The sequence below is a fragment of the uncultured Jatrophihabitans sp. genome (assembly GCF_964244045.1).
Classification (GTDB): Bacteria; Actinomycetota; Actinomycetes; order Mycobacteriales; family Jatrophihabitantaceae; genus Jatrophihabitans.
This window is the reverse complement of sequence record NZ_CAXTHK010000014.1, coordinates 61,592-103,265: the sequence shown is the minus strand read 5'-3', so window position 1 is coordinate 103,265 and position 41,674 is coordinate 61,592. Positions and strand designations below refer to the sequence as shown.

Below are 41,674 nucleotides of genomic sequence, written 5' to 3'. Positions count from 1 at the left end.
TGAGCTGGGCGAGGTCCTCGATCGAGTAGATGTCGTGGTGCGGCGGCGGCGAGATGAGCCCGACTCCGGGCGTCGAGTGCCGCGTGCGCGCGATCCACGGATACACCTTGTAGCCGGGCAGCTGCCCACCCTCGCCGGGCTTCGCGCCCTGCGCCACCTTGATCTGGATGTCATCGGCGTTGACGAGGTAATGGCTGGTGACACCGAAACGACCGGACGCCACCTGCTTCACGGCCGAGCGCCGCAGATCGCCGTTCTCGTCGGCCGTGTAGCGTCGCGCGTCCTCGCCACCCTCGCCGCAGTTCGACCGTCCACCCAGTCGGTTCATCGCGATGGCGAGGGTCTCGTGCGCCTCGGCCGAAATCGAGCCGTAGCTCATCGCACCGGTGGCGAAGCGCTTGACGATCTCCGACACCGGCTCGACCTCGTCGATCGGTACCGCCGGGCGCAGGTCGGTGCGGAAGTCGAACAGCCCGCGCAGCGTGCCGCCCTCGCGGTTGAGCGCCTCGATCTTGTCGGTGTACTCCTGGAAGACCTCGTAGCGGCGCCCGCGGGTGGCGTGCTGCAGCAGGAAGACGGTCTCCGGGTTGAACAGGTGCAGCTCGCCCTCGCGTCGCCACTGGTACTCGCCGCCGATCTCGAGGCGGCGGTGCGCGCGAGACGTGGCGATCAGCGGGTAGGCGAGCGTGTGCCTCGCCTCGACCTCGTCGGCCAACGTGGCCAGGCCGATCCCCCCGAGCCGCGACGGCGTGCCGCCGAAGTACTCGTCGACGAGCGACTGGTCGAGACCGAACGCCTCGAAGACCTGCGCGCCGGTGTACGACGCGATCGTGGAGATGCCCATCTTCGACATCACCTTCAGCACGCCCTTGGACAGCGCCTTGACGTACTTCTGGATCGAGGCGGTGGCGTCGCCACCGGCGATCGCGCCGGTGGAGATCAAGTCGTCGATCGTCTCGAAGGCCAGGTAGGGGTTGACCGCCGCAGCGCCGTACCCGATGAGCAGCGCAACGTGGTGCACCTCGCGCGCCTCGCCGGTCTCGACGATCAGACCCACCTGGGTGCGCTGGCCGGTGCGGATCAGGTGCTGGTGTACGGCTGAGGTGAGCAGCAGCGACGGGATCGGCGCATGGTCGGGATCGCAATCGCGGTCGCTGAGGATGAGGATGCGTGCACCGGCCTCGACAGCGGCCGAGGCCTCGCGGCGCACGCGCTCGAGGGCGGCGGCCAGCGCCTCTCCCCCGCCGTGCACGCGGTACCGCCCGTCGATCAGCTGGCACTGGAAGCCGGGCATGTCGCCGTCGGCGTTGATGTGCCAGATCTTGGCGAGTTCCTCGTTGTCGAGCACCGGGCGGGGCAGCACGATCTGTCGACAGGACGCCGGGCCCGGATCGAGCAGGTTGCGTTCGGGCCCGATGCCGGCCGACAACGAGGTGACGAGCTCCTCGCGGATCGCGTCGAGTGGCGGGTTGGTGACCTGCGCGAACAGCTCGGTGAAGTAGTCGAAGAGCATTCGGGGGCGCTTCGACAACACCGCGAGCGGGGTGTCGGTGCCCATCGAACCGAGGGGTTCGACCCCACCAGCGGCCATCGGCGCGATGAGAACGCGCAGCTCCTCCTCGGTGTAGCCGAAGATCTGCTGGCGGCGGGTGATCGATTGGTGGGTGAAGACAACGTGCTCGCGCGGCGGCAGATCGGCCAGTTGCACAACGCCGGCGTGCAGCCACTCGTCATACGGGTGCTCGGCGGCGAGCTCGTTCTTGAACTCCTCATCGGAGCGGATGACGCCGAGTTCGGTGTCGACGAGGAACATCCGGCCAGGTTGCAGCCGACCTTTGGCCACGATGGTGGCCGGGTTGACGTCCAGGACGCCGGACTCGCTGCCCAGCACCACGAGGCCGTCTGACGTCTGCCACCAACGCCCCGGACGAAGTCCGTTGCGGTCGAGCACGGCGCCGATGACCGTGCCGTCGGTGAAGTTGACGCACGCCGGGCCGTCCCACGCCTCCATCACGCAGGAGTGGAACTCGTAGAACGCCCGCCGCTGCTCATCCATCTCGACGTTGTTCTCCCACGCCTCCGGGATCATCATCAGCACCGCGTGCGGCAGGCTGCGTCCCCCGAGGTGCAGCAGCTCGACAACCTCGTCGAAGGTGGCGGAGTCGCTCGCATCCGGCGTGCAGATCGGGAACAGCCGCTTGAGGTCTCCCGGGATGAGGTCGGACTCGAGCAGCGCCTCACGGGTGCGCATCCAGTTGCGGTTGCCTCGGATGGTGTTGATCTCGCCGTTGTGCGCGATGTAGCGGAACGGGTGGGCCAGCGGCCACGACGGGAACGTGTTGGTCGAGAATCGTGAGTGCACCAGGCCGATGGCGCTCTCGAAACGCGGGTCGGCCAGATCGGTGAAGACCTGCCCGAGCTGATCGGTGGTGACCATGCCCTTGTAGACGAGGGTGCGGGTGGACAAGGATGGGAAGTACAGCTCGAGCCGGTTCTCACGGACCTGCCGTTCGGCTACCTTCCGCAACGCGTAAGCGCGCCGTTCGAGCTCCATGCCGCGTTCGCCGTTCGCACCGGCGACGAACAGCTGGCGGAACTGCGGGATGACGCTGAGCGCGGTCGGGCCGAGCCCGTCGGTGACGACCGGAACCGGGCGCCAACCGAGGACGACGAGACCTTCGTCGGCGCTGACGGTCTCGACGATCTCGACGACGCTGGATGCCTGCTCGTCGTCAACGGGCAGGAAGGCGATGCCGACGGCGTACTCGCCGCGGGACGGCAGCTCGAAGTCCACGACCGCACGCAGGAATCGGTCGGGGACCTGGACGGTGAGCCCGGCCCCGTCGCCCGAGGACGTCTCCGCGCCGGCGGCGCCCCGGTGGTCGAGGTTGTGCAGCGCGGTCAGCGCCTGCGACACGATGCGGTGACTGGCCCGACCGTGCAGGTCGGTCACGAACGCAACGCCGCAGGCGTCGTGCTCGAAGGCCGGGTCGTACAGGCTCTGGCCAGGTCGTGCGGCCGGCACGGCCGAGAACGGGCGGGTCAGCTCGCCGGTCATGCGAAGACGCAGTCGGAGCGCGACGTTTGGGCATGGCCTTCGGCGGCCGAAGCGAAGCGAAGGGCGGTCATCAGCGATCCTGTCCGGGTCGGGGACTGGGGTGGGACAGCGTCGGCCCGTACAGCGCCGTTCACGTTACCGTCACGTTTCGCTCGAACCGCAATGGTATTCGTGTGACGTAGTCGCTTCCCGGCCGATCGAGCGGAGTCAGGTGTCCCAGGCCCGGCTGAGCTGATCTTCGAGCACCGGGCGGTGCTCGGGATCGATGAGCTTGCCGTCGCGATCGGTGACGTAGAACGCGTCGACGACCACCCCGGCCACCGACGACACCCGGGCCGAGCGCACGTCCAGGCCGGCCGCCTCGAGGGCACGGGTGATGCGGAAGAGCAGGCCGATCTCGTCCTCGCCGCGGAACTCGACCACCGTGGCGTCGGCCGAGTCGTCGAACCAGTGGACGGTCATCCGCAACGGCGTGCCCGCGGGCCGGCGGGAGTAGGTCTGCGCCTTGTCGCGCAACTTCTCGGCCAGGCCCAGCTCGCCCTCCAGCGCTCGGGCGAGGTCGTTGCGCACCAGCACCGCCTCGGGCATCACACCGAAGCGCGGCGCGACGACGAAGCGGTTGACGGCCATCCCGGCGTGCGTGCAGATCGACGCCTCGCGGATGTCGAGCGAATGCAGTGCCAGCACGCCGGCCGTTCGGTACAGCGCGCCGGCGTGGTCCGGAGTGGCCACCACCACCTCGTTGGGGCGCAGGACCACGGCCAATTGCCCGGCGTCGGCGAGCGCGCGCCGCTCGTCGTCCAGCGGAGTGGGTGCGACTTCCCGGCTGCCGCCGATGGAATCGCGGACCCGGCGGACGAGGTCGGCGACGAGCCGGCCCTTCCAGTCGCTCCATGCCGCGGGGCCGGTGGCCTTGGCGTCGGCGACGCTCAGCGCATGCAGGGCTTCGAGCAGTTCGACGGACCCGTTGACGAGGTCGCGCACGATGTCGATCGTCATCGGGTCGTCGAGATCACGACGGGTGGCGGTGTTGGGCAGCAGCAGGTGGTGGTGCGTCAGTTCCTCGATGATTCGGACGTCCGCCGGCTGGAAACCCATCCGCTCTGCGATCCGGCGGGCGATCTTCGCGCCCTTGATCGAATGGTCGCCGCCCGGGTCCCCCTTGCCGATGTCGTGCAGCAGTGCACCGACGAGCAGCAGGTCGCGCCGGTCGACCTCGCGGTCGTCGGCGGCCGCGGCTGCAGCCGTCTCGAGCAGGTGCCGGTCGACGGTGAAGCGGTGGACGGGGTTGTGCTGGGCGCGGCAGCGCACGGTGTCCCATTCCGGGATCAGGGCGGTCAGCAGCCCGACCTGGTCGAGGGATTCGAGGACCGCGATCGCGGGTGCGCCGGCGCCCAGAACCGCCAGGAAATCAGTGCGCACGGCCTCGGACCACGGGATCGGAGCGGGCGCCGACTCGCTGACCAGCCGCTCCAGGGCGAACGGAGCGATCGGCAGGTCGTGCTCGGCAGCCACCCGGGCCATGCGGGTGACGAGCCCCGGGTCGGCCCACGGGTCGGCATCACGGGCGAGCACGATCTCGCCGTTGTGCGACACCACGTCCTTCGCCAACCCCACCCGCTCGACGAGCGAACGCGAGCCGAACAGCCGACGGCGTGGCGTTCGTACTTGCTGGCTCGCCACCCGACGCCAGGCAACGTCGAGCTCGTGGGCAATGCTGCGCGCGGCCTCGTTCACCCGGCGCAGTAGCAGGTCGCGCGGCTCATCCGGATCGTTGTGCTTGGCGACGAAGCCGCACGCCGCGGCCACCCCGTCGTGCTCCTGCTGGCGCAGCACGTCGTCGGCTCGGCCGGTCAGGCGTTGCAGCTCGCCGCGCACGTCGAGCAGCAGCGGGTAGGCCTCGCGCACCCAGACCGGGTAGTCGACGAGTTGGGCCGCGGCGAGGGCATGCAGCGATTGAGCGTCACGCAACCCGCCGCGGGAGTCCTTGAGGTTCGGTTCGAGCAGGAACGCCGCCTCGCCGGCAATGTCCCACCGGGTCCGGGAGATCTCGCGCATCTCGCCCAGGCGCCTGACCGCGGTGGATCGCCAGGCGTCCAGGATGTTGCCCCGCACCCGGCCGGTCAGTCCGGCGTCGCCGGCGAGGTGGCGGATGTCGAGCAGGCCCAGCAGCGCCTTGAGGTCGTCCTTCGCCACGGCCAGCGCCTGGTCGGGTGTGCGGACCGAGTGGTCGAGGCTGACGCCGCTGTCCCAGATCGGGTACCAGATCGCGTCGGCGATGGCGGTCAGCCCGTCGACCTTGCCCTCGTGCAGCAGCACGAGGTCGAGATCCGAGTACGGCGCAGGCTCGCGCCGGCCGAGCCCCCCAACGGCCACGAGGGCGACGCTGGAGGCCTGGCGGTCGTGTCCGGCGAAGAGGTGTTGCAGCCAGGAGTCGTACGCGGCCGAGAGCTCGGTGCGCAAAGGTGCACCGACGAGTCCGGGCCGGCGTAGGACGCCGGCCCGGACCTCGCTCAGTGACACGACCTCACTTCGTTCGGTCGGCAGAGCCTGCACCTTTCGCTTCGCTCCGCAAGCGTCGCTCACGCTCACTTCGTTCGGTCGGCAGAGCCTGCACCTTTCGCTTCGCTCCGCAAGCGTCGCTCACGATCAGATGGCGTCGGCGTCCCGTTCGCCCGTCCGGACTCGCACCAGCGACTCGATGTGCGTCACCCACACCTTGCCGTCGCCGATCTTGCCCGTACGCGCGGCCTCGACGATCGCGGCCACCAGCTTGTCGACGTCGCCGTCGGAGCAGATGACCTCGACGCGCACCTTCGGCACGAAGTCGACCGTGTACTCCGCACCGCGGTAGACCTCGGTGTGGCCGCGTTGGCGGCCGAAGCCCTGGACCTCGCTGACGGTGAGACCCTGCACCCCGAGCACCTCGAGGGCGGCCTTGACGTCGTCGACCTTGAACGGCTTCAGGACTGCGGTGATCTGCTTCATGCGTGCACTCCCTCCTGCGTGGACAGGGCTGACCCGAAGTGACCCGAGGTGCCGACGCCGCCCCAATCGTAGGCGGACTCACCGTGCATCGCGGTGTCGAGACCCTCGTCCTCCCACTCCTCGGGAACGCGGTTCTTGACGACCAGGTTGATCACCGAGGCGATGATGATCGTGCCGACGAAGGAGTAGATCGTGACGGCACCAGCGGCGAGGAACTGGTGCATGAGCAGGTTCCAGCCACCGAAGTGGCCACCGCCACCGTAGAAGATGCCGTCGTTGCCGAACGAGTTCGCGGTCTTGGAGGAGAAGAAGCCCACGCTCAGCGTGCCGATCCACCCGCCGACGAAGTGCACGCCGACGACGTCGAGCGAGTCGTCGTACCCGAACCGGGTCTTCAGGCTCACGGCGAAGGCGCAGACGAAGCCGGCGATGAAGCCGATGAAGATCGAGCCCATCGGCGTTACCCAGCCCGCGCATGGCGTGATGGCGACGAGGCCGGCCACGGCACCGGACGCGGCGCCCAGCGCGGTGGACTTGCCGTAACGCAGCTTCTCGGCCAGCAGCCAGCCCAGCAGCGCGGTAGCAGTGGCGGTGTTGGTGTTGACCCACGCCACGCTTGCGACACTGTCGGCCGCGAGCTCGGAGCCGGCGTTGAAGCCGAACCAGCCGAACCACAGCAGGCCCGCGCCGAGCAGCACGAACGGAATGTTGTGCCCACGCATCTGCTCACGCGGCCAGCCCTTGCGCTTGCCGAGCACGAAGGCCATGGCCAGGCCTGCGGCACCGGCGTTGATGTGCACGACAGTTCCGCCCGCGAAGTCCTGGGCGAAGAAGTGGCCGCTCGGCCCGATCAGCGAGCGGTTCAGGAAGCCGTAGCCGTCGAACACCCAGTGGGCCACCGGCGCGTAGATGACGATCGACCAGATGGTCACGAAGGCCACGAACGGGCCGAAGCGCCAGCGGTCCGCGGTCGAGCCGGTGATCAGCGCGGGCGTGATGATGGCGAACGTCAGCTGGAACGCGACGAGGCACATCGTCGGGATGACCTGCGCCGAACCGAGCGCAGGTATCGCGTCCGCACTGTTGCGCAGGAAGAAGAAGTGCGTGTCGCCGAGGTACTTCCCGGTGCCGCCGAAGCCCCAGCTGAAGCCGATGCAGATCCAGGTGACGCTGACGATCCCGATGCAGGCGAAGTTCTGCATCAGCATCGTGAGCGCGTGCTTGGCGCGCACCATGCCGCCGTAGAAGAACGCGAGGGCCGGGGTCATCAGCAGCACGAGTGCCGACGACGTCAGGATCCAAGCCGTGGCACCGCTGTCGGCCGCCGGCAGGCCGGGGCAGGCGGCGCCGGCGCTGTCGGTCTTGCCGAAGGGCAGGTAGGCCCCGAACTTGGCGGGATCGGGACACCCGCCCGCGGCCAGGGCCTGATGTAGGGCTAGCAATTGCGACACGAGCTTCCCCTCATTCGTCGAGTCAGGATCCAGCGCAGGCGGCGGCAGCCCGCGGCGGGACGATCGGTGGAACCCTCATCGGACGATGTTTCCGAACGGGGCATGCGTTGTTTCACGCACGTTAACCGGGCCGGTGTGACCTGATCGCCACCCGCGGTTGCAGAATTCTCGGAACCGCGCTGTCGGGATCAGGCCGGTCGGCAGACGATCCAGATCGCCTCGACGGCGCCGCCGGCGATGTCGTACCCGACCCGTTCGACGATGTGCGGCGTTCGCTTGATCCGCACGTTCTCCCCCACCCGCGGGACGAACTCAGGACGGGAGAGCACGGCGATCTCCTGGTTGTCGGCGTCGATGAAAGTCAGCCGGACGGGATCGCGCCAGAACGAGGCCACATCGGCGATGCTGCCATGGCAGGCGGGTAGCGTGTTCCTCCATGGTCAACGTCTGGTACGAGTACCGCACCGCGTGGTCGGCCTACCCTTGGCTTCTCGCTTACGCGATCGTCGTCGTGGCCGTGTTCGTGGCCGCGGTGGTCGGAACCTTCATCGGCGGCCCGCTGGCCATCCTGTTCATCCCCAGCCTTGCCGGGGCGTACGTCCACCACTTGATGGTCATGAAGCGACTCGAGCGCGACGCCGCCTGATCGTGTGTGTGCTGACGGTGCCATGCCGGGCCTGACTCAGGTCGAGGCCGAGGCCAGGTCGCAGGCGATCCGGGTCGTCGACTACCGCCTCGCACTGGATCTCCGCGGGTCGGAGCACTTCGCGTCGACGACGCGGGTCCGGTTCACCGCCGCGGACAACGGACACACCTGGATCGACGTCCGCCCGCACACCCTGGTTGCCGCCCGGCTCAACGGCCGCGACGTAGCCCCGGCTCTCGACGCGGGCTCCGGGCGGTTGACGTTCGATGCTGATGCCGGTGAGAACGAGCTCGTCGTCGAATCGTTGATGGCCTACTCCAGCGACGGCGAGGGTTTGCACCGGCACGTCGACCCGGCCGACGGCCGTACGTACCTCTACGCCATGTCGTTCCTCGATGCGGCCCCGCGGTGGTTCGCCTGCTTCGACCAGCCCGACCTCAAGGCGCCGGTGGCCCTCGATGTCCGGTGTCCGGCTGGCTGGCGCGTGGCGGCGAACGGGCCGGCGACCGAGATCACGCCGGGTCACTGGCAGACCGCCGCGACCGGACCGCTCGCCACGTACTTGACGACGCTGATCGCTGGTCCGTACCACGAGGTACGGGACTCGCACGAAGGCATTGCGCTGGTGCTGCATGTGCGGCAGTCGCTGGCCGAGCATCTCGACCGCCAGGCCCACGATCTGTTCGCGCACACCCGGCACTGCTTCGACGAGCTCAACGGGTTGTTCGGCGTTCGCTACCCGTGGGGCGAGTACCACCAGGCCTTCGTGCCCGACTTCAACGCCGGTGCGATGGAGAACCCGGGTTGCGTGACGTTCCGCGACCAGATGATCTTTCGCTCCCGCGCGACCGACGCCGAGCTCGCCGACCGCGCGGTCACCATCGCGCACGAAATGGCCCATATGTGGTTCGGCGACCTCGTCACCATGCGCTGGTGGGACGACCTGTGGCTCAACGAGTCCTTCGCCGAATACCTGGGTCACCGGGTCTGCGGCGAGCACAGCTGGCCCGCCTTCGGCATCGAACGCAAGTCCTGGGGGTACGCCGCCGACCGCCGCCCGTCGACGCACCCGGTCGCCGGCAATGCCGCGGCCGACACCGCACAGGCCCTGGCCGCCTTCGACGGGATCTCCTACGCCAAGGGCGCAGCGGTGCTGCGTCAGCTGGCCGCGCGGCTGGGCGACGAGCTGTTCCTCGCCGGACTGCGCGACTACGTGACCTCTTACGCCAATGGCAACGCCTCCTTCCGCGACCTGATCGCGGCCTGGAACGCGGCCGGCGCTACCGACCTCGACGCCTGGGCCGACGCGTGGTTGCGGACGTCCGGGCTGGACACGCTCGCCATAGACGGCACCGCGATCGTGCGTTCGTCGAGCGACCGGTCGCGACGCCCGCATGCCATTGCGTGCGCCCGCTACGACCCGGCGGGCCGAGAGCTGGAACGCGTTGACGTCGTCATCGACGCCGACCGCGTGCCGCCGCCGTTCGAGCCGGACGGCGCGCTCGTGCTGCTCGACCCCGCAGACCGTACCTGGGCGAAGATCGCGGTGCCCGATTGGTCGCTGCTGCCCACGGTGGACGACCCGTCGGCACGGGTCGTGCTCTGGAACGCGCTGCAGCTGGACGTGGCCGACAACGACGTGGCGCCCACCGACGCGCTCGACCTGGTGTGCGCCGCCGTCGGCCCCGAGCCCGACGCCGTGCTCGCCCGGGTGGGCCGGTGGGCGCTGCGGACCGCCGGCACGTGCTTGGCGCCGTCCGGTCGCAACGCCGCCCTCGCCCGGCTGGGCGAGACGTTCGGCGCGATCGTGGCTGCGGCCGAACCGGCATCAGCCCGACAGCTCGCCGCCTTCCGGCTCGGCGCCGCCGTGGAGTCGTCCGCTGACACGCTGCGTGGCTGGCTCCCCGACGAACGCCTCCCCGAGGGTCTGCAGATCGACGCCGAGCTCCGTTGGTCGCTGCTGTCACAACTCGCCGTGCTGGGCGCGCTGTCGGAGGCCGAGCTGCAGGCCGCGCACGAGGCCGACCAGACGTCCGCCGGCGCCACCCGAGTCGCGTTCTGCCGGGCGGCGACGCCGACGGTCGAGGCCAAGGCCACCGCCTGGCACCGGCTGACGGCCGACTCGGACGCGTCGAACTACGAGCTGTACGCCCTGGCCGAGGGTTTCTGGCCGCCCGCGCAGGCCGAGCTCACCGCGCCCTACGTCGCCCGCTACTTCACCGACATCCTGCCCGCGGCGGCCCTGCGCTCGGGCTTCGTCGTCGAGCGGTTGGCTGCCCTGCTCTACCCGTGGAGCGCGGTCACCGACGGCACCTGGGCCGCGACGCAGCAACTGCTCGCCCGGGACGACCTGCCCGCCGGCGTGCGCCGCGCCGTCGTCGACGCCGGTGACGACCTGCGCCGCGCGCTCGAGTCGCGCCACCGCCACCCGGGCTGATCGAATGCGCGTCGCCCAGGCGCTTGTCCGTCGAGATGGTCGTGATTCGATGCCGGATCACAACCATCTCGACGGACAAGCGCAGGCTGGGGGCGACGTCAAACGGCTGCGGCCCTGGCGGCGACGAACGCGGCCACGCAGGCCTCGACGTCTTCAGCGGAGTGCGCGGCGGACAGCTGCACGCGGATCCGCGCCTTGCCCTGCGGGACGACGGGGTAGCTGAACGCGATCACGTAGACACCGTGCTCGAGCATCGCGTCGGCGACGCGCCCGGCCACCGCGGCGTCGCCGAACATGACGGGCACGATGGCGTGCTCGCCGGGCAGCAGATCGAAACCGGCGTCCGTCATCAGCCGCCGGAACAGGGCGGCGTTGTCGCGCAGGTGCTCGCGCAGTTGGGCGCCATGCGCAACTTGCGCCAGCGCCGCCCGCGAACCGGCCACCACCGACGGCGCAACGGCGTTGCTGAACAGGTACGGCCGCGCGCGCTGGCGTAACAGCTCGACGATCTCGGCGCGGGCGCTGACATAACCGCCCGACGCCCCGCCGAGCGCCTTGCCCAACGTGCCGGTGTTGATGTCGACGCGGTCCTGCACGCCGAACAGGTCGGGCGTACCGCCGCCGTTCGGGCCGATGAACCCGACCGCGTGCGAGTCGTCGACCATCACCAGCGCGTCGTAGCGCTCGGCGAGGTCGCAGATCTCCGGCAGCGGCGCGAGGTAGCCGTCCATCGAGAAGACTCCGTCGGTGACGACGAGCCGCCGCCGCGCCCCGGAGGCGTCGGCGAGCTTGGCCTCGAGGTCGGTCATGTCACGGTTGCGGTACCGCGAACGCTGCGCCTTGCACAGCCGGATGCCGTCGATGACCGAGGCGTGGTTCAGCTCGTCGCTGATCACCGCGTCCCGCTCGTCGAGCAACACCTCGAACACCCCGCCGTTGGCGTCGAAGCACGACGAGAACAGGATCGTCGCCTCGGTGCCCAGCAACGTCGACAGCTCTCGCTCGAGGTCCGTGTGCTGGGTCTGCGTGCCGCAGATGAAGCGCACGCTGGCCATCCCGAAGCCCCACTCGTCGAGTGCGTCCTTCGCGGCGGCGACGACGTCGGGGTGGTCGGCGAGGCCGAGGTAGTTGTTGGCGCAGAAGTTCAGGACGTCCCGGCCCGCCGAGGTCACGCGGAAGCCTTGCGCGGAGTCCAGCGGCCGCTCGTGCTTGTAGAGCCCTGCCGCGCGGATCTCGTCCAGCGTCGCGGTCAGTTCGGCCTGCACTGCTCCGTACACGTCACACCGTCCAATCGAGTACGACCTTGCCGCACCGCCCGGCCCGGGCGGTGGCGAACCCCTCGGCCCAGTCGGCCGCGGCGAAGCGATGAGTGATCACGCCGTCGATGTTCAGACCCGAGCGCAGCAGCGCACTCATCGCGTACCAGGTCTCGAACATCTCACGGCCGTAGATGCCCTTGATGGTGATCATGTGGGTGACGACGCGGCCCCAGTCGATCTCGATCGGCGTGCTGGGCAGGCCGAGCATCGCCACCCGTCCGCCGTGGTTGAGGTTGGCGAGCACCTCGGGCAGTGCCGACGCGTGCCCGCTCATCTCGAGTGCGACGTCGAAGCCCTCGACCATGCCGAGCCGGTGCTGGGCATCGGCAACACGTTCCTGCGAGACGTCCAGCGCGAGGTCCACGCCCATCTCGCGGGCCAGCTCCAGGCGGTACGGCGAGACGTCGGTGACGACGACGAAGCGGGCCCCGACGTGCCGGCAGACCTGCGCGGCCATCAACCCGATCGGTCCCGCACCGGTGATCAGCACGTCCTCGCCCACGAGCGGGAACGACAGCGCGGTGTGCACAGCGTTGCCGAACGGGTCGAAGATCGCGCCGAGGTCCGGGTCGACCGGCGTCGTGTGGACCCACACGTTGGACTCGGGCAGCACGACATACTCGGCGAACGCGCCGTCGCGGTTGACCCCGATGGACGACGTGCGGATGCACAGGTGACGCCGGCCGGCCCGGCAGTTGCGGCAGGTGCCGCACACCACGTGACCCTCCCCCGACACGAGGTCACCGACTCGTACATCCCGAACGGCTGCACCGGTCTCGACGACCTCGCCGCAGAACTCGTGACCCGGGATCAGCGGGGCGTTCACCGCGCTAGCCGCCCAGTCGTCCCACGCCTCGATGTGCAGGTCGGTGCCGCAGATGCCCGTGCGCAGCACCCGGACCTTGACGTCGCCCGGGCCGGTCGTCGGCTCGGGGCGCTCGGTGAGCTCGAAGCCTGCCTCGCTGCGCGGCTTGAAGAGCGCTCTCACACCGTCTCCGCGTCACCCAGCAACGCGTCGACGAAGCTCTCCGGCTCGAAGGGGGCGAGGTCGTCGGCACCCTCGCCCAGGCCGACCAGCTTGACGGGGACGCCCAGCTCGCGCTGGACGCTGATGACGATGCCGCCCTTGGCGGTGCCGTCGAGCTTGGTCAGCACGATGCCGGTGACATTGACGACCTCGGTGAACACCCGCGCTTGCACGAGGCCGTTCTGTCCGGTGGTGGCGTCGAGCACGAGCAGGGTCTCGTCGATGGGGCCCTGCTTCTCGACCACCCGCTTGACCTTGCCGAGCTCGTCCATCAGCCCGACCTTGGTGTGCAGGCGGCCGGCGGTGTCGATCAGGACGGTGTCGACCTTGCGCTCGGTGCCCTGCTTGACGGCGTCGAACGCGACGCTGGCCGGGTCGCCGCCCTCGGGTCCGCGAACCGTCTCGGCCCCGACGCGCGAGCCCCACGTGGCGAGCTGGTCGGCGGCGGCGGCGCGGAAGGTGTCGGCAGCGCCGAGCAGCACCGTACGGCCGTCGGCGACCAGGATGCGGGCCAGCTTGCCGCAGGTGGTGGTCTTGCCGGTGCCGTTGACGCCGACGACCATCACCACGGCCGGGCGATCACCTGTCGGGGTGGAGTGCAGCGTGCGGTCGAGGTCGGGTTGCAGAGCTCGGACCAGTTCGTCGGCCAGCAGGGCCCGCAGCTCGCCCTGCGAGCGGGTGCCGAGCACCTTGGTGCGGGTGCGCAGGTTGTCGACGATCTCGGTGGTGGCGCCGATGCCGACGTCGGCGCTGAGCAGGGCCTCCTCGATCTCCTCCCACGCGTCCTCATCGAGCTTGTCGCGCGAGAGCACCGACAGCAGGCCACGGCCCAGCGTGGACTGCGAGCGAGCCAACCGGGAACGCAGCCGGGTAAGCCGGCCCGCGGTGGGCTCCGGGACGTCGAGGGCGGGCTCGGTGACGGCAAGATCGACCGCGTCGGCGTCGGTCTCGTCGTCCAGAACGACGGTGTCGGCCAGGTGCGCTCCACTGTGTGGCGGTGCACCGGCCACCTTCCCCGGCTCGGCCGTGGGCGGCAGCACCACGCGGCGTCCACGCGGGATAGCTCGGGGAATGACCAGGGCGGCGGTGACGAGCAGCGCCACCACGACGATCGCTATTGCGATAAGGACGTAGACCACCGATCCATCCTCGCACCGGCGAACAATGCTCGCCGCCTACTGCGATCCCCAGCGCCCGATCCCAGCAACCGCGGGCCACAATGGGCGCCATGTCGCATCCCCGGCCGCGCCCGTCACCCCGCAAGGCTGCACCGCCGGTCGCCGCACCTCCGGTGGCCGCCCCGCCGCCGATGGTTGCCCCGCCGCCGGTCCCTGCACCCCCGCCGGTCACTGCACCCCCGCCGGCGCCCCTGACAACCGGGGCGCACGACGTCGAGTACACCGAGCGTCTGGTCGTGCCCTCACAGCTCGCACTGGGCGTCGTCATCGCCGTCGCCGCGGCCGCCATCCTGCTCGCCCTCGGACTCTGGCCACTGGCGATCGTGGCCGTGCTGGTCGTTGCCGCCGTCGTGTATTACCTGAGCGCGCAGATCCTGACCGTCACCCCGACCCGCATCGCGATCGGGCAGGGCCGTGGCGACAACTCCCCGCACCTGGTCCAGGCCGGCGAGGTTATTGCAGCCGAGGTGGTCACCCTGACCTGGCCGCAGTGTTTCGGCCTCGGCCTCCCGGACACCGTCGACACCACGCGCTACACCGTCCGCGCCGGCCCGACCGTCAGCCTGACGATGCGCGACGGCGAGCTACTGCGTATCAGCGCTGCCGACCCGCAGGCCGTCCTGGACCACTTCGGCCGGTGAGCCGCCGGATCAGGTCGTGGAGACGAGCCCGCCGGTGAGCCAGCTGGACCAGTTGACGTTCCAGTCGCCGTAACCGGCGCCCAGGGTCATGGCCGGGCCGTTGGCATTCGGATAGATCACGACGTCGCCGATGCCCAGGAACCCGTACAGCTTCTGCGCGTCCGCTGGCAGCAGGTTGGTGCAACCGTTGGACGAGTCCCGGCCGTTGTCGATGTTCGAGATGTTCCACGGGGCCGAGTGCAGGTACTCGCCGCCGTACGTCAAACGCTGGGTGTACTTGACACCGCACTCGTAGTAACCCGGGCCGCGCATACAGATCGATCGGCCCTTCTCCATGATCACCTTCGTGCCGCGCGCGGTCGGCGTGTCCGAGGCACCGAGCGAGACCGGGAAGGTGCCGTATTCCTTGCCGTCATCGGTGACGGTCATCCGGTGCGTCGAGTCGTCGACAGTCGAAATGATCCGGTCGTGCGTGGTGAAGTCCAACGTCAGGCTGTCGTCATAGGACAGGCCGGTACCGGCCGACACACCCTTGGCGGGTATGCCCACGTGGATCTTGGAGTGTGCGGGCCAATAGTTCTCGAGGCGGAAGTGGCCCTCGATCGGGTAGCCCTTGTTCGCCGAGGAGTACTCGAAGTACCAGGCGCCCTTGGCAGGCTTGCCGTCGACCGTCACCGTCGTCGCGGCCTGCAGCGGCTTACCGTCCTTGATCTTCTTCGAGAAGAACGCGATGACCGGCATGCCCACGCCGTAGTCCGAGCCGTCGCTGTTCAGCAGCTTGATGTGGACGGGCTTGGTCGCCGGCTTGGTCGGCGAGGCCGACGTCGAGGGCGCCGCGACGCTGCCCGACCCAGTCGCGGACGTCGAGCCCGCGGCCGCCGTCGAGGGACCACCCGAACCGGAGTCGGACGACGAGCAGGCGCTGACCAGCAGGCCCGCCGCCAGCGTCACGGAAAGAACAGTGCGGCGCTGGGGAGTGAGCCGGAGGCGAATCGGTGAGAACACGGCCCCCACGGTAGGTGACGGGTCACGATCGCCCCAAACTCACTGGCATTTTTCACATCCAAGCAACCTGGCGCTACACCGCGTCGCGCAACCGCTGGCTGATCACCTGGGTGACGCCGTCGCCGCGCATGGTCACCCCGTAGAGCGCGTCGGCGATCTCCATCGTCCGCTTCTGGTGGGTGATCTGGATGATCTGGCTGCTCTCACGCAGCTCGTTGATCAGCCCGAGCAGGCGACCCAGGTTGGTGTCATCGAGGGCGGCCTCGATCTCGTCCAGGACGTAGAAGGGGCTGGGCCGGGCGCGAAAGATCGCGACCAGCAGGGCCACCGCCACCAACGAGCGTTCGCCGCCGGACAGCAGCGACAGCCGCTTGACCTTCTTGCCCGGCGGGCGGGCCTCGACATCGATGCCGGTGAGCAGCATGTCGTCGGGCTCGGTGAGGACGAGCCGGCCCTCGCCACCCGGGAAGAGGGTGGCGAAGACGATCTCGAACTCGCGGGCGACGTCGTGGTACGCGGCAGTGAACACCTCGAGGATGCGGTCGTCGACCTCCCGGACCACGGTGAGCAGGTCACGGCGGGTGGCCTTGAGGTCCTCGAGCTGGGTCGACAGGAACTGGTGACGTTCCTCCAGCGCGGCGAATTCCTCGAGGGCGAGCGGGTTGACCTTGCCGAGCAGCGCGAGGTCGCGCTCGGCCCGGGCGGCCCGCTTCTCCTGCACGGCGCGCTCGTAGGGCCCCGGCCGGGGAGCGACGACCTCCTCCCCGCGCTCGCGGGCCTGTTCGTACTCGGCGGTCTCGAGCGCGCTCGGTGGCGTTGGCTGGTCGGGCCCGTACTCGGCGACGAGCGCCTCGACCTCGACGCCGTATTCGTCGACGGCGCGCGTCTCGAGCTGCTCGATGCGCAGTCGCTGCTCGGCGCGCATGACCTCGTCGCGGTGCACCGCGTCGGTGAGCCGGGCGAGGTCCTCGACCTGCTGGCGCACGTCGGCACGGATGCGGGCGAGTTCGGTCTCGCGCTCGGCGCGGCTGCTCTGGACGCGATCCCGCTCGACGGCGGCGGCGGCCACCGACTCAGCGATGAGGGTGAGCACCCGCTGGGCGGCGTCACGAACCTCGCCGGCCACCGCCGCGCCGCGGGCACGGGCCTCGCGCGCCTCCTGCTGCCGGCGCCGGGCGGTGCGCTCGATGTCGGCGGCGCGCAGCAGCTGGTCGGCCCGCCCGGCGAGGGCGCGCACCCGCTCCTCGCCGGTGCGCACGCTGAGCCGGGCCTCCATCTCGGCCTGCCGGGCCTCCCCCACCTGCTGGGCCAGCGCATCGCGCTCGCTGGTGTCCGGCTCAGCGGGCTCGTCGGACGTGGATTCGGCCAGCGCCAGCCGTTCCTCCATCTCGGCCAGTCCGGACAGGTCGAGGTCGCGCGCCTCGTCGATCTTGGCCCTGGCCTCGTCCATGCGGGCTGCCTCGGCGCCGGCGGAACGGGCCGCCTGCCCGAGCTCGGCGAGCTGCTCGGCGACCGCCGACAGCGCGGCGTCGGACTGGTGCAGCGCCTCCAGGGCGGCCTCGACCTCGATGCGGCGCTGGGCGGACTCCTCGCGGGCGCCGGCCAGCTCGGCGTGCAGGCGCTCGTGCCGCGACGCAGCCTCGTCGGCCTTCTGACTCGCCTCGTCGACGGCCGCGGTGATCTCGATGGCCGACGGGCCGGACGACGAACCGCCCTGCACCCAGCCGGGCCCGTAGACATCTCCGTCGCGGGTCACGACCCGGCCGTGGTCGCCCGCAACCGATAACCCCGCCTCGATGTCATCGGCGATGACGACGCCGGCGAGCAGAGCTGCCAACGCACCCTCGAACCGCTCCGGCACGCTGACGACGCCGACAGCGAATTCGATGCCCGGGGGTAGGCCGACAGTCGGCACGGCGAGTGCCAGATCGACGCCACCGACGATGAAACCGGCCCGTCCGGCGTCCTCGGCCTTGAGATGTTCCACCCCCGCCCGTGCGTCGTCGAGGGAGTCGACAGCAATGGCGTCGGCGGCGGCCCCGAGGGCGGCGGCAACCGCAGCCTCGTAACCCGCCTCGACGGTCAGCATCCGCGCCAGGGCGCCTCGCACGCCGGTGAGGTGCGCGCTGTCGAGCAGCGACTGGGTGCCGTCCTTGCGGGTGAGGCCGACGACGAGCGCGTCGGCGCGCGCCGTCCACGTCGAGCGCTCCCGCTCGGCTTCGCGCTCGGCGGCGGCCAGCTCGCGTACCCGGGCCTCCACCGCCTCGTAGGCGGCGACGGCGTTCTCGTGGCGGGTGTCGAGGCCGAGCTCGCCGGCGTCCAGGGCACCGACCTCGGACTGCACCCGGTCGAGCTCGACCTCGGCCTGCTGGGCACGCTCACGGGCATCGGCCGCAGCGGCGGCGAGGCGCTGGCTCTCGTCCCGTCCGGCGACCGCGCGGGCCCGGGCGGCGTCGACCTGACCGGCGAGCTTGGCCATCCCTTCGCGTCGATCAGCGACGGCGCGGACGGCAGCGACCACTGCCCGCTCGGCCTCGGTCAGCCGTCGTTCGAGGCCCTGCCGGTCGGCGACCACTGCGGTGAGTTCCCCGTGCGCACGGTCGAGGTCGGCCTGCAACCGCGTTTCCTCCACGCGCACCTGGGACGCTTCAGCCTCCATCTCCGCCGGGTCGCGGCCGGAACGGATGTCCTCGAAGGGGGCAGCGAGGTGGCGAGCGCGCTCGGTCGCGAGCGAGGCGGTCCCACGCAGCCGCTCCTCGAGCGCCGACAGCCGGTACCAGGTCTCCTGCGCGCGAGCGAGCAACGGAGCGTCGGTGGCGAGCGCTACGTCGAGCTCGGCCTCGCGCTCACGCGCGGCGGCCAGCCCCGTCTCGACCTCGGTGCGGCGGGCCCGGATCGCGTCTTCGTCGGCAATCTCACGTGCGAGCTCGGTCCGCAGGGTCAGGACGTCGTCGGCCAGCAATCGCAGCCGGGAATCGCGCAGCTCGGCCTGCACGCCCTGCGCGCGGCGGGCGATCTCGGCCTGGCGCCCGAGCGGCTTGAGCTGGCGGCGCAGCTCGGCGGTGAGGTCGGTGACTCGGGTGAGGTTGGTCTGCATCGCGTCGAGCTTGCGCAGCGCCTTTTCCTTGCGCTTGCGGTGTTTGAGGACGCCGGCGGCCTCCTCGATGAAGCCGCGACGCTCCTCGGGGCGGGCCTGCAGCACGGCGTCGAGCTGGCCCTGCCCGACGATGACGTGCATCTCGCGGCCGATGCCGGAGTCCGACAGCAACTCCTGGATGTCCAGCAGTCGTGCGCTCTCGCCATTGATCTCGTACTCGCTGCTGCCCTCGCGGAACATCCTGCGGGTGATCGAGACCTCGGCGAAGTCGATCGGCAGTGCGCCGTCGTGGTTGTCGATCGTGAGCGTGACCTCGGCGCGGCCGAGGGGTGGACGTCCGGCGGTGCCGGCGAAGATGACGTCTTCCATCTTGCCGCCGCGTAGCGCCTTGGCGCCCTGCTCACCGAGCACCCAGGCTATGGCGTCGACGACGTTGCTCTTGCCCGAGCCGTTGGGACCGACGACGGCAGTGATGCCCGGCTCGAAACGGAGCGTCGTGGCCGAGGCGAAGGACTTGAAGCCCCGCAGCGTCAGCGACTTGAGATGCACGAAACTCCTGGGTCCGATCGAAACTGCCGACGAACCTACCCCTACCTCACCCGTGGGAGCGGGCGGGCGGCCGGGACCTCAGGCGAGGACCGGCTCGGCGGAGCCGGTGAGGTTGTGCAGCTCGAGATCACGAAGATCGAGATCACCGGTGTGCTCGGTTCGCAGCTCGGCGAGCTCGGCCTCGAGCTCGGCGACCCGGCGGCGAAGCCGGGTCACCTCGAAGGTGAGGATGTGCTCGTTCGACGTGCCGACGTGTCCCATCAAGGCGCGTGCCATGTTGGCGACCTTCCAATTCCCGAATGTGCCCGCCAGGCTCGCCTCATCGGCTGAGTGCCCGCGGATTGCTTTGCGTTGCGGTGACCGCAGCGGGAGGGTGTCGCAGAGCGCGCAGGCTCCCGTCGTGTCGTCTCATCGTCCCATCCCGTGGAACGTCGGGTCAACATGGACGCGCCGTGTGCGAGCTACGCGGCAGGCGTGGAGGCCGTTGACAGGTCGGGCAGAAGAAGCTCGACCGGTTCATGAAGCTCGCCCGGCGCACGGCGGTGCCGCACCGCGGACACGGTCGGCCCTCCTGCCCGTAGACGGCCAGTGACCGGTCGAAGTAGCCGCTCTGGCCGTTGACGTTGACGTACAGCGCGTCGAAGGAGGTGCCACCGGCCCGCAACGCAGCCCGCAGTACGTCGCGGATGTGGTCGAGCAGGTCAGCGACCGCGCCGCGGGTCATCCCGCGGGTGCGACGCTGACCGTGCAGCATCGCGCGCCACAGCGACTCGTCGGCGTAGATGTTGCCGATGCCCGAGATCAGGGTCTGGTCGAGCAGCGCCCGCTTGATCTCGGTGTTGCGGGCGCGCAGGCGCGCGGCGAACGCAGCGTCGTCGAACTGCGCGTCCAGCGGATCACGCGCGATGTGCGCGATCTGGGCCGGGACGTGCTCGGCCGGGCGGTCGGCGGCCGGAACAAGGAGATCGAGCAGCACTCCGCCGAAGGTGCGTTGGTCGACGAAGCGCAGTTCCGGACCCCCGTCGGTGAAGGTCGTGCGGATGTGCAGGTGCTTCTCCTGCGGGGCATCGGCGGGCTGGACGAGCAGCTGGCCGCTCATCCCGAGATGCCCGATCAGTGCTTCGCCCCGTGGCCCGTCGGCGTCGCCTAGCGGCAGCCACAGGTACTTGCCGCGCCGGGAAGCCCCGAGGACCGTCAGCCCGGGCAACCGCGCCTCGAGGTCGGTGCCGCCGCCCACGTGCCGGCGCACCGCGCGGGGATGGCGTACCTCCACCGCGGCGACGGTGCGGCCGGTGACCCACCGGTCGAGGCCCGCACGCACGGTCTCGACCTCGGGAAGCTCCGGCACGATTCAGGGGACGCAGGTCAGGGGACGCAGGTCAGGGGGACGCAGGTCAGGCGACGCAGGTCAGGGGCGCAACGCGTCGGTGCGCGCCGCGATGGCCCGCCAGGCAGTCTCGGCCGCGAGTTGCTCGGCTTCTTTCTTGCTGCGCCCGGTCGAGGGCGGAAACAGCTCCCCCGCGATGTGCGCCTGTGCCGTGAACGTCTTCTCGTGGTCGGGCCCGCTCGAGGACATGACGTACTCGGGGACGCCCAGGCCCTGCTCGGCGGTGAGCTCCTGCAGGCTCGTCTTCCAGTCCAGCCCGGCGCCGGCGGTTGCCGCGTCCGTGAGCAACCCGTCGAACAGGTCGTGAACAACCCTCGTGGCGACCTCGAGACCGAGATCGACGTAGATGCACCCCAGGACGGCCTCGAGGGTATCGGCCAGGATGCTCAGCTTGTCGCGCCCGCCGGTGCCCTCCTCGCCGCGGCCGAGCAACAGGTAGGCGCCCAGGCCGTCAGGGCCCACCGTGCGAGCAACTCCGGCAAGGGCGCGCATGTTGACCACCGAGGCACGCAGCTTGGCCAGCCGGCCCTCTGCGAGGTCCGGGTGCCCCCGGTACAGGGCGTCGGTGACGACGATGCCGAGAACCGCGTCACCCAGGAACTCGAGGCGCTCGTTGTGCGGCAACCCGCCGTGTTCGTAGGCGTACGAGCGGTGGGTCAGGGCACGGCGAAGCAACTCGGGGTCGAGTTCGACACCGAGGGCTTGTTCCAACCCGCGTTGCTCAGCGGGCGCAGGTAGCTCCGTCATGCCGTCCTTCGCACTGCGCGGTTCTCGCCCGGACAGGACGAACTTCAGACGGCGAGGACCTGCTTGCCGTCGTACTGACCGCAGTTGGCACACGCGGTGTGCGGCAGCTTCATCTCGCCGCAGGCGCGGTTCGGGCACACCACGAGCGTCGCCGGGGTCGTCTTCCACTGCGACCGGCGGGACCGGGTGTTGCTGCGCGACATCTTCCGCTTCGGAACGGCCATTGTCGGAACTCCTCTGTAAAGCGCACCTTCGGTGCGTGGTCAGGTGTTTATCACGCGCTACGAACCGTCGGCCACCGTGGGCGTCGATTCGGTGAAGGCGGGCAATGTTGCCAGCGCCGCCCAGCGGGGGTCGATCGTTTCATGAGCATGGTCGGGCGGCAGCTCGTCGAGCCGTTGCCCGCAGTCCGGACACAACCCGGCGCAGTCCGCCGCACACAGCGGGGTCCACGGCAGGTCCAGGACCACGGCGTCGCGGACCACCGGTTCGACGTCCAGCCGCTCGCCCTCGACCCGGTAGACCTCGTCGCGCTCGGTGGTCTCGTCGGTGGAGCTGGCCGCATAGGCGAACAGCTCGCAGACGTCGACGGTCAGCTCGTCGGTGATCGGGTCGAGACAGCGCGCGCACTGACCCGTCAACGGAGCCGAAACGGTGCCCGTGACCAGCACGCCCTCAGTGACCGATTCGAGCCGCAGATCCAGATCGAGCTCGGCGCCGGCCGGCACCCAGATCACGTCGAGCCCGAAGGTCTCTTTCGCCGTGACCTGGCGCCGGTACTCGCGCAATGCTCCTGGCTGGCGGCCGAGTTCGCGCAGGTCGAAGACGAACGGGCTGCGCGGCTTGGTCGTGAGGGCCTCGCGCGGCGTTCGTGATTTCGGCGTCTGCGGCATAGCTGGTGGTCTCGTATCAACTGGTGGAATCAAGCAAAACGGGCCAGAACGCCGTCGTGGCGTCGTTCGGGCCGTTGTCCAGCCTAACCGAGCGGCGCACCTAGGCCGAAATCGACGACCAACCGTCGTCGTCACGGGAAGCCTCCACGTTCTCGACCGGGCGTTGGTCGAGCGGGCCGGTCGACGTCCACGCGGTGGCCCGTCGCTGGGCAAGCGCCGTCCGGCCCTGCTCCGCGGTCTGGGCCGAGCGGTGCAGCACCGCAGCCAGGTCGTCCAGCGTGCGCTCGGCGTAGTTCTCGGCGTCGGTGGTGAGCTTGATGGCGTAGCGCTCGGCCTCCGAGCGGGCCTGCTTGGCGTAGGCGTCGGCATCGGTACGCACGCGCTGGTCGTAGTGCTGGGCCTCACCGGTGATCTGGCGCTGATAGGCCTCGGCGTCCTCGCGCAGCGCGCTGGCCGCCTGTGCCGCGCCCTGGTGCACAGCGGTGGCCGAGATGAGGCGGGCGTGCTCGTCCCGCGCCGCGGCGCGGACGGTCTCGCTCTGCTGACCGGCGGCGGCGAGCAGGGTCTCGGCCTGGTGTCCGGCGTCGGCCAGGATCGTGTCGGCCTCGGCGACGGCCCGTTCGCGGGTGGCGGCGGCCTGCTCGTGGGCATCACGCATGACCTGGTCGCGGCGGGCGATCAAGGTGCGGGCCTGATCCATCTCCGGCGGCAGCACCTCGCGCAGCTCGTCCAGCTGGTCGAGCACGCGCTCGCGCGGCACCACGCAGGACGCCGACATCGGCAGGGCCCGGGCGGTCTCGATGAGCTCGATCAACTCAGAGAGCAGCTCGTCCACCCGGCGCAGTGATTCGTCGGACATGGCGACCTCCAGTCGATGCTCAGCCTGCGGAGGTGCGCTCCTTCAGGCGGGTGAAGACGTCGGGCGGGACGAGCGAGCTGACGTCGCCGCCCCACTTGGCGATCTCCTTCACCAGGCTAGAGGCAAGGAAGCTGTATTCCGGGTTGGTCGGCATGAACAGCGTGTCGATGCCGGCCAGGCCGCGGTTCATTTGGGCCATCTGCAGCTCATAGTCGAAGTCGCTGACCGCACGCAGGCCTTTGACGATCACCGGGATCTCGTGGGCGCGGCAGTAGTCGACGACCAGTCCCTCGAAGGTGTCGATGGCCACGTTGCCGTAGTGACGGGTCTCGTCCTGCAGCATCTCGCGCCGCTCGTCGACGGTGAACATGCTGGACTTCGACTGGTTGACGAAGACCGCGACGACGACCTCGTCATAGAGAGCGGCGGCCCGGCCGATGATGTCGAGGTGCCCGTTCGTGACGGGGTCGAAAGACCCGGGGCACAGCGCACGGCGCACCTTGGGGATGACGCCCTGGGGCACGTCCGCGGCGGGGGGTTTCATCGCGGGCGACCGTACCAAAGCACTGTGTCCCCGTACCGCGCTTCGCGGGCGAGTGTGAGCGATGCGATCCCTGTGAACGGAGACCCGCTGCGCGCGTCTCGTTCGACCACGACGATCCCGTCGCGGGCGAGCCAGCGCTCGGCCCAGATAGCGATGCCGAGGCCGGGATCCTCGGCGTACGGCGGATCGGCAAAGATCAGATCGAACGGTTCGTCCGACTCGTCGGCAAGAAAGCCGTTGACGGCGCGCGGGACGACAGTGGCGCCGGGCAGGCCGACCGTCTCCACGTTGCGCCGGATGACATCGATTGCGCGGCGGTTCGACTCGACGAGCACCACCTCGTCCGCCCCACGGGACAGCGCCTCGAGCCCGACGGCGCCGGTACCGGCATAGAGGTCGAGCACCCGCGCGCCATCGAGCCGGACGTATCCGGCCAGGGTGTTGAACAGCGCCTCGCGGGTGCGGTCGGACGTCGGGCGGGTGGCCGGCGCCGGAGGCGCCAGGCGCCGCCCTTTCGCCGCACCGGCCACGATCCTCATGTTTTTTCTAGGTAGTCGGCCTGGTCGTCGCGCACCAGCGCAGCAACCTGGGCAGCGAGCAGCGGGTGCCCGGTGAGCTCGGGATCGCGCGCAATCAGGTCGGTGGCCTCGGCCCGGGCGGCGACGATGAGCTCCTCGTCGCGCAGCAACGACAGCAACCGCAGCTGACTGCGGCGCCCGGACTGCGCCGCGCCGAGAACATCGCCCTCACGCCGCTGCGCGACGTCGAGGCGGGCCAGCTCGAAGCCGTCAGTGGTGGCCGCGACCGCGTCGAGCCGCTCGCGGGAGGGTGACTCGGCGTCGGCGTCCGTGACGAGCAGGCAGATTCCGGGATGTCCGCCACGCCCGACGCGGCCGCGCAACTGGTGCAGCTGCGAGACACCGAACCGTTCGGCATCGAGGACGACCATCACCGTGGCGTTGGGGACGTCGACGCCGACCTCGATCACCGTCGTGGCCACCAGGACGTCGCTTCGAGCAGCCGCGAAGTCGGTCATGACGCGCTCCTTCTCGTCAGGGTGCAGCCGGCCGTGCAGCACCTCGAGGCGCAACCCGTGCAGCGGCCCCCCGGCCAGCATCGGCGCGACGTCGGTGACGGCGACGGGCGGGCGGCGCGACGTCGGTGCGTCTGACTCGTCGGGGGGCCCGGCGTCCTCGCCCATCCCGTCCTCAGAGACCTTCCCGATGGCGTCCATGTCCTCGCCGATGCGCGGCGCGACGACGTAGGCCTGTCGGCCGGCCGCGACCTCCTCCCGGACCCGCTGCCACACCCGGTCGAGCCAACCGGGCTTCTCGGCCGCGGGTACGACGGTAGTGGTGATGGGCGCCCGGCCCGCGGGCAGCTCGGCCAGCGTGGACGTGTCGAGATCGCCGAAGACCGTCATCGCCACCGTGCGCGGGATCGGGGTGGCCGTCATGACCAGGACGTGCGGCGGCTGCGCGGCCTTGCCCCGCAGCGCGTCGCGCTGCTCGACGCCGAAGCGGTGCTGCTCGTCGACCACGACCAGCCCGAGATCGGCGAACTGGACGTGCTCCTGGATCAGTGCGTGGGTGCCGATGACGATGCCGGCCGCTCCCCCGGCCGCCTCGAGCAGCGCCCGCCGGCGGGCGGCCGTGGGCAGCGAGCCGGTGAGCAGCGTGACGCGGGTGCCGTCGTCGGCCCCGCCGAGCTGGCCCCCGTGCGCCAGCGGGCCGAGCATGGCTTCGACGGTGCGGGCGTGCTGGGCGGCGAGGACCTCGGTCGGCGCGAGCAGCGCGGCCTGCCCCCCGGCGTCGACGACCTGCAACATGCCGCGCAGCGCGACGACGGTCTTGCCCGATCCGACCTCGCCCTGCAGCAGCCGGTGCATGGGGTGCGCTCCGGCGAGCTCTTCGGCGATCTGCTCCCCGATCTCGCGCTGGCCGGCGGTGAGCTCGAAGGGCAAGCGCTGGTCGAAGGCGGCGAGCAGGCCGTTGGAACGCGGCGCCCGCGCGACGGCTGGGTGCTGGGCCGCGGCGTGTCGGCGCTGGGCAAGGGCGAGCTGCACGCCGAGCGCCTCGTCCCAGGCCAAGCGCTTCCGGGCCGCGCCCCACTGTCCGCGGTCGGCGGGCTCATGCATGGCACGCAGCGCGGTGTCGAGGTCGAGCAGGCCGCGCCGGGCCCGAACCTCGGGTTCGACGGGGTCGGGCACCGGGTCGAGCATCAGCAGGGCGTGGCGTACGGACTCGGAGATCATCCAGGTGCGCACCGCTTGGGTGGCCGGATAGACCGGGATGAGCCGGCCGGCGTAGATATCGGCCTCGGCCCTGTCGAGCTCGTCACCGGGCAGCAGCAGGTAGTCGGGGTGCACCAGCTGGCGACGCCCGCGGAAGTCGCCGACCTTGCCGGAGAACAGCCCGCGTCGCCCGACCTGGAGGTCCTTCTCGCGCCAGTGCGCGGTGCGGCCGAAGAACACGAGTTGCAGATTTCCCTTGCCGTCCCCCACCACGACCTCGAGCCGCACACCGTTCTGTGCCCGCTTGATGGCGCTGCTCAGCACGTCGGCCACCACGGTGACCTCGTCGTCGACGCGCAGTGCAGTGAGGTCGGTGAGCTCGCCACGTTCGGCCATCCGGCGCGGATAGTGGGCCAGCAGGTCGCCGACGGTGCGCATGGCGAAGCCCTTCTCGAGGGCTTTCGCGGTACGACCGCCGACGACCTCGGCGAGCTGGGTGTCGAGGGTGGCCATCACTCGACACCGATGATCACGGGGTGATCCGCCTGGCCACCCTGGTACACCGAGACGTCGGTCAGAGCGGCGCGCCCGCGGACGTGGGCCTCGATCAGCTCTCCGGTACGACTTGGCGCGTCGGTGCCCACGACGATGGTCATCAGCTCGGCTCCTACCGCCAGCAGCCGGTCGACGAGGCCGAACGCGACGGCCAGCAGGCCGCGGCCGATGTCGACGACCTCGCCGTCGATCATGCCCAGGACGTCGCCCGGCTGGCAGATGCCGACGGCGGTGAGCGCCTCGGACCGGGCGACGGTGACCTGTGCGAACCGGGTGGCCGCAGCCGCCTCGGCCATGGCCACGACATCGTCGTCGAAGCGGCGGGTGGGGTCGTGCACGGCGATCGCGGCCAGCCCCTGGACGGGTGATCGGGTGGGCACCACCGACACCCGGACGCCGCGTGCCCGCGCCAGCCGGGCCGCAGCCTCGGCGATACCGGTGACCTGCGAGGCGTTGGGCAGCAGTACGAGCTCGGATGCGCCGGTGGTCCGGATGACGTCAAGGACGTCGGCGATAGACGGCGGCACGCCGGCGCTGCTCCCATCCATCCGATCAATGACGTGCCCATCAACGACGTGGACGCCTTCGGACTCGAACAGGTGAGCCAGGCCGGGCCCGGGCGCGACGGCCAGGACGGCGCGGGCGCCGGTGTCATCGTCGACGGACCGGCGTGGTGCTGCGAGCGGGACAACGCTGACCGCGTACGGGCGGCCGGCCTCGAGCCCGCGCTCGAGGGCGGCACCGATGTCGTCGACGTGTACGTGCACCTTCCACGTGCGCTCTCCGGCCGCGACGACCGCCACCGAGTCGCCGAGCTCGTCCAGCGCGGACCGCAGCCCGTCGACGGCGGCCGGTACGGAGTCGAGCAGGTACTGCACCTCGTACTCGGGACCCACGGGCGGGTCGTGCTCGGCGAGCTCACGGGTAGGTGGGGCGATTGGCGTCAGCGCTGCCGGCCGGCCGGTGACGGTGCGGGCCAGCGCGTCGAGCAGGACGAGCAGGCCCCGGCCACCGGCGTCGACGACGCCGGCCCGGGCGAGGACGGCCAGCTGACCCGGGGTGCGCAGCAACGCGGCATCGGCACCGGCGACCGCGGCCGACATCGCTTCGGCGAGCGAGTCACCGCGCGCATGGGCGGCCGCGGCGGCGGCCACCGACAGGATCGTGCCTTCGAGTGGGTTCATGACGGCCTGCCGGCCGAGCTCGGCGCCACCCAGCAGGCCCGCCGCGAGCGCGCCGGCGTCCCACTGGCCGGCAGCGGCGACGGCCTCGGCCAGCCCGCGCAGGATCTGCGACAGGATGAAACCCGAATTGCCGACCGCACCGGCAGCAGCGCCCTCGGCCATCGCAGCCAAGGCCTCGACGACCGGCGCATCTGGCACGGCGTCGAGCGAACGGCCGGCGGCGCGCATCGTGCTCAGCATGTTGGTGCCGGTGTCACCGTCGGGGACCGGGAACACGTTGAGCGCGTCGATGTCGCTGCACCCCGCCTCGAGGAGCTCGAGAGCGGTGGCGCTCCACCGACGCACGGCCTGCGCGTCCAACACCTCGAGCATGGATCGACATTACTGTCCGGGTCCGACCGTGGTTTGGAAGCCGTATCGGCAGCCGTTAGACTCGTGGGGTTGTCTTCAGTCTTCACACCAACCGAGGAGTTCCACGTGGCCAGCGTCTGCGATGTCTGCGGCAAGGGTCCCGGGTTCGGCATGTCCGTGTCCCACTCACACCGCCGTACCCACCGCCGGTGGAACCCGAACGTGCAGACCGTCCGCGCGATGGTTGCCCCCGGTACCCGCCGCCGGCTCAGCGTCTGCACCTCCTGCCTGAAGGCCGGCAAGGTCACCCGCGCCTAGTACGTCGTTCTACCGCTCGTCCACGAGGCCCGTTCGCTGCGGCGAACGGGCCTCGTTGTCTGCGCGCAGGCGCTTGGCGTAGAACAGGGCCCCACTGTTATCGGCGTAGTGCCCGAACGGCGTCCCCGGGACGTAGCCGCTGCTTTCGTACAGCGCGATCGCCGCCCGCTGCAACGGCGCGGTGTTGAGCACGAACTCCTCGACACCGGCCTCGAGCGCGCTGCGTTCGGCCGACTCGAGCATGACGCGCGACAACCCGCGCCCGCGCACCCGCGGGTCGACGTACATGCGCTTGACCTCTGCGACGCGCGGTGACAGGCGGCGCCACCCGGCCATGGCCACCGCTGACCCGTCGAGCGAACCGACGAGGAGCAGGCCCGCCGGCGGAACGAACTCGCCAGGGTCGATCATCGCCGCATCGGGCCCGCCGTACATGACCACGTATTCGGCCTGCACCGCGTCGACCATGCGGGTGACGTCGGGGTGGTCGTACGGCCGGGCGTCAATCTCTACGGACACGCCGCCGAGGGTAGCGATCACCTGCGGAAGTGCTCGTGGCCGCCCTTGGGCCAGCGCCGGCCGTCGACGCGCACACCTTCACCACCGGCCACCGAGCCGATCGTGCGCCACGGGTCGGGCAGCTCGGTGCGCTTCGGAAATGTCGCGACGAGCGCGTAGTCGTCACCACCGGTCAGCACCCAGACCAGCGGGTCGACGTTCAGCGCGGCGCCGACCTCCCTCAGCTTGGCCGGCACATCCATGAGCTCTGCGCGCAGGTCGATGCGGACGCCGCTGGCCTCGGCAATGTGGCCGAGGTCGGCGACGAGCCCGTCGCTGACGTCGGTCATCGCCGTGGCGCCGAGCGCAGCCGCCCGCTGGCCCTCGAAATACGGCGGTTCGGGGCGCCGGTGGGCGTTGACCACCTGCACCGGCGAGCGGAACCCGCGCCCGAGCACCGCGAAGCCCGCGGCTGCCCAGCCGAGCCGTCCGCACACCGCGACGGTGTCCCCCGCCTGCGCGCCGCCCAGAGTCACCGGCCGCGCGCCGTCGAGGTCGCCTAACGCCGTGAGGGCCAAGGTGATCACGTCGGCCTCGGTGACATCGCCGCCCACCACCGCCGCCTCGGCTGCTGCGCACTCGGCGCGCAGCCCCGCGACGAGGCCGTCGACCCACGAGAGCTCCAACGTTCCGGGCGCGCCGAAGGCGACGAGCAGTGCCGACGGTGTCGCGCCCATGGCCGCGATGTCGGAGAACGCCCGCGCCGCGGCCTTGTGGCCGACGTCCTCAGCGGTCGACCAGTCGCGGCGGAAGTGCCGGTTCTCGATCAACATGTCGGTGGAAGCCACCACGCGGTTGTCCGACGTGGCGATCACCGCAGCGTCGTCACCTGGCCCGATGAGCGTCGAGGGAACCGCGTCGAGACCGGCGACCACCCGCGCGATGACGCCGAACTCGCCGACATCGGAGATGGTGGTGATGACGAACTCCTCGCGAACAGGGTGGGTGCTCGGACCGAGCCACCAGCACAGCAAAGCACTGGTGGCGCCGCGGCCGGTACCGGGCGGACCCGCTGGCGGGGCTGCGCTACGTTCTACCGGTTCGCGCCCAGCCCCACCGGCAGGACGCGCCGCACCGAGACCGGCCAGGAAGTGGAGTTCGTGATGAGCGACGCTTGCGGAGCGAATCGGAGATATCACTGCTGTGCAGAGCCGAACGGAGTGAGGCTGTGAGCGTGAGTGCATACGTGCTGATCCAGACCGAGGTCGGGAAAGCAGCAGCCGTCGCCGCCGAGATCGCCGCGCTCGACGGGGTGACCACCGCAGAGGACGTCACCGGCCCCTACGACGTCATCGTCCGGGCAGAGGCGGGTTCCGTCGACGAACTGGGCAAGCTGGTGGTGGCGAACATCCAGGCGGTCGCCGGCATCACCCGCACGCTGACTTGCCCCGTCGTTCACCTCTGAGGACCGAGCAATCGACTCCGATCACCGCCGCGCCGCGCTGATCGCCAGCGCGGTGACGCTGCCGATCGTGGTCATCGGCGCGTTCGCGATCGTCGCCGCGACCAACGGTGGCGGCAGCTCGTCGAACTCGTCCCCGGGGCCCGGCAGCCCACTGACTCCGTCCGCCCCGCCGAACGCGACGAGACAGGCCGCGGCCTGCACCAAGGTGCTGGCCCAGCTGCCGGTGCAGCTCGGCACGCTCGCGCCTCGCGTCGTGCGCCCGAATCCCCCGACGGCATTCGTCGTGGCGTGGGGCAACCCGGCCGTGATCCTGAGCTGCGGCGCGGCCCGTCCCAAGAGCCTGCACCCGGGCTCGTCGACTCAGTACTTCCAGAACGGCACCGTGGCCAGCGGTCCGTACTTCGACGCCACCAAGGGCAGCGGCGGCCGCACGGACTGGATCACTGTCGATCGGGCCGCCTACATCTCGATCAGCGTGCCGCCCAAGTATCAGGGCTCGACCGTGCTGCCGCCGCTGTCGGACGCCATTGCCAAAGCGTTGCCCGCGGTCTGCGGCGTGCCAGACAACAACGGCAAAACCTCACTGCCGCTGTGCACCCAGCGCAAGTAGCGCTGGTTACTGGTCCTCGACGCGGCGGCGGGCCGCCTGGTCCGCGGCCCGGGTGAAAGCGCCGACGAGGCCCTGGATGGCCAGCGGCCGGATGCGGTCGAGCAGCGACACGACCTGCTCGTGCTCGAGCTCGCCGCGCTGATAAGGGCCCCAGACGGTGCGGGCAAATACCTCGTTGAGGCCCTCGGCCACCGCGGTGGCGTGCGTCTCGATGATCCGCGTCGACTCGGTCAGGAACTCCGGCGTGACCGGGAGTTCGAGCACCTCGAGCGCATAGCCCAGCACCCCCGAGGACGTGCGGAAGCTGTCTTCGCCGCCGTCCACGCTGCTGACGCGCTCGACGGCTCCGACCTCGACGAGGTAGGCCAGCAGCTCGTCGTCGAGGCGCCGCCCGATCCGCCGGTCCAGGGCGTGCCGGTCGAGGATCTCGGTCTGCTCCGGCAGCCACGGCGCGAGCACCGCGCCGTGCACCACGTACTCCGCCGGCGCCGCGTCGTGCGGGATACGGGCGAGCACGCGCTCGATCGCGGCCAGCGTGTAGCCGTGCTCCTGCAAGGTGCGAATGAGGTCGAGACGCATCCGGTGCCGAGCGTCGTAATAGGCAACCCGACCGCGACGTTCGGGCGGCGGGAGCAGCCCCTCGCTGGCGTAGAAGCGAACCGTGCGCACGGTCAGCCCCGTGCGGGCGGCTAGCTCGTCCACAGTGAACTCACCCGATGCAGCAGTTGCCTCCACACCGGTCATGGGACGACGATAGACCACATCACCACCACTGGCGCTTCAGTACTGTGCCAGTAATACTGGCAGCAACTTTCTTCGGCAGATCGGAATCGACATGACAGAGGCCTTCGTCTACGACGCCCTGCGCACCCCGCGCGGCAGGGGCAAGAGTTCGGGTTCGCTGCACGCGACCAAGCCCGTTTCGCTGGTCGTCGGATTGCTCGACGAGATCAAGAAGCGCAATCCCGGTCTGGACCCGCAGCACGTCGAGGACGTCATCCTCGGCTGTGTCTCCCCCATCGGCGAGCAGGGTGCCGACATCGCCCGCACCGCGGCCCTCGCCGCCGGTTACGAGCTCTCCGGCCCGGGCTTCCAGCTCAACCGCTTCTGCGCGTCCGGCCTGGAGGCCGTGAACGTCGCCGCACAGAAGGTGCGCTCCGGCTGGGAAGACCTGATCATCGCCGGCGGCGTCGAGTCGATGTCGCGCGTGCCGATGGGCTCCGACGGCGGCCCATGGGCCATGGACCCCGAGACCGCGTACGACACCAGCTTCGTTCCGCAGGGCATCAGCGCCGACCTCATTGCCACCATCGAGGGCTTCAGCCGCACCGACGTCGACACCTACGCCGCCGAGTCGCAGGACCGCGCGGGCAAGGCCATCGCGAACGGCAACTTCGGCCGTTCGATCGTCCCCGTACTCGACATCAACGGCGACATCGTGCTGGACGTCGACGAGTTCCCGCGTCCGGGCACGACGGTCGAGAGCCTCGGCGGCCTGAAGCCGTCGTTCGCCGGCCTCGGCGAGATGGGCGGCTTCGACGCGGTCGCGCTGCAGAAGTACCACTGGGTCGAGTCGATCAACCACGTGCACACGCCGGGCAACTCCTCGGGCATCGTGGACGGTGCTGCGCTCGTCGTCATCGGCAGTGAGAAGGCCGGCACCGACAACAACCTGACCCCGCGGGCCCGCATCGTGTCAGTCGGCGTCGCGGGCACCGAGCCGACGATCATGCTCACCGGCCCCACGCCATCGGCGCAGAAGGCGCTGGCCAAGGCCGGCCTGAGCGTCGAGGACATCGACCTGTGGGAGCTCAACGAGGCGTTCGCGGCGGTCGTCCTGAAGTTCATGAAGGACCTCTCGATCCCGCACGAGAAGATCAACGTCAACGGCGGGGCGATCGCGCTGGGCCATCCCCTCGGCGCCACCGGCGCCATGATCCTCGGCACGCTCGTGGACGAGCTCGAGGCCCGCGACCTGCGCTACGGCCTGGCGACGCTATGCGTCGGCGGCGGCATGGGCGTGGCCACCATCGTCGAGCGAATCTGAGCAGGAGAGACAAGCTGTGAGTACCAACGTCATTCGCTGGGACCAGGACGACGAGGGCATCGTCACCCTCACCCTGGACGACCCGAACGCCCGCGCCAACACCATGACCGACGACTTCCGCAGCTCGCTGTCCGAGGCCGTCGACCGGCTGGAGAAGGAGAAGGACTCGATCGCCGGCATCATCGTCACGAGCGCCAAGAGCACCTTCTTCGCCGGCGGCGACCTGAACACGCTGATCCAGGTCACCCACGAGAACAAGGCCGAGTTCAGCCAGGGGGTGGAGCGCATCAAGGCCGACTTCCGCCGGCTCGAGAAGCTCGGTAAGCCCACCGTCGCTGCGCTCAACGGCGCAGCTCTCGGCGGCGGCCTGGAGATTGCCCTGGCCTGCAACCACCGCATCGCGCTCGACAACCCGAAGGCGCAGTTCGGCCTGCCGGAGGTCACCCTGGGCCTGCTGCCGGGCGCCGGTGGCGTCACCCGCATCGTGCGCCTGCTCGGCATCGCCGACGGCCTGATGAAGGTGCTGCTGCAGGGCACCCGCTACAAGCCGGCGCAGGCGTTGGAGGTCGGGATTGTCGATGAGATTGCCGCGACGCCCGATGAGCTGATCAGCAAGGCCCGGGAGTGGATCAAGGCCAACCCGCAGACCGAGCAGCCGTGGGACGCCAAGGGCTACCGAATGCCCGGCGGCGCACCCAGCAACCCCAAGGTCGCCGGCATGCTGCCCGCGTTCCCCGGCAACCTGAAGAAGCAGCTCAAGGGCGCACCGATGCCCGCGCCGCACCACATCATGTGCGCCGCGGTCGAGGGCGCCACGGTGGACTTCGACAGCGCGCTGAAGATCGAGGGCCGGTACTTCGTCAACCTGGCCACCGGCCAGGTCGCGAAGAACATGATCCAAGCCTTCTGGTTCGACCTCAACGCCATCAACGGTGGAGCCTCGCGGCCCGAGGGCTTCGACAAGCGGTTGCCCGAGAAGGTAGCCGTGCTCGGCGCCGGAATGATGGGCGCAGGCATTGCCTACGTCACGGCGCAGGCCGGCGTGCAGGTCGTGCTCAAGGACGTCTCCATCGAGGCGGCCGAAAAGGGCAAGGCGTACTCGCAGAAGCTGCTCGACAAGGCCGTAAGCCGCGGCAAGATCACCGAGGCCAAGCGCGACGAGGTGCTCGGCCGCATCACGCCGACTGCTGACTACGCCGACCTCGAGGGTTGCGACTTCGTCGTGGAGGCCGTCTTTGAGAAGGTCTCGCTCAAGCACTCGGTGTTCCAGGAGGTCGAGAAGGTCGTCAACCCCGACGCCCTGCTCGGCTCGAACACCTCGACGCTGCCGATCACGTCGCTGGCCGAGGGCGTCGAGCGGAAGCAGGATTTCATCGGCCTGCACTTCTTCTCGCCGGTCGACAAGATGCCGCTGCTCGAGATCATCCGCGGCGAGGGGACCTCCGACGAGGCACTGGCCCGGGCGCTCGACTACTCGATGCTGATCAAGAAGACGCCGATCGTGGTCAACGACAGCCGCGGGTTCTTCACCTCGCGGGTCATCGGGACGTTCGTCAACGAGGCGCTGGCCATGCTCGGCGAAGGCATTCGTCCGGCCACGATCGAGCAGGCCACCACGCAGGCCGGCTACCCCGTCGGCGCGCTGCAGCTGGCCGACGAGCTGAACCTCGAGCTGTTCCTCAAGATCCGTAACGAGACCCGCGACGCCATGGGTGACAGCTACACCCGGCACCCGGCCGAGGACATCGTCGAGAAGATGGTCGAGCTCGGGCGCCCGGGTCGGCTCGCCGGCAAGGGCTTCTTCGACTACGACGAGTCGGGCAAGCGCCTCGGCCTCTGGCCGGGCCTGGCCGACACGTTCCCGCCCCAGGGTGAGCCGGCATCGGTCGACGTCAGGAAGCTCGGTCAGCGCATGCTGGTGATCGAGGCCGTCGAGTCGGCCCGCTGCGTCGAGGAGGGCGTGCTGCTCACGACGCCAGACGCCAACATCGGCTCGATCATGGGCATCGGCTTCCCGCCGTGGACCGGTGGCGTACTGCAGTACATCAACGGGTTTGAGGGTGGAGTGAGCGGTCCCAAGGCATTCGTCGCCCGCGCCGACGAGTTCGCGCAGGAGTTCGGCGCGCGCTTCGAGCCGAACCCGTTGCTGCGCAAGAAGGCCGAGAACGGCGAGACGTTCTGACCCACACCCCAACGCTGATCAACAGCGCCGAACCGTCGAATGTCGACGGTTCGGCGCTGTTGATCACCAGGTAAGGAGCCGATGTGCCAGGACCGCTCGAGGGTGTGCGAATCGTCGAGTTGCCGGCCATCGGCCCGGTGCCCTTCGCGGGCATGCTGCTCGCCGACCTCGGGGCCGAGGTGGTGCGCATCGACAAGTTGGCCGGTGCCCGGCCAGGGCTCGGCGACGCATTGGTCAGCGGCCCGCTCGGACGGGGCCGTCGATCGATCACGCTCGACATTCGCAGGCCCGAGGGCGCCGAGGCGCTGCTACGCCTGTGCGAGAGCGCTGACGCGCTGATCGAGGGCTTCCGTCCTGGCGTGGCGGAGCGGCTTGGCGTCGGGCCCGAACAGGTTCTGGCCCGCAACCCGAAGCTCGTCTACGGACGAATGACCGGCTGGGGTCAGGACGGGCCACTGGCCCGGACCGCCGGGCACGACCTCACCTACCTCGCGCTCACCGGCCTGTTGGCCGGTATCGGCCGTGCCGGTGAGCCGCCGGTGCCGCCGGTGAATTACATAGCCGACTTCGGCGGCGGGGCAATGTTCCTGGTCACCGGCCTGCTCGCCGCGCTGCTGCACGCCCGCGCCACCGGCGAGGGTCAGGTCATTGACACCGCCATGGTCGACGGCGCGGCTTACCTCGGGTCGATGACACGGGCGTTCCTGGCGACGGGCGGGTGGCAGGACCGACCCGAGTCCAACTTCCTCGACGGCGGTTCGCCGAACTACCGCTGCTACACCTGTGCCGACGGCAAGTACCTCGCGGTGGGTGCGATCGAGCCGCAATTCTGGGCTGGTCTGTGCACGGCGATCAATCAGGACCCGGCCACCGCACCGTCGCCCTACGACCCGGCTCAGTTCGCCGCCTGCACCGCGCTGCTCGAGCAGACCTTCGCCGGCCGCAGCCGCGACGAATGGGCCAAGCTCTTCGAAGCCCTCGACGCCTGCGTCGCGCCGGTGTTGACGCTCGAGGAGGCGCTCGCCCACCCGCACAACGTCGAGCGCGGAACGTACGTCAAGATCGGCGACGTCGACATGCCCGGACCGGCGCCGCGGTTCTCGGCCACTCCCGGGCGGGCCGGCGAGCTGGTCGGCGTGGGTGATGACACCGTGCAGCTGCTGCGGGAGGCCGGTTACTCCGCGGCCGACATCGACGGGCTGCGCACGGCCGCGGTGATCTGAGCAGACTGCTCGCATGGACTTCAAGCTCGAGCTCGTGTGCATACCCGTCGGGGACGTCGATTCGGCCAAGGCCTTCTACGTCGACAAGGTCGGCTTCGTCGCCGACCACGACCAGCGGGTGAATTCCACGTTGCGCTTCGTGCAGCTGACCCCGCCCGGATCGGGCTGCTCGATCTGCATCGGCGACGGACTGACGGCGATGACCCCTGGGACGTTGGAGGGCCTGCAGCTCGTCGTCGACGACGTCGAGCAGGCGCGGGCGGAGTTCGCCGAGCGTGGACTGGACGTCGGGGAAGTCGAGGAGCTGCCGTGGGGACGCTTCATCTATTTCGCCGATCCCGACGGCAACAAGTGGAGCGTGCAGCAGATCCTGCCCGCTGGGTGATCCACCCGTAGGCTCGGCTCCCGTGCCCGGTCTGCGCAGTCCCGTCGAGATGCGCAACGTCACCGCGACGCGCTACGTCACGCCCCTGCGCGAGGGCGGCTCGTTGCCCGGGCTGATGGAAGCCGACGACCTCGGCACCTACGTCGTCAAGTTCACCGGTGCCGGACAGGGCCGCAAGGCGCTGGTCGCCGAGATCATCGGCACGTCGTTGGCCGGGGCGCTGGGGCTACCCGTTGCCGAGCTGGTGACGGTCGATGTCGACCCCACGCTCGCCGCCAATGAGCCCGACGAGGAGGTGCAGGACCTGCTGCGCGCCAGCCCCGGCCGCAACCTCGGCGTCGACTTCCTGCCCGGCGCGCTCGACCTCGACACCTCGGCGTTCCCGGTCGAGCCGCAGTTCGCGGGACAGGTGCTCTGGCTGGACGCGCTGATCAACAACGTCGACCGCTCCTGGCGCAATCCGAACCTGCTGTTCTGGCACCGCCGGCCCTACCTGATCGACCACGGCGCGGCGCTGACCTTCCACCACAACTGGGCGTCCTTCGACGCCGAGCGGATCGCAACGCGCCCCTACGACGCCGGCGAGCACGCCCTGATCACGTCGCACCCAGACCTCGACGCCGCGGACGCGGCCCTGACTCCGCTGGTGACCACGGCGGCGCTCGACGGCGTGCTCGCGCTCGTTCCGGACGTCTGGCTGAACGACGAGCCCGGTTTCGACTCCCCCACCGCCGTGCGCGCCGCCTACCGGGAAGCCCTGCTCGCTCGCGTCGGCGCCCACGACCAGTGGCTGCCTGCGTTGCGAGCAATGGCCGAGCAGGGCGGGGCACGACGGGTGGCCGTCGATCGCAACAACCGGCCGTCCTGGCTGGACCGATCATGACGCGATTGCCGTTCGAGTACGCGGTGCTCCGCGTCGTGCCGCGCATGGAGCGTGGTGAGCTCGTCAACGCCGGGGTGGTCCTCTACTGCCCCGGCGCCGACTTCCTGGGCGCTGCTGTCGCACTCGACGAGCAGCGGGTGCGCGCGCTGGATCCCGACGTGGACGTCGCGATGGTGACGGCAGCTCTGGCCGCGGTCGTCGGCACCTGCGACGGTTCGGGCCGTGCCGCGGCCGAGGACCGCGGTCGGCGGTTCCGCTGGCTGACCGCGCCGCGCAGCACGATGATCCAGCCCGGCCCCGTGCACACCGGCTTCACCACCGACCCCGTCGCCGAGCTCGACCGGCTGTGTCGGGTACTTGTCGCGCCGGTGCCGTCCGGGGAGGTCTGAATCATTCCGGGATCTCATGGGGCAGCGCGCAGACTCCGGGGTGGCTCGCCCGCCGCGGGCCACTGGCGGCCGATTGCAAAGGATGGCTCATGCCCAAGGCACCGAAGCTGAGTTGGACGGACTCCCCCGCTGAACACGACTACCCGTCGGCTGCGTCGTACTTGCGATTGGTGGCGGGGTCGACGCAGGTCGAAGTCTTGGTGGCGCTGTTGTCTCAGGCGCCGACGGTCCAGCAGCATGCCAAGGACGTCCTGCGCGCTGCTCGCCTTCCGCTCCTGCCGGTCGATGATCCGGAGGTTGCCAAGGACCTCAAGCGGGCGGCGAAGGGCGTCGCGTTGTCGCCGATCCTGCTGGTACGGGGCGACCTGGCGGTCGATGTACCGCTGCACATCGCCGACGGCTACCACCGGGTCTGTGCCAGCTACCACCTCAACGAGGACGCCGAGGTTGCGTGCCGCCTCGTCGAGCTTCCCGCGATCGCCGTCTGATCCGCTCGAGCGAGGGCCCGAACATGACCGACCAGCCGACGCCGACCGGCCACCCTGACGGGGCCCGTGCGGGCGACCGTGCACAGCTCGACCTGGTGATTCGCGATCGCCACGGGCCGCGGGTGGCTGCTCTGTTCGAGAGGCAGCCGATCTGGGCCTGGGATTTCACGAATCTGAGCTACGAATGGCGCCGCCTGTTCAGCGAGGTGTTCGGCACCTTCCTCCTCGTCCTGGCAGGTGCCGGGGCTCCGGTGATCGATCACGTCAGCAAGGGCCAGGTCGGTCGGGTTGCCTCAGTCCTCGCGCCCGCATTGACCGTGCTCGCGATCATCCTGTTCATGGGTGCCGTGTCCGGTGCGCACCTCAATCCGGTGGTGAGCATCGCCTTCGCACTACGCCGGGATTTCGGCTGGCGCAGGGTGCCGGGTTACGTCGCCGCTCAGATCGTGGGCGCACTGCTCGCCGCGGTGTTCCTGCGGGTCGTCTTCGGCAACCTCGCGCACCTGGGGGCCACGCTGCCCGGCGTCGGTTTCAGCAGTACGCAGGCCTTCGCCGTCGAGGCAGTGCTGACCCTGGGCCTGGTCAGCACCATCCTCGGCTCGGCCTCCAGCGCCCAGAACATCGGTTCGTTGTCGGCGCTCGCCGTCGGTGCATACATCGCCCTGGCCGGCCTGTGGGCCAGCCCGGTCAGCGGAGCGTCGATGAACCCGGTCCGCTCGCTCGCGCCCGCGCTCGTCACCGGCGACCTGCACGACCTCTGGATCTACCTCACCGCTCCTCTGATCGGTGCCGTGCTCGCTGTTGCCGCCGCCTACATCCTGCGCGGGCCGGGCGGTGGTCCCAGTGGCACCCGGGCGGCACAGGGAACCCTGCACAGTGCGGGTCCGCAGACGCGGTGAGGGCGAATCCCACGCAGAGTCAGCGGGTGTGGCGTAGCGCGGCATCGATCAGCCGATCGACGAGCTGCGGGTAGGCGACGCCCGAGGCGGCCCACATCCGCGGGAACATCGACACCGGCGTGAACCCCGGCATGGTGTTGATCTCATTGACCACGATCGCGTTGCCGGGCGTGACGAAGAAGTCGACGCGGGCGAGCCCTGCGCAGTCGAGCGCGTCGAAGGCCCGGCACGCGGCCTGCTGCACCTCTGCGATGACGTCGTCCGGCAGGTCGGGCGGCAGGTAGAACTCGCACGCGTCGTCGAGGTACTTGGCCTCGAAGTCATACCAGTCATGCCCGTTGCCGACCCGGATCTCCGCAGGCATGCTGGCCTCGGGCCGGCCGTCGGCGTCCTCGAGGACGCCGCACTCGACCTCGCGCCCGATCACCGCGGCCTCGACCAGGACCTTGGTGTCGTGCCGAAACGCCTCGTCGACCGCGGCGTCGAGCTCGGACCAGTCGCCGACCTTCGTGATGCCCAGACTCGAACCGGCCCGGGCCGGCTTGACGAACAGCGGCAGGCCGAGATGGTGCAGGTCGAGCGCCGACCACGGACGATCGGTACGCAGCACCGCGAAGCGGCCGACCTCGAGCCCCGCGTCGCGCAGCAGCCGCTTACTGAATTCCTTGTCCATCGCAGCAGCGCTGGCCAACACCCCGGGCCCCACGTAGGGCACGCCCGCGAGTTCCAGCAGACCCTGCACCGTCCCGTCCTCGCCGAAGCGACCGTGCAGCACGGGGAACACGACGTCGACGCCGGCCAGGGCGTCGACCGCGGCGCCGGCCTCCAGCGCAACCAACCCGCGGGCTGTCGGGTCGGCGCTGAGCGCGACCGACGTGCCCTTTTCGACCTCGGGCAGCGTGCGGCCGTCGATGCGCAGCGTGTCTGGCGTGGCGTCGGTGAGGACCCACGTACCGCTGGGCGTGATGCCGATCGGGACGACGTCGTAGCGTTCGGGGTCGAGGGCACCGAGAACGCTGCCAGCCGAGACCACCGAGATGCCGTGCTCGCTGCTACGACCGCCGTAGAGCACGGCGACCCGGATTCGTGCCACGACGGGTGACCCTACCGGCGGCGTGCCGTCAGCTTTCGGATTTCATCGAGCGCGCCATCAGCAGCTCGACCATCTTCCGCGGGGTCATTACGCCAGAGCAGACGGCTTCGACGGCCGCGGTGATCGGCGTGTCGACGTCGTGACTGCGTGCGAGGTCGAGCAGCGACCGGCAGGACTTGACGCCCTCGGCAACCTGCCCATGGGTGGCCTCCTGCGCCTGCGCCACGGACTCACCGCGGCCCAGCCGCTCGCCGAACGTCCGATTGCGCGACAGCGGCGAGTTGCACGTGGCGACCAGGTCACCCAGGCCGGCGAGCCCGGCGAACGTCAGCGGGTCGGCGCCGAGCCGCTCGCCGAGGCGCGCCGTCTCGGCCAAGCCGCGGGTGATGATCGAAGCCAACGAGTTGTCGCCGAACCCCATGCCCTGCCCGATGCCGCACGCCAAGGCGATCACGTTCTTCACCGCGCCGCCGAGCTCGCAGCCCACGACGTCGGTGTTGGAGTAGGGCCGGAAGTACGACGTGCTGCAGGTGTTCTGCACCGCGATCGCTCGCTGTTCGTCGATGCAGGCGACAACGGTGGCCGTCGGTTGCTGCAGGGCGATCTCGCGGGCGAGGTTGGGGCCGCTGACCACGACGATCCGTTCGCCGGGTGCACCGGTCACCTCGGCGATGACCTCGCTCATCCGCCGCGTGGTGCCAAGCTCGACGCCCTTCATCAGGCTCAGCAGGCTTGCCTCGCCGGGCAGGTGTGGCACCCACCCGGCCAGATTCTCGCGCAGCGTCTGCGACGGGATCGCGAACGCCACCAGCTCGGCACCCCGCAGCGCGGTCGCTGCGTCGTGGGTGGCCACCACACCCTCGGGCAGGTCGATGCCCGGCAGGTAGTCCTCGTTGCGATGCGTGGTGTTGATGCGTTCGGCGAGTTCGGTGCGGCGCGCCCACAGCGTCACGTCGTTGCCGGCGTCGACGAGCACTTTGGCGAATGTCGTCCCCCATGAGCCGGCCCCGAGTACCGCGGCCCGTGTCATGCGACGACGCAGTCG

39 protein-coding genes are annotated in these 41,674 nt (G+C 70.1%); 14 read left to right on the top strand and 25 right to left on the bottom strand.

Annotated features, from left to right (window positions below; genetic code table 11):
* From gltB to ACFFC4_RS12400, 5 genes are all read right to left on the bottom strand, one after another.
* Nucleotides 1-3,058: glutamate synthase large subunit (gltB, locus tag ACFFC4_RS12420; protein ID WP_375501256.1), on the bottom strand; the 3,058-nt coding region annotated here is incomplete at its 3' end.
* 207 nt (nucleotides 3,059-3,265) lie between these two features.
* The gene (locus ACFFC4_RS12415) at nucleotides 3,266-5,644 is read right to left on the bottom strand and encodes a [protein-PII] uridylyltransferase (RefSeq protein ID WP_375501254.1); all 2,379 of its coding nucleotides are present in this window, start codon (nucleotides 5,642-5,644) and stop codon (nucleotides 3,266-3,268) included.
* A gap of 63 nt (nucleotides 5,645-5,707) precedes the next feature.
* Nucleotides 5,708-6,046, bottom strand: a complete 339-nt coding sequence (locus ACFFC4_RS12410) for a P-II family nitrogen regulator (protein ID WP_375501252.1) — start codon at nucleotides 6,044-6,046, stop codon at nucleotides 5,708-5,710.
* Nucleotides 6,043-7,497, bottom strand: coding sequence for an ammonium transporter (locus ACFFC4_RS12405; protein ID WP_375501250.1), 1,455 nt, complete (start codon nucleotides 7,495-7,497; stop codon nucleotides 6,043-6,045). Before ACFFC4_RS12405 ends, ACFFC4_RS12410 begins: the two co-directional genes overlap by 4 nt.
* Nucleotides 7,498-7,685: 188 nt before the next feature.
* The gene (locus tag ACFFC4_RS12400) at nucleotides 7,686-7,892 is read right to left on the bottom strand and encodes a hypothetical protein (protein WP_375501248.1); all 207 of its coding nucleotides are present in this window, start codon (nucleotides 7,890-7,892) and stop codon (nucleotides 7,686-7,688) included.
* Between the two features lie 41 nt (nucleotides 7,893-7,933).
* Between ACFFC4_RS12400 and ACFFC4_RS12395 the strand changes: the two genes are divergently transcribed.
* Together ACFFC4_RS12395 and pepN are read left to right on the top strand one after the other, a co-directional pair.
* A complete protein-coding gene (locus tag ACFFC4_RS12395) occupies nucleotides 7,934-8,143 on the top strand; it encodes a hypothetical protein (protein WP_375501246.1) in 210 nt (69 codons plus the stop codon).
* 22 nt (nucleotides 8,144-8,165) lie between these two features.
* A complete protein-coding gene (pepN, locus tag ACFFC4_RS12390) occupies nucleotides 8,166-10,580 on the top strand; it encodes an aminopeptidase N (RefSeq protein ID WP_375501244.1) in 2,415 nt (804 codons plus the stop codon).
* Nucleotides 10,581-10,678: 98 nt separating this feature from the next.
* Here pepN and ACFFC4_RS12385 read toward each other — a convergent pair whose 3' ends face one another.
* Genes ACFFC4_RS12385 through ftsY form a run of 3 tightly spaced genes read right to left on the bottom strand, consistent with a single transcriptional unit; the run spans nucleotide 10,679 to nucleotide 14,065 of the window.
* A complete protein-coding gene (locus tag ACFFC4_RS12385; RefSeq protein ID WP_375501242.1) occupies nucleotides 10,679-11,857 on the bottom strand; it encodes a glycine C-acetyltransferase in 1,179 nt (392 codons plus the stop codon).
* Nucleotide 11,858: 1 nt separating this feature from the next.
* Complete coding sequence (tdh, locus tag ACFFC4_RS12380) at nucleotides 11,859-12,887, bottom strand: L-threonine 3-dehydrogenase (protein ID WP_375501240.1); 1,029 nt, start codon at nucleotides 12,885-12,887, stop codon at nucleotides 11,859-11,861.
* Entirely contained in the window at nucleotides 12,884-14,065 is a 1,182-nt protein-coding gene (gene ftsY / locus ACFFC4_RS12375; protein WP_375501238.1) for a signal recognition particle-docking protein FtsY, read from the bottom strand. The genes tdh and ftsY overlap by 4 nt, the downstream gene beginning before the upstream one ends.
* An 89-nt stretch (nucleotides 14,066-14,154) precedes the next feature.
* On the opposite strand from ftsY, the gene ACFFC4_RS12370 reads away from it, so the two are divergent.
* Nucleotides 14,155-14,745, top strand: a complete 591-nt coding sequence (locus tag ACFFC4_RS12370) for a hypothetical protein (RefSeq protein ID WP_375501236.1) — start codon at nucleotides 14,155-14,157, stop codon at nucleotides 14,743-14,745.
* Between the two features lie 9 nt (nucleotides 14,746-14,754).
* On the opposite strand, the gene ACFFC4_RS12365 is transcribed toward ACFFC4_RS12370, so the two are convergent.
* The 12 genes from ACFFC4_RS12365 to ACFFC4_RS12310 form a co-directional block, all read right to left on the bottom strand.
* Nucleotides 14,755-15,696 carry a L,D-transpeptidase gene (locus ACFFC4_RS12365; protein WP_375501234.1) on the bottom strand — a complete coding sequence of 314 codons (942 nt, stop codon included), beginning with the start codon at nucleotides 15,694-15,696 and terminating at the stop codon, nucleotides 14,755-14,757.
* Between the two features lie 127 nt (nucleotides 15,697-15,823).
* The gene (gene smc, locus ACFFC4_RS12360) at nucleotides 15,824-19,396 is read right to left on the bottom strand and encodes a chromosome segregation protein SMC (protein WP_375501232.1); all 3,573 of its coding nucleotides are present in this window, start codon (nucleotides 19,394-19,396) and stop codon (nucleotides 15,824-15,826) included.
* A 78-nt stretch (nucleotides 19,397-19,474) separates the two neighbouring features.
* Nucleotides 19,475-19,672, bottom strand: a complete 198-nt coding sequence (locus tag ACFFC4_RS12355) for a hypothetical protein (protein ID WP_375501230.1) — start codon at nucleotides 19,670-19,672, stop codon at nucleotides 19,475-19,477.
* Between the two features lie 160 nt (nucleotides 19,673-19,832).
* Complete coding sequence (gene mutM, locus ACFFC4_RS12350) at nucleotides 19,833-20,744, bottom strand: bifunctional DNA-formamidopyrimidine glycosylase/DNA-(apurinic or apyrimidinic site) lyase (protein ID WP_375501228.1); 912 nt, start codon at nucleotides 20,742-20,744, stop codon at nucleotides 19,833-19,835.
* A gap of 60 nt (nucleotides 20,745-20,804) precedes the next feature.
* The gene (gene rnc / locus ACFFC4_RS12345; RefSeq protein WP_375501226.1) at nucleotides 20,805-21,530 is read right to left on the bottom strand and encodes a ribonuclease III; all 726 of its coding nucleotides are present in this window, start codon (nucleotides 21,528-21,530) and stop codon (nucleotides 20,805-20,807) included.
* Nucleotides 21,531-21,574: 44 nt separating this feature from the next.
* A complete protein-coding gene (gene rpmF, locus ACFFC4_RS12340; protein WP_375501224.1) occupies nucleotides 21,575-21,754 on the bottom strand; it encodes a 50S ribosomal protein L32 in 180 nt (59 codons plus the stop codon).
* A 57-nt stretch (nucleotides 21,755-21,811) separates the two neighbouring features.
* A complete protein-coding gene (locus ACFFC4_RS12335) occupies nucleotides 21,812-22,423 on the bottom strand; it encodes a DUF177 domain-containing protein (RefSeq protein ID WP_375501222.1) in 612 nt (203 codons plus the stop codon).
* A gap of 100 nt (nucleotides 22,424-22,523) precedes the next feature.
* Nucleotides 22,524-23,282 carry a hypothetical protein gene (locus tag ACFFC4_RS12330; protein WP_375501220.1) on the bottom strand — a complete coding sequence of 253 codons (759 nt, stop codon included), beginning with the start codon at nucleotides 23,280-23,282 and terminating at the stop codon, nucleotides 22,524-22,526.
* Between the two features lie 19 nt (nucleotides 23,283-23,301).
* Nucleotides 23,302-23,781 carry a pantetheine-phosphate adenylyltransferase gene (gene coaD, locus ACFFC4_RS12325; protein WP_375501266.1) on the bottom strand — a complete coding sequence of 160 codons (480 nt, stop codon included), beginning with the start codon at nucleotides 23,779-23,781 and terminating at the stop codon, nucleotides 23,302-23,304.
* Nucleotides 23,782-23,822: 41 nt separating this feature from the next.
* Nucleotides 23,823-24,365 carry a 16S rRNA (guanine(966)-N(2))-methyltransferase RsmD gene (gene rsmD, locus ACFFC4_RS12320; RefSeq protein ID WP_375501218.1) on the bottom strand — a complete coding sequence of 181 codons (543 nt, stop codon included), beginning with the start codon at nucleotides 24,363-24,365 and terminating at the stop codon, nucleotides 23,823-23,825.
* Nucleotides 24,362-26,572 carry an ATP-dependent DNA helicase RecG gene (recG, locus tag ACFFC4_RS12315; protein ID WP_375501216.1) on the bottom strand — a complete coding sequence of 737 codons (2,211 nt, stop codon included), beginning with the start codon at nucleotides 26,570-26,572 and terminating at the stop codon, nucleotides 24,362-24,364. Before recG ends, rsmD begins: the two co-directional genes overlap by 4 nt.
* Nucleotides 26,572-28,170 (bottom strand): DAK2 domain-containing protein, encoded by a 1,599-nt coding sequence (locus ACFFC4_RS12310; protein ID WP_375501214.1) that lies wholly within the window; start codon nucleotides 28,168-28,170, stop codon nucleotides 26,572-26,574. Before ACFFC4_RS12310 ends, recG begins: the two co-directional genes overlap by 1 nt.
* A gap of 105 nt (nucleotides 28,171-28,275) precedes the next feature.
* On the opposite strand from ACFFC4_RS12310, the gene rpmB reads away from it, so the two are divergent.
* Nucleotides 28,276-28,467 carry a 50S ribosomal protein L28 gene (rpmB, locus tag ACFFC4_RS12305; RefSeq protein ID WP_375501264.1) on the top strand — a complete coding sequence of 64 codons (192 nt, stop codon included), beginning with the start codon at nucleotides 28,276-28,278 and terminating at the stop codon, nucleotides 28,465-28,467.
* 9 nt (nucleotides 28,468-28,476) lie between these two features.
* Here the strand turns inward: rpmB and ACFFC4_RS12300 are convergent, their stop codons facing one another.
* A complete protein-coding gene (locus ACFFC4_RS12300; RefSeq protein ID WP_375501212.1) occupies nucleotides 28,477-28,986 on the bottom strand; it encodes a GNAT family N-acetyltransferase in 510 nt (169 codons plus the stop codon).
* Nucleotides 28,987-29,003: 17 nt separating this feature from the next.
* Nucleotides 29,004-29,999, bottom strand: coding sequence for a thiamine-phosphate kinase (locus tag ACFFC4_RS12295; protein ID WP_375501210.1), 996 nt, complete (start codon nucleotides 29,997-29,999; stop codon nucleotides 29,004-29,006).
* Between the two features lie 194 nt (nucleotides 30,000-30,193).
* Here ACFFC4_RS12295 and ACFFC4_RS12290 point away from each other — a divergent pair, with 194 nt between their 5' ends.
* Complete coding sequence (locus tag ACFFC4_RS12290) at nucleotides 30,194-30,430, top strand: Lrp/AsnC ligand binding domain-containing protein (RefSeq protein WP_375501208.1); 237 nt, start codon at nucleotides 30,194-30,196, stop codon at nucleotides 30,428-30,430.
* Between the two features lie 52 nt (nucleotides 30,431-30,482).
* Entirely contained in the window at nucleotides 30,483-31,040 is a 558-nt protein-coding gene (locus ACFFC4_RS12285; protein ID WP_375501206.1) for a DUF3515 domain-containing protein, read from the top strand.
* A gap of 6 nt (nucleotides 31,041-31,046) precedes the next feature.
* On the opposite strand, the gene ACFFC4_RS12280 is transcribed toward ACFFC4_RS12285, so the two are convergent.
* Nucleotides 31,047-31,784 carry a MerR family transcriptional regulator gene (locus ACFFC4_RS12280; protein ID WP_375501204.1) on the bottom strand — a complete coding sequence of 246 codons (738 nt, stop codon included), beginning with the start codon at nucleotides 31,782-31,784 and terminating at the stop codon, nucleotides 31,047-31,049.
* Between the two features lie 91 nt (nucleotides 31,785-31,875).
* Between ACFFC4_RS12280 and ACFFC4_RS12275 the strand changes: the two genes are divergently transcribed.
* From ACFFC4_RS12275 to ACFFC4_RS12240, 8 genes are all read left to right on the top strand, one after another.
* Nucleotides 31,876-33,087, top strand: coding sequence for an acetyl-CoA C-acetyltransferase (locus ACFFC4_RS12275; protein ID WP_375501202.1), 1,212 nt, complete (start codon nucleotides 31,876-31,878; stop codon nucleotides 33,085-33,087).
* Between the two features lie 16 nt (nucleotides 33,088-33,103).
* Nucleotides 33,104-35,269, top strand: coding sequence for a 3-hydroxyacyl-CoA dehydrogenase NAD-binding domain-containing protein (locus tag ACFFC4_RS12270; RefSeq protein ID WP_375501200.1), 2,166 nt, complete (start codon nucleotides 33,104-33,106; stop codon nucleotides 35,267-35,269).
* An 83-nt stretch (nucleotides 35,270-35,352) separates the two neighbouring features.
* Nucleotides 35,353-36,492, top strand: coding sequence for a CaiB/BaiF CoA transferase family protein (locus ACFFC4_RS12265; protein WP_375501198.1), 1,140 nt, complete (start codon nucleotides 35,353-35,355; stop codon nucleotides 36,490-36,492).
* Nucleotides 36,493-36,505: 13 nt separating this feature from the next.
* Nucleotides 36,506-36,877 carry a glyoxalase superfamily protein gene (locus tag ACFFC4_RS12260; RefSeq protein ID WP_375501196.1) on the top strand — a complete coding sequence of 124 codons (372 nt, stop codon included), beginning with the start codon at nucleotides 36,506-36,508 and terminating at the stop codon, nucleotides 36,875-36,877.
* Nucleotides 36,878-36,926: 49 nt separating this feature from the next.
* Nucleotides 36,927-37,760 carry a HipA family kinase gene (locus ACFFC4_RS12255; protein WP_375501262.1) on the top strand — a complete coding sequence of 278 codons (834 nt, stop codon included), beginning with the start codon at nucleotides 36,927-36,929 and terminating at the stop codon, nucleotides 37,758-37,760.
* Nucleotides 37,757-38,149 (top strand): DUF3037 domain-containing protein, encoded by a 393-nt coding sequence (locus tag ACFFC4_RS12250; RefSeq protein WP_375501194.1) that lies wholly within the window; start codon nucleotides 37,757-37,759, stop codon nucleotides 38,147-38,149. Before ACFFC4_RS12255 ends, ACFFC4_RS12250 begins: the two co-directional genes overlap by 4 nt.
* Before the next feature lie 89 nt (nucleotides 38,150-38,238).
* Nucleotides 38,239-38,637 (top strand): hypothetical protein, encoded by a 399-nt coding sequence (locus ACFFC4_RS12245; protein ID WP_375501192.1) that lies wholly within the window; start codon nucleotides 38,239-38,241, stop codon nucleotides 38,635-38,637.
* 23 nt (nucleotides 38,638-38,660) lie between these two features.
* Complete coding sequence (locus ACFFC4_RS12240; protein WP_375501190.1) at nucleotides 38,661-39,536, top strand: MIP/aquaporin family protein; 876 nt, start codon at nucleotides 38,661-38,663, stop codon at nucleotides 39,534-39,536.
* Nucleotides 39,537-39,555: 19 nt separating this feature from the next.
* Here the strand turns inward: ACFFC4_RS12240 and ACFFC4_RS12235 are convergent, their stop codons facing one another.
* Complete coding sequence (locus tag ACFFC4_RS12235) at nucleotides 39,556-40,629, bottom strand: D-alanine--D-alanine ligase family protein (protein ID WP_375501188.1); 1,074 nt, start codon at nucleotides 40,627-40,629, stop codon at nucleotides 39,556-39,558.
* A gap of 28 nt (nucleotides 40,630-40,657) precedes the next feature.
* A complete protein-coding gene (locus tag ACFFC4_RS12230; RefSeq protein ID WP_375501260.1) occupies nucleotides 40,658-41,659 on the bottom strand; it encodes an NAD(P)H-dependent glycerol-3-phosphate dehydrogenase in 1,002 nt (333 codons plus the stop codon).
* Nucleotides 41,660-41,674: the final 15 nt, after the last annotated feature.

Bases quoted from the DNA above. Each gene is read 5' to 3' on its own strand.
- ACFFC4_RS12280 (WP_375501204.1), bottom strand. From the start codon at position 31,784: ATGACCGGTGTGGAGGCAACTGCTGCATCGGGTGAGTTCACTGTGGAC.
- pepN (WP_375501244.1), top strand. From the start codon at position 8,166: ATGCCGGGCCTGACTCAGGTCGAGGCCGAGGCCAGGTCGCAGGCGATC.
- ACFFC4_RS12255 (WP_375501262.1), top strand. From the start codon at position 36,927: ATGCGCAACGTCACCGCGACGCGCTACGTCACGCCCCTGCGCGAGGGC.
- rsmD (WP_375501218.1), bottom strand. From the start codon at position 24,365: ATGAGGATCGTGGCCGGTGCGGCGAAAGGGCGGCGCCTGGCGCCTCCG.
- ACFFC4_RS12275 (WP_375501202.1), top strand. From the start codon at position 31,876: ATGACAGAGGCCTTCGTCTACGACGCCCTGCGCACCCCGCGCGGCAGG.
- ACFFC4_RS12395 (WP_375501246.1), top strand. From the start codon at position 7,934: ATGGTCAACGTCTGGTACGAGTACCGCACCGCGTGGTCGGCCTACCCT.
- ACFFC4_RS12370 (WP_375501236.1), top strand. From the start codon at position 14,155: ATGTCGCATCCCCGGCCGCGCCCGTCACCCCGCAAGGCTGCACCGCCG.
- ACFFC4_RS12260 (WP_375501196.1), top strand. From the start codon at position 36,506: ATGGACTTCAAGCTCGAGCTCGTGTGCATACCCGTCGGGGACGTCGAT.
- ACFFC4_RS12355 (WP_375501230.1), bottom strand. From the start codon at position 19,672: ATGGCACGCGCCTTGATGGGACACGTCGGCACGTCGAACGAGCACATC.
- ACFFC4_RS12245 (WP_375501192.1), top strand. From the start codon at position 38,239: ATGCCCAAGGCACCGAAGCTGAGTTGGACGGACTCCCCCGCTGAACAC.
- rpmF (WP_375501224.1), bottom strand. From the start codon at position 21,754: ATGGCCGTTCCGAAGCGGAAGATGTCGCGCAGCAACACCCGGTCCCGC.
- recG (WP_375501216.1), bottom strand. From the start codon at position 26,572: ATGGCCACCCTCGACACCCAGCTCGCCGAGGTCGTCGGCGGTCGTACC.
- ACFFC4_RS12410 (WP_375501252.1), bottom strand. From the start codon at position 6,046: ATGAAGCAGATCACCGCAGTCCTGAAGCCGTTCAAGGTCGACGACGTC.
- ACFFC4_RS12335 (WP_375501222.1), bottom strand. From the start codon at position 22,423: ATGCCGCAGACGCCGAAATCACGAACGCCGCGCGAGGCCCTCACGACC.
- ACFFC4_RS12250 (WP_375501194.1), top strand. From the start codon at position 37,757: ATGACGCGATTGCCGTTCGAGTACGCGGTGCTCCGCGTCGTGCCGCGC.
- ACFFC4_RS12310 (WP_375501214.1), bottom strand. From the start codon at position 28,170: ATGCTCGAGGTGTTGGACGCGCAGGCCGTGCGTCGGTGGAGCGCCACC.
- ACFFC4_RS12240 (WP_375501190.1), top strand. From the start codon at position 38,661: ATGACCGACCAGCCGACGCCGACCGGCCACCCTGACGGGGCCCGTGCG.
- rnc (WP_375501226.1), bottom strand. From the start codon at position 21,530: ATGACGGAGCTACCTGCGCCCGCTGAGCAACGCGGGTTGGAACAAGCC.
- ACFFC4_RS12230 (WP_375501260.1), bottom strand. From the start codon at position 41,659: ATGACACGGGCCGCGGTACTCGGGGCCGGCTCATGGGGGACGACATTC.
- ACFFC4_RS12330 (WP_375501220.1), bottom strand. From the start codon at position 23,282: ATGTCCGACGAATCACTGCGCCGGGTGGACGAGCTGCTCTCTGAGTTG.